General features: G+C 58.6%; 55 protein-coding genes and 3 pseudogenes (1 of these 58 only partly in view). 24 read left to right on the forward strand and 34 right to left on the reverse strand.

Translation table 11 applies throughout. From position 1 onward, the window contains the following. Positions 1-576: Hint domain-containing protein (locus tag ACPYOJ_RS13640; protein WP_481416724.1), on the forward strand; the 576-nt coding region annotated here is incomplete at its 5' end. 1,352 nt (positions 577-1,928) lie between these two features. Here ACPYOJ_RS13640 and ACPYOJ_RS13645 read toward each other — a convergent pair. From ACPYOJ_RS13645 to ACPYOJ_RS13655, 3 genes are all read right to left on the reverse strand, one after another. After that, positions 1,929-2,168 carry a tautomerase family protein gene (locus tag ACPYOJ_RS13645; protein ID WP_481416725.1) on the reverse strand — a complete coding sequence of 80 codons (240 nt, stop codon included), beginning with the start codon at positions 2,166-2,168 and terminating at the stop codon, positions 1,929-1,931. Between the two features lie 111 nt (positions 2,169-2,279). Next, entirely contained in the window at positions 2,280-2,993 is a 714-nt protein-coding gene (locus ACPYOJ_RS13650) for an SDR family NAD(P)-dependent oxidoreductase (RefSeq protein ID WP_481416726.1), read from the reverse strand. A gap of 140 nt (positions 2,994-3,133) precedes the next feature. Further along, the gene (locus ACPYOJ_RS13655) at positions 3,134-4,066 is read right to left on the reverse strand and encodes a LysR family transcriptional regulator (protein WP_481416727.1); all 933 of its coding nucleotides are present in this window, start codon (positions 4,064-4,066) and stop codon (positions 3,134-3,136) included. Between the two features lie 187 nt (positions 4,067-4,253). Here ACPYOJ_RS13655 and ACPYOJ_RS13660 point away from each other — a divergent pair, with 187 nt between their 5' ends. Continuing rightward, positions 4,254-5,186 (forward strand): LysR family transcriptional regulator, encoded by a 933-nt coding sequence (locus ACPYOJ_RS13660; RefSeq protein WP_481416728.1) that lies wholly within the window; start codon positions 4,254-4,256, stop codon positions 5,184-5,186. Here ACPYOJ_RS13660 and ACPYOJ_RS13665 read toward each other — a convergent pair. The 9 genes and pseudogenes from ACPYOJ_RS13665 to ACPYOJ_RS13705 form a co-directional block, all read right to left on the reverse strand. Then, on the reverse strand, positions 5,175-6,122 hold the full coding sequence (locus tag ACPYOJ_RS13665) for an alpha/beta fold hydrolase (RefSeq protein ID WP_481416729.1): 948 nt from the start codon (positions 6,120-6,122) through the stop codon (positions 5,175-5,177). The two genes, ACPYOJ_RS13660 and ACPYOJ_RS13665, sit on opposite strands and share 12 nt — an antisense overlap. 247 nt (positions 6,123-6,369) lie before the next feature. Continuing rightward, the gene (locus ACPYOJ_RS13670) at positions 6,370-7,029 is read right to left on the reverse strand and encodes a DsbA family oxidoreductase (protein ID WP_481416730.1); all 660 of its coding nucleotides are present in this window, start codon (positions 7,027-7,029) and stop codon (positions 6,370-6,372) included. A 147-nt stretch (positions 7,030-7,176) separates the two neighbouring features. Continuing rightward, positions 7,177-7,528: pseudogene (locus ACPYOJ_RS13675) on the reverse strand (Rid family detoxifying hydrolase). A 397-nt stretch (positions 7,529-7,925) separates the two neighbouring features. Further along, positions 7,926-8,306 (reverse strand): annotated as a pseudogene (locus ACPYOJ_RS13680) (class II aldolase/adducin family protein); the annotation flags it as partial. Beyond that, entirely contained in the window at positions 8,290-8,577 is a 288-nt protein-coding gene (locus tag ACPYOJ_RS13685; protein WP_481416775.1) for a nucleotide-binding domain containing protein, read from the reverse strand. The gene ACPYOJ_RS13685 and the pseudogene ACPYOJ_RS13680, both read right to left, overlap by 17 nt. 1 nt (position 8,578) lies before the next feature. Further along, a pseudogene (locus ACPYOJ_RS13690) lies at positions 8,579-8,922 on the reverse strand (four-carbon acid sugar kinase family protein); the annotation flags it as partial. 26 nt (positions 8,923-8,948) lie between these two features. After that, positions 8,949-9,917, reverse strand: a complete 969-nt coding sequence (denD, locus tag ACPYOJ_RS13695; RefSeq protein ID WP_481416731.1) for a D-erythronate dehydrogenase — start codon at positions 9,915-9,917, stop codon at positions 8,949-8,951. A gap of 54 nt (positions 9,918-9,971) precedes the next feature. Continuing rightward, a complete protein-coding gene (locus tag ACPYOJ_RS13700; protein WP_481416732.1) occupies positions 9,972-10,760 on the reverse strand; it encodes a hydroxypyruvate isomerase family protein in 789 nt (262 codons plus the stop codon). Between the two features lie 3 nt (positions 10,761-10,763). Beyond that, on the reverse strand, positions 10,764-12,359 hold the full coding sequence (locus ACPYOJ_RS13705; protein WP_481416733.1) for an acyl CoA:acetate/3-ketoacid CoA transferase: 1,596 nt from the start codon (positions 12,357-12,359) through the stop codon (positions 10,764-10,766). Between the two features lie 158 nt (positions 12,360-12,517). On the opposite strand from ACPYOJ_RS13705, the gene ACPYOJ_RS13710 reads away from it, so the two are divergent. The 4 genes from ACPYOJ_RS13710 to ACPYOJ_RS13725 all read left to right on the forward strand — a co-directional run bounded on the left by ACPYOJ_RS13710 (position 12,518) and on the right by ACPYOJ_RS13725 (position 15,713). Then, the gene (locus tag ACPYOJ_RS13710; RefSeq protein WP_481416734.1) at positions 12,518-12,991 is read left to right on the forward strand and encodes a MaoC family dehydratase; all 474 of its coding nucleotides are present in this window, start codon (positions 12,518-12,520) and stop codon (positions 12,989-12,991) included. Next, the gene (locus ACPYOJ_RS13715; RefSeq protein WP_481416735.1) at positions 12,991-13,671 is read left to right on the forward strand and encodes a hypothetical protein; all 681 of its coding nucleotides are present in this window, start codon (positions 12,991-12,993) and stop codon (positions 13,669-13,671) included. The genes ACPYOJ_RS13710 and ACPYOJ_RS13715 overlap by 1 nt, the downstream gene beginning before the upstream one ends. A 35-nt stretch (positions 13,672-13,706) precedes the next feature. Further along, a complete protein-coding gene (locus ACPYOJ_RS13720; RefSeq protein ID WP_481416736.1) occupies positions 13,707-14,543 on the forward strand; it encodes a fumarylacetoacetate hydrolase family protein in 837 nt (278 codons plus the stop codon). An 81-nt stretch (positions 14,544-14,624) separates the two neighbouring features. Continuing rightward, positions 14,625-15,713 (forward strand): LacI family DNA-binding transcriptional regulator, encoded by a 1,089-nt coding sequence (locus ACPYOJ_RS13725; RefSeq protein WP_481416737.1) that lies wholly within the window; start codon positions 14,625-14,627, stop codon positions 15,711-15,713. 33 nt (positions 15,714-15,746) lie between these two features. Here the strand turns inward: ACPYOJ_RS13725 and ACPYOJ_RS13730 are convergent, their stop codons facing one another. After that, positions 15,747-16,502 carry a 3-ketoacyl-ACP reductase gene (locus ACPYOJ_RS13730; protein ID WP_481416738.1) on the reverse strand — a complete coding sequence of 252 codons (756 nt, stop codon included), beginning with the start codon at positions 16,500-16,502 and terminating at the stop codon, positions 15,747-15,749. Positions 16,503-16,768: 266 nt separating this feature from the next. Here ACPYOJ_RS13730 and ACPYOJ_RS13735 point away from each other — a divergent pair, with 266 nt between their 5' ends. The 4 genes from ACPYOJ_RS13735 to ACPYOJ_RS13750 are packed head-to-tail and all read left to right on the forward strand — an operon-like array spanning position 16,769 to position 20,318. Next, positions 16,769-17,647: a shikimate dehydrogenase family protein gene (locus ACPYOJ_RS13735; protein WP_481416739.1), complete on the forward strand. Its 879-nt coding sequence runs from the start codon at positions 16,769-16,771 to the stop codon at positions 17,645-17,647. Next, positions 17,647-18,438, forward strand: coding sequence for an ABC transporter permease (locus ACPYOJ_RS13740; protein ID WP_481416740.1), 792 nt, complete (start codon positions 17,647-17,649; stop codon positions 18,436-18,438). The genes ACPYOJ_RS13735 and ACPYOJ_RS13740 overlap by 1 nt, the downstream gene beginning before the upstream one ends. A gap of 30 nt (positions 18,439-18,468) precedes the next feature. Continuing rightward, positions 18,469-19,497 carry an ABC transporter substrate-binding protein gene (locus ACPYOJ_RS13745; RefSeq protein ID WP_481416741.1) on the forward strand — a complete coding sequence of 343 codons (1,029 nt, stop codon included), beginning with the start codon at positions 18,469-18,471 and terminating at the stop codon, positions 19,495-19,497. A 56-nt stretch (positions 19,498-19,553) separates the two neighbouring features. Beyond that, a complete protein-coding gene (locus tag ACPYOJ_RS13750; protein WP_481416742.1) occupies positions 19,554-20,318 on the forward strand; it encodes an ABC transporter ATP-binding protein in 765 nt (254 codons plus the stop codon). Here ACPYOJ_RS13750 and ACPYOJ_RS13755 read toward each other — a convergent pair. From ACPYOJ_RS13755 to ACPYOJ_RS13830, 16 genes are all read right to left on the reverse strand, one after another. Continuing rightward, positions 20,305-20,577, reverse strand: coding sequence for a hypothetical protein (locus ACPYOJ_RS13755; RefSeq protein WP_481416743.1), 273 nt, complete (start codon positions 20,575-20,577; stop codon positions 20,305-20,307). The genes ACPYOJ_RS13750 and ACPYOJ_RS13755 overlap by 14 nt on opposite strands. Positions 20,578-20,637: 60 nt before the next feature. After that, positions 20,638-22,272 carry an ABC transporter ATP-binding protein gene (locus ACPYOJ_RS13760; RefSeq protein WP_481416744.1) on the reverse strand — a complete coding sequence of 545 codons (1,635 nt, stop codon included), beginning with the start codon at positions 22,270-22,272 and terminating at the stop codon, positions 20,638-20,640. After that, positions 22,269-23,141 (reverse strand): ABC transporter permease, encoded by an 873-nt coding sequence (locus tag ACPYOJ_RS13765; RefSeq protein ID WP_481416745.1) that lies wholly within the window; start codon positions 23,139-23,141, stop codon positions 22,269-22,271. The genes ACPYOJ_RS13760 and ACPYOJ_RS13765 overlap by 4 nt, the downstream gene beginning before the upstream one ends. An 8-nt stretch (positions 23,142-23,149) precedes the next feature. Next, entirely contained in the window at positions 23,150-24,067 is a 918-nt protein-coding gene (locus tag ACPYOJ_RS13770) for an ABC transporter permease (protein ID WP_481416776.1), read from the reverse strand. 56 nt (positions 24,068-24,123) lie between these two features. Beyond that, positions 24,124-25,635, reverse strand: a complete 1,512-nt coding sequence (locus ACPYOJ_RS13775; RefSeq protein ID WP_481416746.1) for an ABC transporter substrate-binding protein — start codon at positions 25,633-25,635, stop codon at positions 24,124-24,126. 188 nt (positions 25,636-25,823) lie between these two features. Beyond that, positions 25,824-26,978: a mandelate racemase/muconate lactonizing enzyme family protein gene (locus ACPYOJ_RS13780; RefSeq protein WP_481416747.1), complete on the reverse strand. Its 1,155-nt coding sequence runs from the start codon at positions 26,976-26,978 to the stop codon at positions 25,824-25,826. 143 nt (positions 26,979-27,121) lie between these two features. Next, the gene (locus tag ACPYOJ_RS13785; RefSeq protein ID WP_481416748.1) at positions 27,122-28,063 is read right to left on the reverse strand and encodes a LysR family transcriptional regulator; all 942 of its coding nucleotides are present in this window, start codon (positions 28,061-28,063) and stop codon (positions 27,122-27,124) included. 74 nt (positions 28,064-28,137) lie between these two features. After that, positions 28,138-29,982 carry an ABC transporter ATP-binding protein gene (locus ACPYOJ_RS13790; protein WP_481416777.1) on the reverse strand — a complete coding sequence of 615 codons (1,845 nt, stop codon included), beginning with the start codon at positions 29,980-29,982 and terminating at the stop codon, positions 28,138-28,140. A gap of 56 nt (positions 29,983-30,038) precedes the next feature. Continuing rightward, positions 30,039-30,920 (reverse strand): ABC transporter permease, encoded by an 882-nt coding sequence (locus ACPYOJ_RS13795; protein ID WP_481416749.1) that lies wholly within the window; start codon positions 30,918-30,920, stop codon positions 30,039-30,041. Positions 30,921-30,923: 3 nt separating this feature from the next. Continuing rightward, positions 30,924-31,856 carry an ABC transporter permease gene (locus tag ACPYOJ_RS13800; protein ID WP_481416750.1) on the reverse strand — a complete coding sequence of 311 codons (933 nt, stop codon included), beginning with the start codon at positions 31,854-31,856 and terminating at the stop codon, positions 30,924-30,926. A gap of 8 nt (positions 31,857-31,864) precedes the next feature. Further along, the gene (locus ACPYOJ_RS13805) at positions 31,865-33,484 is read right to left on the reverse strand and encodes an ABC transporter substrate-binding protein (RefSeq protein WP_481416751.1); all 1,620 of its coding nucleotides are present in this window, start codon (positions 33,482-33,484) and stop codon (positions 31,865-31,867) included. Between the two features lie 22 nt (positions 33,485-33,506). Continuing rightward, positions 33,507-34,622, reverse strand: coding sequence for a mandelate racemase/muconate lactonizing enzyme family protein (locus ACPYOJ_RS13810; RefSeq protein ID WP_481416752.1), 1,116 nt, complete (start codon positions 34,620-34,622; stop codon positions 33,507-33,509). Positions 34,623-34,680: 58 nt separating this feature from the next. Beyond that, positions 34,681-35,811, reverse strand: coding sequence for a mandelate racemase/muconate lactonizing enzyme family protein (locus ACPYOJ_RS13815; RefSeq protein ID WP_481416753.1), 1,131 nt, complete (start codon positions 35,809-35,811; stop codon positions 34,681-34,683). An 11-nt stretch (positions 35,812-35,822) separates the two neighbouring features. Continuing rightward, positions 35,823-37,301: an NAD-dependent succinate-semialdehyde dehydrogenase gene (locus ACPYOJ_RS13820; RefSeq protein WP_481416754.1), complete on the reverse strand. Its 1,479-nt coding sequence runs from the start codon at positions 37,299-37,301 to the stop codon at positions 35,823-35,825. Between the two features lies 1 nt (position 37,302). Continuing rightward, on the reverse strand, positions 37,303-38,553 hold the full coding sequence (locus ACPYOJ_RS13825; RefSeq protein WP_481416755.1) for an iron-containing alcohol dehydrogenase: 1,251 nt from the start codon (positions 38,551-38,553) through the stop codon (positions 37,303-37,305). 23 nt (positions 38,554-38,576) lie between these two features. Further along, positions 38,577-39,581 (reverse strand): Ldh family oxidoreductase, encoded by a 1,005-nt coding sequence (locus ACPYOJ_RS13830; RefSeq protein WP_481416756.1) that lies wholly within the window; start codon positions 39,579-39,581, stop codon positions 38,577-38,579. 91 nt (positions 39,582-39,672) lie between these two features. Between ACPYOJ_RS13830 and ACPYOJ_RS13835 the strand changes: the two genes are divergently transcribed. Beyond that, complete coding sequence (locus ACPYOJ_RS13835; RefSeq protein ID WP_481416757.1) at positions 39,673-40,371, forward strand: GntR family transcriptional regulator; 699 nt, start codon at positions 39,673-39,675, stop codon at positions 40,369-40,371. A 750-nt stretch (positions 40,372-41,121) separates the two neighbouring features. Here ACPYOJ_RS13835 and ACPYOJ_RS13840 read toward each other — a convergent pair. Further along, the gene (locus ACPYOJ_RS13840; RefSeq protein ID WP_481416758.1) at positions 41,122-42,441 is read right to left on the reverse strand and encodes an epoxide hydrolase family protein; all 1,320 of its coding nucleotides are present in this window, start codon (positions 42,439-42,441) and stop codon (positions 41,122-41,124) included. A gap of 685 nt (positions 42,442-43,126) precedes the next feature. On the opposite strand from ACPYOJ_RS13840, the gene ACPYOJ_RS13845 reads away from it, so the two are divergent. The 5 genes from ACPYOJ_RS13845 to ACPYOJ_RS13865 all read left to right on the forward strand — a co-directional run bounded on the left by ACPYOJ_RS13845 (position 43,127) and on the right by ACPYOJ_RS13865 (position 46,083). Further along, positions 43,127-43,384, forward strand: coding sequence for a hypothetical protein (locus tag ACPYOJ_RS13845; RefSeq protein ID WP_168834208.1), 258 nt, complete (start codon positions 43,127-43,129; stop codon positions 43,382-43,384). 557 nt (positions 43,385-43,941) lie between these two features. After that, on the forward strand, positions 43,942-44,151 hold the full coding sequence (locus ACPYOJ_RS13850) for a cold-shock protein (protein WP_168834216.1): 210 nt from the start codon (positions 43,942-43,944) through the stop codon (positions 44,149-44,151). Between the two features lie 151 nt (positions 44,152-44,302). Then, entirely contained in the window at positions 44,303-44,683 is a 381-nt protein-coding gene (locus ACPYOJ_RS13855; protein WP_481416759.1) for a DUF6481 family protein, read from the forward strand. A gap of 8 nt (positions 44,684-44,691) precedes the next feature. Next, a complete protein-coding gene (locus ACPYOJ_RS13860; protein WP_481416760.1) occupies positions 44,692-45,717 on the forward strand; it encodes a fatty acid desaturase in 1,026 nt (341 codons plus the stop codon). Positions 45,718-45,789: 72 nt separating this feature from the next. Further along, on the forward strand, positions 45,790-46,083 hold the full coding sequence (locus tag ACPYOJ_RS13865) for a hypothetical protein (protein ID WP_205927458.1): 294 nt from the start codon (positions 45,790-45,792) through the stop codon (positions 46,081-46,083). A 231-nt stretch (positions 46,084-46,314) separates the two neighbouring features. Here ACPYOJ_RS13865 and ACPYOJ_RS13870 read toward each other — a convergent pair whose 3' ends face one another. Beyond that, positions 46,315-46,746 (reverse strand): DUF4168 domain-containing protein, encoded by a 432-nt coding sequence (locus ACPYOJ_RS13870; RefSeq protein ID WP_481416778.1) that lies wholly within the window; start codon positions 46,744-46,746, stop codon positions 46,315-46,317. A gap of 311 nt (positions 46,747-47,057) precedes the next feature. Then, complete coding sequence (locus ACPYOJ_RS13875; protein ID WP_481416761.1) at positions 47,058-47,894, reverse strand: alpha/beta fold hydrolase; 837 nt, start codon at positions 47,892-47,894, stop codon at positions 47,058-47,060. Positions 47,895-48,260: 366 nt separating this feature from the next. Here ACPYOJ_RS13875 and ACPYOJ_RS13880 point away from each other — a divergent pair, with 366 nt between their 5' ends. Next, positions 48,261-48,536, forward strand: coding sequence for a cupin domain-containing protein (locus ACPYOJ_RS13880; RefSeq protein ID WP_481416762.1), 276 nt, complete (start codon positions 48,261-48,263; stop codon positions 48,534-48,536). A gap of 300 nt (positions 48,537-48,836) precedes the next feature. On the opposite strand, the gene ACPYOJ_RS13885 is transcribed toward ACPYOJ_RS13880, so the two are convergent. Beyond that, a complete protein-coding gene (locus ACPYOJ_RS13885) occupies positions 48,837-49,982 on the reverse strand; it encodes a hypothetical protein (protein WP_481416763.1) in 1,146 nt (381 codons plus the stop codon). After that, on the reverse strand, positions 49,874-50,560 hold the full coding sequence (locus tag ACPYOJ_RS13890; RefSeq protein WP_481416764.1) for a hypothetical protein: 687 nt from the start codon (positions 50,558-50,560) through the stop codon (positions 49,874-49,876). Before ACPYOJ_RS13890 ends, ACPYOJ_RS13885 begins: the two co-directional genes overlap by 109 nt. A gap of 537 nt (positions 50,561-51,097) precedes the next feature. Between ACPYOJ_RS13890 and ACPYOJ_RS13895 the strand changes: the two genes are divergently transcribed. The 7 genes in view from ACPYOJ_RS13895 to ACPYOJ_RS13925 are tightly spaced (at most 24 nt apart) and all read left to right on the forward strand, a layout consistent with a single transcriptional unit that may run on beyond the window. Next, positions 51,098-51,628 carry a Na+/H+ antiporter subunit E gene (locus ACPYOJ_RS13895; RefSeq protein WP_481416765.1) on the forward strand — a complete coding sequence of 177 codons (531 nt, stop codon included), beginning with the start codon at positions 51,098-51,100 and terminating at the stop codon, positions 51,626-51,628. Continuing rightward, a complete protein-coding gene (locus ACPYOJ_RS13900; protein ID WP_481416766.1) occupies positions 51,621-51,881 on the forward strand; it encodes an MrpF/PhaF family protein in 261 nt (86 codons plus the stop codon). The genes ACPYOJ_RS13895 and ACPYOJ_RS13900 overlap by 8 nt, the downstream gene beginning before the upstream one ends. A 5-nt stretch (positions 51,882-51,886) precedes the next feature. Next, positions 51,887-52,138: a hydrogenase subunit MbhD domain-containing protein gene (locus ACPYOJ_RS13905; RefSeq protein ID WP_168833533.1), complete on the forward strand. Its 252-nt coding sequence runs from the start codon at positions 51,887-51,889 to the stop codon at positions 52,136-52,138. Beyond that, positions 52,131-52,475, forward strand: coding sequence for a monovalent cation/H(+) antiporter subunit G (mnhG, locus tag ACPYOJ_RS13910; protein ID WP_481416767.1), 345 nt, complete (start codon positions 52,131-52,133; stop codon positions 52,473-52,475). The genes ACPYOJ_RS13905 and mnhG overlap by 8 nt, the downstream gene beginning before the upstream one ends. Beyond that, on the forward strand, positions 52,472-53,170 hold the full coding sequence (gene mbhE / locus ACPYOJ_RS13915) for a hydrogen gas-evolving membrane-bound hydrogenase subunit E (RefSeq protein WP_481416768.1): 699 nt from the start codon (positions 52,472-52,474) through the stop codon (positions 53,168-53,170). The genes mnhG and mbhE overlap by 4 nt, the downstream gene beginning before the upstream one ends. 24 nt (positions 53,171-53,194) lie before the next feature. Next, on the forward strand, positions 53,195-53,563 hold the full coding sequence (locus ACPYOJ_RS13920) for a sodium:proton antiporter (RefSeq protein WP_481416769.1): 369 nt from the start codon (positions 53,195-53,197) through the stop codon (positions 53,561-53,563). Then, positions 53,557-55,791 carry the 5' portion of a complex I subunit 5 family protein gene (locus ACPYOJ_RS13925; protein WP_481416770.1) on the forward strand. The gene runs 861 nt beyond the window's last position, so 2,235 of the gene's 3,096 nt are visible here — the first part of the coding sequence; it begins with the start codon at positions 53,557-53,559; its stop codon lies off the right edge, out of view. The genes ACPYOJ_RS13920 and ACPYOJ_RS13925 overlap by 7 nt, the downstream gene beginning before the upstream one ends.

Here is a 55,791-nt window from a genome sequence, read left to right on the forward strand (position 1 = left end):
GAAACCGTGCGCGGCCAAGCCATACCGGTGAAATGGGTCGGTCGTAGTCTCTACAAGCGAAGCGGCCCATCCTGGAATCCCGATGTCGTGCCGATCCGCATTTCGCGGTATGCGCTGGATGATCGGACCCCTCACAGGGATCTCTATCTCTCCCCTGGCCATGCTCTGTTCATCGATGGCGTCCTCATCACAGTGAAGGATCTCGTCAATGGGAGCTCCGTTGCGCCGGCCCCTCCTGCCGACGGGGAGGTGATTGAATATTTCCACGTGGTGCTCGAAACCCATGAAGTGATCCTCGCCGAAGGCGCGCCCGCCGAGAGCTTCCTTCTTTGGGGCAACAATCACGAAGGCTTCACGAACTTTCCCGAATTCAGACGCCTCTATCCTGCCGGTTTTGCGATGGAGCCATTCGCACGGGTCGCCGGCTTCGAGTCCGGACGGGATCACCTGAAGGCTCTTCTGCGGCTGGGGATGCGTTCGGTTCTCCCCGGACTTGAGCCAATACCTGACGCCCGCGAACCAATCGATCGCGCTTATGAGAGAATTGCAGCCCGCGCCGAGCAATTGATGGCTTGACGCCAAACTGCTGTCCAGTTTAGCGGCCAAGCCCGAACAGCGCCGCCAAGCTGCCGATGACCCCGGCAATCGGTCCGAGCGTAGCCCGTCCATCAGCAGCCACGTTGCCCACCCAGGCTCATGCGGCTCCCCCTGATCCTCCGGCGTCAAGTGCCTCAATGGGACTCGATACTGGCATCAACGCCATTTACGGTGGGTCCGGTGATTGCAGGATCCGTTCAAAGAAGGAGATATTTGTCATCGGGAACCTGACGTTCGCGATTGATTGTGTGAAGATGATCTGCAGAGCGCCAACCGGCATTGTGGCTCGTCAGCGGTCTTGACTGACGTCAGCACGGTTTGATCATCGCTGTCACACTGGAACTTATTGCGAACATAACGTTTGTAAAGCGTCAGACCAGGTACTCTCTGAGATGGATAACGCAGGATGGCCGCTCCATCGCGAGCGATCACCTGCTGAGCGGTAGCGCAGGTCGTTGAGCCGGCATTTAATCGCTCGACTGCGAACGAGGGTTCGACTGCGAACATGACCGCAAAGAGTATAAAGCTGGTCCTTTTCATCGACTTAGCTTTCCAGTGTTGAATGGGATTTCAGCAAGGCACCGTCCTCAGGAAGATGCGCAAGATCGCAAGGTCCGGCGATAGCTTAAGCAGGGTTTCGGTGCGTAACCAGGCTATCTTCCTAAAGCGCGCGCCCGCGGAATATACGGCATATCTGAAGCAAAATATCGGCCGCTGATCGGTGTAAGCGGACAAGATGGGGCTGAGAGAACGTTTAGGAACCGGAGTGTCCCGGCTGAGCACGCCGCCTCCCTGGCAACCAGCATCTGGCCAATGCATCCCACGGAGACGGCGACAAACTGTCGCTTCGATAACTTCCAGACCCATCACTATCTTTTGGTCATGCACAAAAGTTCGGTCCAAGTTGCGTTTTATATTGTGGGTTTGGTCGTAGCGATGACCGCACTGGCGTTCGCTTTGCGAATGGGACACACCCCGCCGTCGATCCACATTTAGAAATCCGAGCCATGCCTCAGCAGCCCGCTATGGTTCAGCGGCTGATGCTTTCGGCAATACCTGGCGCAGCGGGGGAGGCGGAGAAGGCGGAACCGTGTCCATTACACCGTAGCGCCGAATAACCTAATTGTTAAATGACGAGGAGGCAGTCTAGTCATCATGGCATCGGCCCTCGTATCCTCCTCCGGGGGCAAGAAGGCACCGGTTGAATTCAACGTCCCGTTTGTGGCTTCCTTCAATCGTCAGATCCAATACCGACGTCTGCCGTTTTCCGGTCGAGGTCGCGGCAGGCTCAGCCGCGACCTCGTCCGTATCAATCCTTCGCGACAACCGTCTTACGTTCCAGAGGCCTCGGCGCGCTGCTTCCGGTACTGCACGGTCGGCAACCCGCCCCAGCCCCAGTTGTCGAGATCAATCTCCTCGATCACGACATAGGTCGATTCCAAAGGCTTGTTGAGGACGTCGAGCAGAACCTGGCTGACGCCTGCGATGATGGCGGCTTTTTCTTCCGCGGTGACTGAATTTCGGTCTGAGGTCGTTCCCTCGCGGGTGACCTGTACAGTGACGATCGGCATGGCTTTCTCCTTTCGAAAGCTTTGGTTTGATAGCGTGATGCGTTGGCGCAAGCGCCTTGCGCCGCACGTGGTGGTGGTCCGGACAGAGGCTGGGCCACCACCTTGTTCAGCCTACCAGCGGCCGGCGTTCGAGCCGCCGTCGATATGAAGGATCTCGCCCGTGATGAAGTTCGCGTTCTCGAGGTAGAGGACTGCATCGACGATGTCGCGAATTTCGCCCATACGGCCGACCGGATTCAGTGCAGAGAGGAATTCGTGCTTTTCAGGCGCGTGCATCGGCGTCTTGATGATGCCGGGCGAAACAGCGTTGACACGTACACCCGTCTTCGCGAACTCGATTGCAAGCCCCTGCGTTACCGCATTCAGACCGCCCTTGGTAAGCGAGGCGAGCGCGGCCGGAACGCCGGCGATCGGCTGGTTGACGAGGCTCGTCGTGATGTTGACGATATGGCCGGAGCCCTGTTTCAACATCTCCCTGGCGGCACGCTGCGTGATATGGAAGAAGCCGGCGACATTGACGCCGATGTTGTGGTCGAAATCCTCCTGCGTGAACTCGACAAAGGGTTTCGCGAGGAAGACGCCGGCGTTGTTGACAAGCGTATCGACGCGTCCGAAGCGCTCCAGCGCTTCGCTAACGACGCGCTCCGCCGTTTCCGGGTTCACGATATCCCCGACGACCGTGTGAACGCCTTCGTCGGAACTCTGCTTGATCGACCGCGCCGTCGCAACGACACGATAGGCACGCTCGCGATATGCCCGAACCAGTCCTTCCCCAATGCCCTGGGAAGCACCGGTGATGATGGCGACCTTCTGTTGACTGCTCATGATGTGCATCCTTTCAAGTACAGCGGCTCAAATTTCGGAGCCGCCCTACGCCCTCGGCGTCGGTGCTACTGATTTAGATGCATACGATGTTCGGGAGAATTGCTGGCGATTGGCAGACAATCAACCGATTTTCGGCATAATCACAGCATTGAACCTGCTTCGGCCGCTATGCGGGCGAGTTCAACGCGGAGGCGGGGAACCGCAAAATCTATGAAGGCTCGCACCTTCGGCACGGATGTGCGGCCCTGTGGCGTGAGCAGATGGACAGGAAGCGCAGGAAACTCGTCGTCCGCAAGCACGATCTTCAACTGGCCGTCCCGAACGTACTTCGCGACGTGATAGGAATATAGCCTCGTCAGGCCAGCGCCCGCCGCGGCCGACGCTGCGGCGGCGCGCACGCTGTTCACGACATAGCGCGGCGTGAAATGGACCGTTCTCGGAATCGAAGATCCCTTCGCTGGAGTGAAGCTCCAGGACTCCAGCCCGAAGTTGCTGAACGCGACGATCTGGTGCTTGGCAAGGTCGGCCGGCTCCCCGATGCTCGGATTGCTGGCGAGGTAGCGTGGCGACGCCACGATCACACGCCTGACGTCACCGCCGATCCGGGTCGAAATATGAGACGAGTCGGTTAGGTTGCCGATGCGAAGCGCAAGGTCCACACCCTCGTCGACGAGGTTTACGAACCGATCCAGCATCAAAAACCGAACGGAGACGGTGGGATGGAGATCGAGAAAGTCGTCCAGAATGGGCCGCAGGACTTCCTCGCCCAGAATTGGGGGCGCGGAGATGGTCAACGTGCCCCGGGGCGACGCGCGCTCCCCTCCGGCAACCATGTCGGCTTCCTCGAGGTCGACGAGCACGCGCCGGCAGGCAGCAGCATAGCGCTGCCCGGCTTCGCTGAGCTTGAGACTTCGGGTGGTACGATGCAGCAGCTCGACGCCGACATGCGCCTCCAGCGAGCTCAATGCCCGGCTGATCGCGGTCGGAGAACGTCTCAGCTTGCGAGCGGCGCCTGCAAGGCTACCCTCGTCCACCGCGGTGACAAACACTTTCATTGCATCGATACGATCCATTTCCGAGCTCCGCAGACGCTGACTTGCGAACTACTCATCCCCGGATTTTCCTCCGACGTAAATATCCCTGCACTTCGCCGAGCCTAGGCTGCAGGGGGGTCGGAGCAGTTGGCGTAACGTAGAATCCGCGTTCTTTGCAGTGAAACGAAACTGTATTACAACCAGATCCATCGTCTTGGTGGCCGTCATGGATAGACTTGATGCGATGCGGATGCTGCTTGCCGTCGTGGACGCCGGGAGCATCTCCGCTGGAAGCAGAAGGCTCAATGCTCCGTTGCCCAGCGTCAGCCGCAAGGTGGCCGACTTGGAGCGGTTCCTCGGCGCAAACCTCATCGTTCGTACAAGCCGGAACCTGCAGCTTACCGACGCCGGGCGCGAATATGTCGACGCTGCACGAAAGATCATGGCTGACCTCGAGGAGGCGGAAAGGCGCGCGTCAGGGGAATATCAGACGCCGCGTGGAACCTTGACGATCACCATGCCGCTCGAGTTCGGAAACCGATATGTCCTCCCGATCGTCCTGAGCTACATGGAGAGGCACGCGGAGGTGTCATTGAACCTGTTGTCTCTCGACCGCTCGGTTCATCTGGTCAACGAGCAGGTCGACATCGCCATTCGTCTCGGCGACCTTGAGGACAGTTCCTTGTATGCTGTCAAGGCGGGCGAGTTCCGCCTGCTCACCTGCGCCAGCCCCGGATACCTAGCGAAGCGTGGGATTCCCGCACATCCTGGCGATCTGCCGGGACACGACGGGATCATCTTCAACAACCGCACGTTCTTTTGGACGTTCCAGGTTGACGGGGCTCCTGTCGAGGCCCAGCCGCGGACGCGTCTCGAGGTCAATACGGCGGCCAACTGTGTCGCCGCAGCGCTGGGTGGGGCGGGCGTAGCGCGCCTCTTTGACTACCAGATCCCGGAACACTTACGATCTGGTGACCTTGTACCGATCCTGACGGAATATGACGGGCCGCCCCGACCAATCCACATCGTCTACTCCCGACAGGGCCCGCTCGCCTTGAAGGTGCGGTCCTTCATCGACTGGGCGCTGCCGCGGCTTCGTGAAACCAGCGGCAGCTACGGGAACGCCGGCCGATCGGACGCAATGCGCTCATCTGGCTGATGCGCGCACCTCGTCGACAGTCCGCGCCGGCTTCTGAAGATGCGGGTAATGTCCCGTGTCTGTAAGAACATCGAGCCTTGCTTCAATTCTCTTGGCGAGCTCGACGCCCATGCCCTTGTCGATGTACAGATCCTTCTCGCCCCAGACTACCTTGATCGGAGTCTTCAGCTTGTCGAGGTTGGCCTCGAGGAAGTCCTGATCGCGTGTGAACTTGGCATAGTAGTGGTAGAAGGCGTCGGCTGAAGTCAGGTCGCCATGGGACCACCCACGGTTCATATCTTCCTGGATGTCTGCCGGAAGATCAAACTGCTCCTCCTTCGACAGGCCTCGCCTGTAGGCGTTCGTCAATATCTCCGCGCTGGTCTTGTTCATGTCGGCACGGGTCTGTGAGGCGGACGGCTCCGTCTTCAGGTTCTGCAGGCTCTCGTACATGTATTCCGGCCGGTTGAATGGCGCGAAGTCGCCGACGACGATGTTCTTGGCGATATCCGGCTCTTCAATCGCAAGAAGCAGCGCGGGCAGGGCACCGATGTCCGTCGCGTAGATCGTCAGCTTCGACCGATCGATGCCGGCCCTCTCGATGTAGGCCTTCAGAACGTCCGCGTAGTCCGTCGGCGCATAGGAGAATTTTTCGACCGCAGGTCTTGTGGACTGTCCAAATCCCGGCCAGTCGAAGGCGTGGACTTCAAATTCGTCGCCCAGCGCCATGGAGATGCCCTTCCAGACGAATAAGGTTTCGGGGAAGCCGTGAAGAAAGAGCACTGTTCCTTTCGGGTTCACCGAGTGGACGACCATCCTTCTCAGCGTGATGTCCTTGGTGACCTCCACGAAGCCAATTTCGGCCTTTTGGCTGGAAGACGCGGCATGTCCCGGCGATGTCGAGGTGCTGAACACCACAGCCGCCGTCAGCAAGTTCGTGATCAATTCCGTCGGCATTTGAGCATTCCTTCGATTTCGACGAACAGCATGTTGCTTTCCGCCAAAATCGAACATCACCGACCCATCCGGTAGAGCGAGAATGCGAGAGGAAGCCTCTTGAATTCGGCGAGTCCCGCCTTGGACGGGATCGAGCTAAAAGGATCGCGAAAGGAAGAATGCCATGTGAATCAAGGAGCGGTTGGTCTGGTCGATGATGCTAGAGCGGCATGCCGAAAAGCGTGCGCAGTCTTGGGCGATATCCGCTCTAGCGTTTACCGGCAGGCAGGTTCTCCTCGGCGATCTGAACAAAGGTGTTCCGCGGGAGGAGACCGGGGACGATCTTTCCGCCCACCAGCCATGCCGGAGTGCCGTGAACACCCGCCCGCCTACCGAGCATCTCCGTTTCGTTCACCAACAGATAGGCGGTCTGGTCGTCCAATGCTCGGCTCATGTCATCGACACTCACGCCGGCTCTACGCGCGCGCGCGCTCACGACGTCCTGACTGCCGATATCTTCTCTTTCGGCGAAATGGGCAGCAAAGAGCGATTTTGAAAAATCGCGGAACGCGGTCGGCTGGTTCCGCCTGACCCATTCCGCAACGGCCAGGGCCAGGCGGCTATTGGGCAGGCGCTCGGGCCAATTTAGCGGCAGGCCCGCCTCGTCGGCTTCTTTCTCGAGCCTTTCGTACATCTCTCCGCTCCGCGGACCCACGAGTTTTCCGCCAATCGGGATTTCCGGATGGATTTCAAATGCGAGATCGACGACTGCGAATCCATGATCCTCGAAAATCGCGTCGCGCGTCTGCCCGATGTAACAAAAAGGACAGATGAAATCGTACCAATGAAGAACCGTCTGAGGGTCTACTGGCTGGCCGATGATTGCGGCGATCCCGCCGGATGTCTGTGAAGGTCCTTGGTCGTTCATCGTGATCCTCTACGCGTAGCCGAGTCGAAAATAGTGTCTCGCGCAATGGAACGAGACGCAATCTACAAATTACTTGGAAAGAGCACATCGGCGCCGGCCAACATCGCCCAATCCGGACCCGACCCTGAGCAGCGGCTCTCCGTTTAATCAAAGAGCAATAACCGCCTCGATTTCTACTTTCGCGCCCTTCGGCAAGGCGTTCACCTCGTAGCATGCGCGTGCAGGATACCGTGCTGTGAAGAAACCAGCATAGATGCGATTGACGCCTGCAAAGCCGAGGTCTGCCAGGAGCACGGCCGTCTTGACAATTTTCGACGGGTCAGACCCCGCAGCCCTTGCGACCGCGGCAAGGTTTTGGGGCCTTGTTCGGGTGCTCAACCGCGTCGGCAGAGTTGAACTCACGGATGGCGGGGTCCATCGGCAATTGTCCGGAAACGAACAGCAGATCGCCAACCTTTATTGCCTGCGAACAGGGCCCGTAGCCAACACGGTCAAGCACTTCATAGGGAATACCGTCCACGGCCAAGGCTTTGACATCCTTCGCGGAGGCATCGAGTTGTTGCTGGGTACGGAAGAGCTGCAAGGTTCCTTGCATGCTATCAGGTTTACGTGGAGGTCATGACTCTAGGGTGAGTTCCATAATGTAGATTACGCGATCTGAAACATCGCGGGATAGTGCGGCAATGCCCTCCCCACTGCTGCCGCCACAGTGGGACCAGATAATCCTGCCACCAGGCAGCTTCAAAAATGTACGTATCGAACCGTGTCTGGGGGATCAGCCTGCAGCTTTATGAACTGCGCTCCTCACACAACTGGGGAATAGGGGATTTCGAGGATCTTTGGGTTACGGCAGGATCGCCCGACCTGACATAAGGCAACAGTTTCACCTTGCCGACCCGGATTACGACATAAGGAGTGATTGGTGCGATGCAGTCGTCTGGATCAACGTCCGAAAGGCAGGATATAGAGGTTGCATAGGTTGAATGCAGATGCACGACCGCTCCGGTATGCGCGCGCGTCTCATAGAAGGCTCGATGCAGAAACACCTCCTTCGATGGCTTATCGCTAGAGAGGTGGTTCCCGTTGGCATCAAGCTTGGCGATCCTGCCAGGATCGATAAAGCCGAGGCATGAATTAGTTGGCGTAATGAGGATGCCGTCGGCGACGGCGACGCTGATATCGCTGGCTGATCCGACCGAATAGCCGCGCTCGAAGAGCGACCTCGACAGCATCACGAGGTCCCCCCGATCGTTGCTTCGTTCATGGCTGAGGTCCATCCGGCTGCTTTCCTTCCATGATGGCAAGTGCACGCTCGAAGAAGTCCCGCTGGCCGAAATTGCCGGACTTTAGTGCCAGCCCCAACGATTTGGTGCCAGTGACAACAGGCACTCCGGCCGCAATTTCCGGGCCAATCGTCAACGCATTTAGTTGCAGGGCAGAGACAACCGCACCTGAGGTCTCGCCGCCTGCTACCACGAGGCGCTTCACGCCCTTGTCCACGAGGTCGCGCGCTATCGTTGCGAAGAAGCCGTCCAGCCTTGCGGCGATCGACGACGCCCTTTACACCTAGCGCCTTGGCGAGAGCCTCGCCGACCGGACCGATATTGCCTTGCCGCGTTGAATCGAAGTCGAGCAATTTGAAACGATCTGGCGGCACCCTTGCGCCTTCAGCCACGCCAAGGCTTTCAAAGATTCGGCGACGGCCTCCTCGGCCGGCACCGATCGAGTCTTCAGGGCGACAACGCCAGCCTCACATCCGGTGGGTGGCGCACCCTGAGGAACGCCCAGGAACTGCGTCGTCGACAGGCCCGGCGCGTCGCCATGGCCTTTGGCGAGCGTATTGGCAATGTCGCTTGCACTGGTGAAGTCATCAGCGATAACACCCAGAAGCATCAGTTTCTCCTATAGATCCCGCCCGGTCAGGCCTTCCCAAGTTCGTCTCGCTGGTAGATCTCAACGATTTCCTCGAAACTCTGATCGGCGATGAAGCCGAGTTCGAGCGCCGAGCGAGCGTCGAAGGCTTTCGGCCAAGTGCTGACGATCGCATGGATGGCGGGATCGGGCTCTTCGCGGATCAGCTTAACGGCGTCAACGCCACCCGCCTTCCTCAACGCCTCGATCTCGTCGGCGACAGTGGCTGATACACCCGGCATCGTCAGGCTGCGGACCGTCAGCTTATCTGACGCGACTTCGGCGGCTCGCACGAGATAGCCGATGGCTGCCCTTGGCGAGGCGAACCAGTGGCGCATGTCGAGGGAGACAGGCAGGATAGCCTCCTCCCCGTTCAACGGCTCGCGAATGATGCCGGAATAGAAGCTCGATGCAGCCTTGTTAGGGCGGCCGGGCCGCACGCAGATGGTTGGCAGCCGGATGCTGATGCCGTCGATGATGCCGCGCCGACTGTAGTCTGCGACCAGCAGCTCGCCGATGGCTTTCTGGGCGCCGTAACTCGATAGCGGCCGCAGGACGAAGTCATCGGGGATTACATCCGGCAGCGGCGCTCCGAAGACGGCCAGCGACGAGGTGAAGACAAAACGAGGCCTGTATCCACTACCGACGGCGCGGATCGCCTCAAGAAGGGCTTGGGTACCCTCGAGATTGACGCGATAACCCTTTGCGAGATCGGCCTCGGCTTCGCCAGAGACCACCGCCGCCAGGTGAAAGATCACATCGGGACGCAGCGCGACAATCTTCGCCGCCTCCCCTTCCGCGGAAAAGTCCGAGGAAAGCAGTTCAATCTCGTAATCTCCGATCGGCGCCGAGGGTGTGACGATATCGTGCAGGACGAAGCCCGTGATCGGCTCACCCGCCAACGTCCTCTCGGCCGCCAGCCGATCCACCAGCTTGCGGCCAAGCATTCCCGCGGCACCCAAAATAGCTATGCGCATCTCTATCATCCCTGATTGCTGAAGAAAAAACGTCGCGCCTCTCAGACCAGCGCTTCAAATCCGATCGATCCATGACAAGCCGGCAACCGTATCGCCGCGCGGTTTGTATTCCAGTCCAATCAAGCCGCCGTAGCCGATGCGATCGAGCGTCCTGAGTATATGCCTCACACTGACCTCACCCTCCTCGGGCTCCACTCGCTCCGGGACCGACGCCAACTGCACATGCCCGATGACCGGCGCATGTCGTTCAAGCCGTTTGGTAAGGTCGCCCTCCATGATCTGGACGTGGTAAACGTCGAACAGCATCTTGACGTTCCGCATGTCGATCTCAGCGATCAAAGCCGCCACCTCATCTGACCGGCTCACTAGGTAACCCGGCTTGTCTCGCCTATTGAGCGGTTCGAGGATTAGCGTGACGCCTAGCGAAGCTGCCTTGGCCGCTGCTTTCTTCAGATTCTTCACATAGGTGGCTCGTGCGGCTGCAAGCGACCCCTCATCAACAACGCCTGCCATAACATGAATGACCTGCGCCCCGACTGCCACGGCATAGGTTAGAGCCTCCTGGAAATCCCGTTCGAAATCCGTCTCGCGGCCCGGAAGGGCAGCCATGCCCCACTCACCGGCCGCAACGTCGCCCGGCGCCGTATTGAGGCCGGTCATCGTCACATCGGCAGAGCGCAGACGCTCAAGCAGGGTGTCGAGCGGCGTGTCATAGGGGAAGTGGCACTCGACGAACTTGAATCCAGCTGCCGCCGCGGCATCGATTCGATCCAAGAACGGCAGGTCTGGAAACATGAACGCGATATTGGCGCTCAACCGCTCGCGAAACGAAATTGCCGTCATCGCTCACGTCCCTGTGCGGAGTACAGGCTGCGCAGCACGAGCCCGGTTCGCCTCGATGTCACTGATCAGATTCATCGGTTCCGAGCGGAATAGACGGGCATCCATCTGCTTGAGGTTGGGAGAGATACTGGGTTCGAACGCCATATGAGCCAAGATATCACGCTCAATGTCGATACCTGGAGCAACTTCAATCAGTTGCAACCTGCCCTCGACGACGTTGAAGACGGCTCGCTCAGTGACAAAAAGCGCTGTACGGCCCTGCTCTCTGGCAAAGTCGGCGTTGTAGCATATCTGCTCGATACTGTTGACGAATTTCTTGTGACGCCCTTCCTGGGCTATCGCCAGCGTACCGTCGCCGGTTTTGAGCTCCAGGCCACCGGACGTGAAGGTGCCGCTGAACACCATGTGTTTGGCATTCTGGCTGATATTGATAAAGCCCCCAACGCCGACGATCTTGGAGCCGAAACGGCTGATGTTTACGTTGCCGCGCGGATCCACCTCGGCGAAGGAAAGAAAGGCGATATCGAGACCGCCCCCGTCGTAGAAGTCGAACTGATAAGGCTGATCGACGATGGCGTCGTAGTTCTGCGACGCTCCCGAGTCCGGTCCAGTGAGCGGCGCGCCGCCGATAAAGCCCTGTTCGTTCGTCAGGATGATGTTGTCCAACACCGCCTCCTCCGAAGCAACGGCGGAAATGCCTGTCGAAATGCCAGCACCGAGATTACAGATGGCACCGGGAACAATCTCCATTGCAGCACGGCGCGCAACGATCTTTCGGTGGTCGAATGGCAGGCGACGAAGCGCATGCAGCGGAACACGCAATTCCCCGGCATAGGACGGGCTGTACTCCGTCGCATAGGTCTGCTTCTGGGCGGGATCGACGACCACGTAGTCCACAAGGATGCCGGGGATCTTCACTGTTTTCGCCGGCAATGTGCCGCGTTTGGCCATACGCTTGACCTGCACCACAACGATACCGCCACTGCGGCGCGCAGCCTGCGCAGTGGACAGCATCTCCCCGAAGATAGCCTCATGCTCCATGCTAATGTTACCATCCTCGTCCGCAGTGGAGCCGCGCAGGAAGACGATGTCGAGCGGGAACGGCTTAAAGCGGAGATACTCCTCGCCATCGATTGTCATTAGCTCGACGAGATCTTCCTTGGCGCTTGGGCTCTGACGCCCGCCCGCCTGGCGGGGATCGATGAAAGTATGTAGCCCCGTCTTGGTGATCAGCCCTGGCCGACCGGCAGCCATGTCGCGCATCAACTGCGATAGCACGCCCTGAGGCAGCGTGTAGGATTCAATTTTGTCGGCCGCGGCGAGGTCGATCAGCACGGGCGAGTCAATGAGAGCGCTGGTGATCGAGCGCTTAAGCATGCCTGCATGCGCAAATCGCGCCGCCCCCTTGGCAGCACGATCCCCGAGGCCGACGACATGGATAAGCGTCAGTGCCTTTGGGCTACCTTCCTGCAAGTGGCGGGCCTCAATGGCCTCCAGCACCAACTCCGGAATGGCGTGACCGCCTCCAGACCCACTGACCAGGACATTGTCGCCATCGCGAACGAGCTGCGCCGCTTCTTCGGCCGTAATGAGTTTCATGACACGTTCCAAATCTTTTTGAGAAGCATTCTTAAGCCACGCCATTGACCGGCGAGCTAATCAGTTGTAACCGGATACATAGTCGGTCGCCCGCACCGTTGTCAAGGCGCGCGGTGATCTTCCAGCCAACCCGATTAGACACAAGCGGAGGATCGAATATGGCACTGTCAGGATTGGATTTTGTTGAGCTAGGTCAGGTATTTACATTCGCGAAAACGGTTGGTGAAACCGACATCGTACTTTTCGCTGGTATCACCGGCGATTTCAGCGATACGCATGTAAACGAGCAATACATGCAGGAGAAATCGTCTATCGGCAAACGTATTGCGCATGGCGCGTTGACGGTCGGATACATGTCGACGGTCTCGACGATCAGCATCGCTCATATCATTCACAAGGAAGGACTTAGCGATTTCCCCGTTTCTGCTGGCTACGATCGGGTGCGCTTCCTCAAGCCGGTCATTCTCGGCGACACGATCACCGCGCGTTATACCATCGCCTCGATCGACAAGGAGCGCGGACGAAGCGTCGCCAAAGTTGAGGTGTTCAACCAACACAATGAGCTTGTCGCGGTGAGCGAGCACATTATGCGCTGGGCCAAGAAACTATCCTCAGCCAAGGGTGCCGCGTGATGGCACTCGCGGGCTCAGCGGTTCTTGCCATCTGGAATGGCATTAAGCCGGAGGCGGAGGACGAATTCGTCACATGGCACGTTCGGGAGCATATTCCCGAGCGTGTCGGCCTCCCGGGCTTCCTGCGCGGCCGCCGCTATGTGGCGCTCGACGGGCATCCGAAATATTTCAACTTCTATGAGACAGAGAGCGTCGCCGACCTCTCCTCCCCTACCTATCTTGCGCGCCTCGATGCACCTACCCCCTGGACGAAATCGGTTGTGGCGCATTTCACGGACACTTCGCGGACCATTTGCGCGGTTGCGCTCAGCCGCGGCCGGGGCGAGGGAGCGGCGTTGATGACGCTTCAGTTGTCGACATCACACTCAGCGGCAGTCTTCACGCAGGCTATGCAAGCGATCATCGTGGATGCTCTTGATCGCCCTGGCGTCGTGGGAGCGCATCTTCTGCAGGGCGATCCTAAGGCCAGCAACCAGCAGACGGCAGAAAAGAAGCTCCGCGATAAGGCTGACGAGATCGCCTCGTGGATCCTGCTCATTGAGGCTGTTGGCCCCGAAGCCCTCGACCGCCTGCAGGCCGACCTTGATCTGCCGAACCGCCTTGGCGCGTCCGGGTGCGATGAACCGCACCGCAAGGGAACGTACCTGCTGCAATACGCGCTTTCCACCAACCAGCTCTAGACACAGTTCGAACTTCAGAGAGTGAGGAAGAGAATATGAAATTCGTCCGTTTCGGCCAAGTGGGGCAGGAAAAGCCCGGCATCATCGACAGTGACGGCAAGGTCCGCGACCTTTCCAGTATAGTCCAGGACATCACCGGCGCAGTGCTCGCTGGAAGTTTGCAGCAGGCGCTTAAGAGCGTAGAACTCGCTTCCCTGCCGCTTGTCAGTGATGGCGTTCGCCTCGGTCCCTGCGTCGCGGAAGTTGGGAATTTCATCGCCGTCGGCCTCAACTATGCTGATCATGCGACAGAAACCGACGCGGCCATCCCTAAAGAGCCGATCCTTTTCAATAAGGCGCGCTCCTGCATTGTCGGCCCTTATGACGACGTGGTGCTCCCACCAGACTCAGTGAAATCCGATTGGGAGGTGGAAATTGCCTTCGTCATCTCCAAGAAAGCTTCCTATGTCACGGAAGCAGAAGCCCTAAACCACGTCGGCGGCTACTTTATTTGCAACGACGTCTCCGAACGAGAGTACCAGTTGGAGCGCGAGGGCCAGTGGGTGAAGGGCAAGTGCTGCCCGACGTTCGGTCCGATCGGGCCTTGGCTGGTCACGCCAGATGAAGTAGGCGACCCGCAAAGATTGTCACTTTGGCTGGAGGTTAATGGCGAACGTTTGCAGAATTCATCGACCAGCAATATGATCTTCTCGATCCGCACCCTGGTTTCCTATATCAGCCAGTACATGATCCTTGAGCCGGGCGATATTGTCACAACCGGAACGCCGCCCGGCGTGGGCCTGGGTATGAAGCCGACACGCTTCCTCAAGCGCGGCGACACGATGCGCCTTGGCGTGGAAAAACTTGGTGTCCAAGAACAGAAAGTTGTGTAAGCGGTTGCATCACAGAGTTGCCGGGGAAGGTTGCATGTCATACTATCCCCGGCAAGTCATATGCAGTTCAGGCAGTTCTAGATGACACCAATTTCCGCCCGCAAAAGGACGGCAAAGACCGGTACTCGCCCTCAGGTCAAATCCGAGCCAGTAAAGAGCAGCTCTGCAGTCGGGCTGCGCGACGTCGCTCGCGCCGCAGGCGTCTCAACGGCGACCGTATCGCGCGCCATCAACAAACCCGAAGTCGTCTCTGAAGAGCTTCGCCTACGAATATCCGCCGTCATCGAACATTTGGGTTGGGTTCCAGACGCTGCGGCCCGCGCCCTTTCAACAAGGCGCTCCGGTGCGGTGGGAGCAGTCTTCCCGACTCTCAGTCATGGCGACTTTGCGAGGACTGCCAATATCCTACAAAGCGAATTGCTGATGGAGGACTATACGCTCCTCCTCGCGTGTTCGGAATATGATCCTGACCTGGAGCTGCGGCAAGTCAAGAAGTTCGTCGAACGCGGGGTCGATGGAATCGTCCTGGTTGGCAACGAACACCATCCTGATCTGCAGAAATTTCTTGATCGGCAGAAGGTGCCTTCGATCAATACCTTCGTCTATAGCAAGGAGACGCATGGCCGTTCGATCGGCCCCGACAACCGCCGAGCGCTATTCGATTTAACCAACTACTTGATCGGGCTCGGCCATCGCCGCTTTGGCGTCATTTGGCAGTCAGTGACCAACAATGACCGCGCCGCCGAGCGGCTGGCAGGAGTCGGTGACGCCTTGGCGGCGCACGGTTTGACGGCCTGGCCCTATCAGATCGCCAAAGAACTCGCGAGCATATCGGAAGCCCGTTCGCTTTTCCGTCGCGTGATGAATGCGTCGCCTGCGCCGACGGCGGTAATTTGCGGTAACGCCTTCCACGCGGTCGGCGCAGAGCTCGAGGCGCTCGCCATGGGCCTCTCCATCCCCGACGACATTTCGATCGCCGGCTATGACGATATCGAAATCATGTCGGAACTACCGGTTCCGATCACGACGATTCGTGTGCCGAGTGACAAGATCGGCCGCCGCGCTGCCCGCTATATCATCGGCCAGATTCTTAGCCGGGACCAAGACACGCAGTTCGAATGCCCACCCGAAATGATCCTGCGAGAGTCAACCGCGGCACCTAAGCGATAGGTCTGTAACCGCTTACGGCTTAGCGTTGGCCCACTAAACGCGATGGATCTGCAGGCCGCCTGCAATATCGACTGCGGTGCCAGTCGCGTAGGGAAAGCTGCCGAGCGCCAGTGCCGTGATCGCGCCGGCCACGTCGTCGACCTCGCCCCATCGGCCCGCCGGAATCCCACCTTCAGCGATGAGCCGATCGTATCTCTCAGACGCCGCTGCCGTCATGGGCGTGCGGATGATCCCTGGCCGGACCTCATGGGTCATGATGCCGTCATCGGCAAGCCTGGCTGCAAATAGCTTAGACATCATGGCGACCGCTGATTTCGACATGCAGTAGTCGGCCCGGGTTTCACCCACCACGTGGCTATTGATCGACCCAACAACGATGATCGAGCGATAGTTTTCAGTAGCGTCCGCCTGCAGCATATGCCGAGCAAAGGCTTGCGTCAGAAAGAAAGTTGCCCTTACATTCACTCCCATCACCCGGTCGAAACTCAATGGTGTAAGTTCCATCAAGTCGCCGCGCACCAGTGAAGTTACGCCGGCGCAGTTGACTAGGCAGACGGGATTGCGGACCCGCCGCACCAGCGCCTCGTGCTCAGAAATATCGGTTATGTCGGCGCGAACATAAGAGATGTGTTCCGGAAGAAAGGCGCTGTCTTCCACGCTGGCGACGGTGACCTCAAAACCACGTTCGGCAAGTGCGATGGCAGTCGCGTAGCCGATGCCGCTTCCCCCTCCGGTCACAAGCGCTCCGCCCCGCGCTTTAGCCGATGTAAACCTGTAACCAGATGACATTGCCTTTAACCTCTGATGTAATTAGCGGACGCGAGCCAGACCATGCGCGACGGTTGGATACCTAGAAAGAGATGCTCGCCTGGCTAATTTCGAACCCAAAAGTAATAGTTTTTGCGGTATTTTGACGATTTCCCGGGCGCTGCATTGATCAGGACTTGACATAAAACGATAGCGATGTAAACGGATACATCGTGCCAAAAAAGTAATCGGCACCGGTCGCTCAGCCGAAGGTGGCTGCCGTGGCGACTTGGAGGAGATTCGGCTGAATGTCTGATTCGCAATGCGCTCTAATACACACGGTCGATGGGGCCACACGGCTGCTGGCCATCGTCGGGGATCCGATCGCGCAGGTGAAGTCGCCCCTATTCTACAATGCGCGCCTCGCTGCGGCTGGTGTGAATGCAGTCCTTGTGCCTTGGCATGCGCGGGAAAAGGACTTCGAGTCCGTCATGCGCGGTCTTCTTGCGACAGCCAATATCGACGGAATTGTCATCACCTATCCATTCAAGCAGCGAGCGATGGCCTTCGCGTCGCAGCTGGAGCCGATGGCGGAGCGCGTTGGCGCAATCAACGCGGTGCGTCGCGAGAAGGATGGCAGCTGGACCGGCGGCATGTTCGACGGGCTTGGCCTGCTCCAGGCCGTGCATGGCCTCGGCAGATCGACGTCAGGCGCGAGGATCAAGCTGCTGGGCGCCGGCGGTGCTGGTAGTGCGATCGCCCATGCCTTGGTCGATAGCGGCGCTGCATCGATTTCCGTACACGACGCGGCCGGGGAAAAGGCCGTCTCCCTCGTGTCGACACTTGCGAAGATGTATCCCAATTGCTGTATCGATGCCTCCGGTCCGGGCCTGGGCGACATTGACGTCCTTATCAATGCGACACCCATCGGGCTTTCGCCGGACGACGGCTTGCCCGTTCCTATGGCGGACTTGAAGGGGGACGTGGCGGTCATCGATATCGTGCCGCGTGCGTCCACGCCGCTTTTGCGTTTCGCGGAAGAACTCGGTTGCGCCCATATCGGCGGGGCAGCAATGGTCGAGGGGCAATCGGATATTGTCCTCAGCTTTTTCAACAAGATTGCATGGAACGGCAATGCCGATCGGCCAAAGGCAGCTGATCGCCATACAGCCGAAGGAGGTCTCTAATGAATGGAAATGGTTTGGCTTTGAAGATGCCCGGGTGGCTGGGTTCAGCTTTTCTCTCGGCCCTCGTCTTCGTTGGCCTGATCGTACTTTGGTGGCTTGCGGTTCTCGCTTTTGAGATCCCGGCCTACCTTCTTCCCCCGCCGCAGGCGGTTATCCCCGAGCTGATTGAACAGCGTCAGAGCCTTTGGACTCATTCGCTGGTAACCATCCAAGAGATCATTTTCGGCTTCGCGCTGTCTGTGGTGACGGCTATTCCACTCGGCCTGTTGATCGCGCTCTCGCCGACCGCCAAGCGAATGCTCTATCCGTTGCTTGTCTTCATTCAGCTTGTGCCAAAGATCGCCATAGCGCCCCTTTTCGTCGTCTGGATCGGCTTTGGCCCTACGTCGAAGGTGATGCTTACCCTGCTTCTCACCTTCTTTCCGCTGCTACTTGCTAGCATTGCCGGCTTCCAGATCCTGGACCAGCGCTTCCTCTATCTGACCAAGTCGATGGGTGCGACGACTTGGCAGACCTTCCGCTACCTACGCTTCCCGTCCGCCCTTCCGGTCATTTTCGGCGGCCTGAAGACCTCGGCAACAATCGCTGCGACCGCGGCAATTGTGGCAGAGTTCGTCGGCGCCAACCGGGGCCTTGGCTTTCTCTTGCTACAAGCAACAGGCGTCATGGATACAAAGCTAGTCTTCGCGATCCTCTTCGTCATGACGATCATCGGCCTCGGTCTGAACAGCCTCGTCGAGGTCGTCGAATATTTCATGACGCCGTGGCGTCGCAATCGCAGCCGCGATTGATACATCTTCAAAACCAAGGAGGAGAATACAGTGAATAGGCATACCATATTCGGCAAGCTCAGCCCCCTCAAACACGCAGCAGCGGCGGCGATGATTTCGCTTGTCGCCAGTCCGCTCGCGGCCGCGGAGCTGACTCCGCTTACCTTTTGGCTGAACTATCCCGCTGCTGGCTTCAATGCCGGGTTCGAACTCGCGGTCAAGAACGGATACTACAAGGATGCTGGTCTTGACGTGAAAATCGAGCCGGGCAACGGTTCGCAAATTACTGCTCAGCTTATCGCTGGCGGGAAAGGCGAAATAGGTTTTGCCGACGCCGCGCCGGTGATGAAGCTTGTCTCTGAAGGCGCCAAGATCAAGGTTCTTGCCACGATCCTTCAGGGCAATCCGAACCAGGTAACCGCGCTCAAGGAAAAGGGTATCAATTCCGTTAAGGATCTAAAAGGCCATTCGGTTGCCATCCCGAACGGCGGTTCGCAAGCTGCGATGTTCCCGCTCGTTCTTGCAGCCAACGGCCTGAGCTACAGCGATGTCAAACAGGTGAACATGCCGAAGGAATCCATGGTCGCCGCCCTCCTTCAAGGGCAAGTCGATGCCATTCTTGGATCGATCGACTTCTTCGCCATCCAGCTGAAGGATCTCGGTGCGGAGACGACCGACTTTCCCTTTATCGATAACGGCGCACCGACCGTCTCGACCTCTATTATCGCCTCCGAATCCTTCCTGGAGGAACATCCTGATCAGGCCAAGGCCTTCGTTGCCGCGAGCTTGAAGGGCTGGTATGCCGCGGTTGACGATCCGAAGGCTGCAGTGACGGCCATGAAGGAAATGTTCCCGGACGCATCGGAAGAACAGGCTCCTGCTCAGTTGGAAGCCACTAAGTATCTGATGTGTGTCAATCGTGCAAAGTTCGTCGGGAAGGCGACGCCGGAGCAATGGTCAGATACAGTCAAAATCTTGAATGAGATCAAGATGCTCCCCCCAAACATTGAGGCGGCAAGCTACTATACCTATGACTACCTGCCGCCCGAAACCGATCTACGCTCTTGCCCGCTGAAGTGATCCCTATGAAGCAGTCCGTTATGCCATCCTATTCTACGTCCGCCCCCGGCTCAGACTTGAGCGGAGTCCGAATTGAGATCGACAACGTCAATAAAGTCTTCGGAGGCTTTGAAGCGTTGCGGCCGACCACCATCGACATCCAGCCAGGCGAGTTCGTCTCCGTCGTCGGGCCTAGCGGATGTGGCAAAAGCACGCTGATGCTAATGGTCGCCGGCCTTCTCGATCCGACCAACGGCCGGATAAAGGTCGGCGGAAAACCACTCTCTGGTGCCCTTACCGACGTCGGGATTGCCTTTCAGGACCATCTGCTGCTGGAATTCAGGACAGCGATGGATAACGTGCTGCTTCAAGGGGTCATTCGAGGTCTACCACTCGATCCGATCCGCAAGCGAGCGGAAGAGCTATTCGAACGGCTGAGCCTGACGAAAGCGGCCAACCGCTACCCCAGCCAGCTTTCCGGCGGGATGCGTCAGCGCGTTTCGCTAGCCCGAGCATTGGTGCTCAAGCCATCGGTGCTGCTGATGGATGAGCCTTTCGGGGCCCTGGACGCGCTCACGCGCGTTCAGGTTCGGCATGACTTGGAGCAGCTCTGGATTGCGGAGCGGCCAACGGTCCTCTTCATTACCCATAGCGTCGAAGAGGCCGTCGGGCTTGGCGACCGGGTACTGGTCATGGCCCCCTCGCCTGGACAAGTTGTGGACGAAATCAAGATTGATCTGCCGCGTCCGCGTCCGGTCGCTCTTGGCGAAGAGCCGGAGCTCGCCGAGTATTCGCGACGGATCTACGACCATTTCGCGCGCCTGGGCGTTATTCACCGCTAGCAGTATAGATCCACTGGTGGTCGCTCGGTAGCTTCGACGACCAGTGGATTTTTACTTCATCCGTTTTCTGCCTACGCGGATCGGCCTTTCGACCAAGATGGCGATATTGTATGCTGAGATGAAGCATACTCTTGGCCAAAAGAGGAACAATTGGGTGGATCTGGGCGGCGCCCTTGCCGCCTCCGACCACAACGGTGCCGCCGTTCGGCGTGCGCAGATGCTTCCGGATGCTCGTGAGCGGATCGGCGGCCGCAGACATGGCTGCTAGCAGCTTCCGACCAGTCATCCCCGGCGCTTCAAAACATCACCGACAACCAGGCTAAAAGCCTGCCGCGTTGTCGACGCGGTTGAGCGCTTGTCGCGCGTGCCGGCGATCAGATTGCGCAACGGGATTGGCGACCGGGCTCGCGGCGATTAGGCGCTGGGTATAGAAATGCTTCGGCTCGTCAAACAGCGTCGCTGCCGCCCCCTGCTCGACCACCTTGCCGCCCTGCATGACCAGCACGCTATCTGCAAAGCTGCGGACCAGATTGAGATCGTGGCAGATGAATAGCAATGCCACATTCAATCGATCGCGAAGGTCGCGCAGCAGCGTGATGACCTGCGCCTGAACTGTGAGGTCCAGCGCGGAAACCGCCTCGTCACAGACTATGATTTCGGACGACATCGCCAGCGCTCTGGCAATCGCAATGCGCTGTCTTTGTCCGCCTGAGAACTCACCGGGAAATTTGTCGAGAGCTTTCACGTCAAGGCCGACACTTTCCAGCAGCGCTCCCGCTCTTTCGCGCCAATGTTGGCGTGGGAGGACATCCTTCTGGATGGTCCAGGGTTCGGCGATGATGTCCAACACCTTCATTCGGGGATTGAGCGAGCTATAGGGATCTTGGAAAACCGCCTGTACCGCCCGCTGATAGCGACGAATGCCATCTTTATCGAGCTGCGTGATATCGGCGCCATGGAATTTGATTTCGCCTGAAGAGGGCGACATCAAGCGCAGGATTGATCTGGCAAGTGTCGATTTTCCGGAGCCCGACTCGCCGACAATGCACATGATCTCGCCTCTGTGCAGTGTCAGGCTCATATCGTGGACGACCTTCACCTCGCCGTACCGAAGCGAAACGTTGGACACCTCCAGTATCTTTTCGGCTGGGATCCGGGGGGAACCAGGCGCCATCTTACCGGCCGCGATCAAGTCGCGGGTATATTGCTGTTTCGGATTCAGCAAAACATCCCGAATGGCGCCGGCTTCCACCATTTCGCCTCTACGCATGACAAGCACACGATCCGCAACGTCGGCGGCAACGCCGAGGTCGTGAGTGATCATCAGGATCGACGTGCCGGTTTCCCTTTGAATATCGCGGAGCAGGTCAAGGATCTGCGCCTGCACGGTCACGTCGAGGGCAGTGGTCGGCTCATCGGCGATAAGCAGCGCCGGTTTCATCGCCATGCTCATGGCGATCATGATCCGCTGCCGCTGACCGCCCGAGAATTCGTGCGGGTACTGCCTTTGGCGTTTTTCGGGGTTAGAGATGCCGACGCGTCCCAGTAGTTCGATCGCCCGCCGGTCCGCCTCGGTCCGGCTGCTGCCATGAATGCGGCAGACCTCCGCAATCTGCCAGCCAACCGGAAAGACAGGGTTCAGGTGGACGAGAGGATCCTGGAACACGACGGAGATGTCCCGACCAGCTGCGGCCCGGCGCTCTGCCCGTGGCATTTTCAGGAGGCTCTTTCCGCGGAAATGGATGTCTCCGGACCTCATGATGGCTGGCGGCATGTCGAGCAGCCCCAAGATTGCCGAAGCGGTCACGCTTTTGCCGGAACCGCTCTCGCCGATGATCGCGAGCGTCTCTCCCTTTTCAACTGAGAAGGAAATATCTTTCACTGCGTGGAATGGCCCGTCGACGGTCTGAAAATCGACGGACAGATGATCGACTTCAAGAAGGGGCGTGTTCATGCTGTCACCTCACGGGGCGTCAACCGGACACGCAGTGTCGGGTCATTTGCAATGCGGAACCAGTTGCCAATAATGGTGGCCGAAACGGCCATGGAGGCAATTGCGAGGCCGGGCCAAAGCGACACCCACCAGGCGGTTTTCAGATAGGGCTGGCCTTCGGCGACGAGCAACCCCCAGGTTGCATCCGGTGGCTGCACCCCGATACCGAGGAAAGAAAGTGCCGATTCCGCCAGCATGATCACGGCGAATTCAAGCGCGGCGATGGCGAGTACGGTCGGCATGACCAAAGGCACGATATGCCGCCTCAGAACATGGATGTCGCCTGCGCCCATGGTGCGGGCTGCAGCCACGGACCACCGCTCCCGAAGTTCCAGCGACTCGCCACGAACGGTCCGCGCGAACACGGCAAGCCTGGTGATCGTGAGGATCAAAATGACATTGCCGATATGCGCTCCGAGAACAAAGAGGACGACCATTGCCAGCAACAGCGATGGGATACTGAGGAGGACGTCGATCCCCCGCATCAAGGCGGCGCTCAAGAGGTTCTCTCGCAGGCCGGCAATCAGCCCGATGAACGTTCCCGTCACCATTGCCATCAATACGGCCGCAGCCGCGATCATGATCGTCGTCCTGGCAGCAAGGACCAATCGGACGATCATCGGCCGACCGAGCGCATCGGCGCCGAGGAAGTAGACCCACGATCGATTAAGGTGGAACGGTGCCGCGTGCCGTGCCGTTAGCTGCATCCGGTTTAAGGATGGATCGACGAACGCCGGCCCGATGATTGCGATAACAACAAGAACCAGCAGATATACGAGCGCCACGCAAGCCACGCGGTCTTGTTTCAGCAATAGCCAATAGTTTCGCATGGTGTCCCTCAAGTCAGCCTGACGCGGGGGTCAAGCCGCATGTAAAGGATGTCGATGATCGTGTTCATCAGATAGACCGCGACGGCGGCAACGATGATGCAGGTGATCGTGAGTTCGAAGTCGCGGTTTCGCACCGAGTCGATCATCAGATTGCCGATGCCAGGGAAGCCGAAGATCGTTTCGACGACAACAGCTCCGTTGATGAGGCCGGTTGCCTGGATGCCGGCTACGGTTATGAGCGGCAGGAGTGCATTTCTAAGTGCATGGACAAAGATGATGCGCGGTCCGGATGCACCCTTCGATATCGCCGTCTTCACGTAGGGAGCGTTCAGGCAGCTGATCATGCTGGACCGAACCACCTGTGACAACAGTCCGACAGGACCGAGGACAAGAACGGCCACAGGCAGGATCCAGTATTTTGCGCTGCCCATGCCCGACGTGGGAAGCCATTCGAGTTTCATCGAAAAGACGAGAATCGCGACGATCGAGACCCAGAAGGGCGGAGTGGACGCGGTCACGATCGTCAGGATGCTGACGAGCCGGTCAAAAAGCGAATTTGGCCAATAGGCCGCGAGCGAACCCAGGATCGCTGCCAAGCAAATTGCTATCGACATAGCAAAAGCCGCGAGCTTCAGCGTCACCGGAAATGCCTCTAGAACGACGTCGAGCGCAGGCCGGGCCTTGAAGACGGAGTTGCCAAAGTCGCCATGCGCGAGGTTCGAGATGTATCTCGAGAACTGGATGAGAACCGGATCGTTGAAACCATGTTCTTGCCGGAAGGCTGCACGCTGCGTCTCTGAGGCCGACAAGGGCAGATAGAGGTCGGTCGGGTCCCCAGTCAGTCGCGTCAGGAAGAAAACGACCGTGAGAAGAACAAAAAGTGCGGCGACGCTTTGAGCGAAGCGCTTGACGACATAGCGCAACATACGCGAACCCTTCGGAATCTGTTGGGACGGCGGCATCGCCGCCGCCCCAAATATTCTCACTTGAACGTGATGGTAGCGACGTCAAGACGCCCTCGAGAGGTTGGCTTGAAGTTCAGCCGTGGGGAGACGCGAGCGTCAGCGACCTGATGGAAGAGCATGATGTCATAGGCCTGGTCGTGGATGCGTGCGAATGCCGCCTGGTAAAGCTCCGACCGCTTCGGGTTGTCGGCTGCAGAGCCCTGGTCGATCAGCTTGTCGAGTTCGGGATCGTGTGTCTTCGACGTTCCACCAGTGGAGTGGTACTTGTTCAGAAGCGTAATACCGGCGTCGCCCGTATTATTATCATGGATGTCCATGAGAAGATGGAGCGCAGTGCTGTCGTTGAAGGGCTTGAAATAGAAGCCGTTATATTCGTTTGCTTCGAGGAGCTGTGGCTTCGTATTGAACCCGACCGCGTTCAGCATCTCGGAGATCGCTTGCATACCTTCGGCGCCGGCCGGCACGTTCGGTCGGGCGATCACAAGGATCTCCTTGTCGACCGGGACGCCGTCGGCCTTTGCCTCAGCGATGAGCTTCATCGCTTTATCGGGATCATAGGGGAAAGGCTTGATCGTGTCGTTGTAGCCATTGATGGTCGGCATGACGTAGTTTTTCGCCAAGACCCAGCGTGGGCTGTAAATCGAGCCGATCATGGCTTGACGGTCAAGCGCCAGGTTCATCGCTTCGCGAACACGAAGGTCGTTCATCGGCGGCTTGTCGACATCGATGCGCAACCGCATGGTTTCCGAATTCAGATAGGAGAAGTCGGTTTTCGGATTATCAGCGTCCTGCGGGGCGATTTCGGGGGCAATATCCGCTTCGCCACTCGCCACCATGGCAGCGCGGACGAGGGACTCCTTTCGGAAAAGGTAGGTCACGGCCTCTACCTCGGGTTTGGCGCCCCAGTATTTGTCATTGCGCTTAAGCTCGATGCCCTCACCCGGCTTCCAGCTGGCGAAGCTATAGGGCCCCGTGCCGACAGGCGCACGGGTAAAATCGTCAAACGGCGTGTTGGGCGAGACCATCGGAAGCGTGGCCAGCATGACTGGAAGGAGCGGCGCGGGATGGTCCGTCTTCAGGTCAACGGTTAAATCGTCGACGACATCAAACGTGAACTTCATTCCCTCGAAGTGATAGCTGCGGGTCGCGCAGTTCAGTTTCGGGTTCAGCACGCGCTGGAATGACTTGACGAAGGTTTCGGCATTGAAGGCGGAACCATCCTGGAAAGAAACGCCCGGACGCAGCTTTAGACGCCACTGGCTGTCACCGGTCCGGGTCCATTCCGTGACCAGTCCCGGCTGGACCTGACCGGTCGCAGCGTCGATCTTGGTGCCCGTCTCGACGAGGTTGTTTCGGATCACGAAGCCGATCGTGCTGCGTGTCGTGTTGCAAGGATCGAGTGTGTCCGGTTCCGCGTCAAGCACGATGCGAATGTTCTTGTTGGGCTGCTGTGCCGCAATGACGCCGGCCCCGACTGTCAATGCAACCGCAGTCGCGGCCGCAAATCCTATTGCTTGAAAAGCTTTCATTTTTTCCTCCCTAATCTCATGCAGATCAGCGATCTGCGATCACGCTACGGCTGACTTCGGTTTTTTGCATCACAGACAAATTCACCAACGAAGTTCGACCGCTTGTTTGTTTTTGCTCATCGCCACCTTGTGTTTGAATCGCGCGCGCAATTGAAGCAGCCCACCCTCCGGTCGGCTGCTATGCCCTCCTATTGGTCTACAATGAAGCCGTCATGGTGGGGCCGCACAAGGATGGGGCGATCGACCTTAGGTGAGGACGCGAGCGCCCTCTCGCGGAGCTCGATTCCGAGACCTGGCCCTTGCGGTATCGAAAGGAAACCATCCTGTGGTGCTGGCAGCCCTTCGAATAAAGCGGCAGCTGGCAGATCGGTGTTTCCGTGGATGCCGGTCGAGGATGACGGGTACTCCTGGATCGCGACGTTCGGGACATTCGCATCGAGCTGCAACTCAGCCGCCAGGTTAAGCGGCGACAGCGGATTGTGCGGGATGATGTCCATGTCATTGGCTTCGGCGAGCGCAGCAATCTTCTTGGCGCCCGTGATACCGCCGCAGAGGCCGATGGACGGACGAAGGAATTGGACGCCTCTTCTTGCTACCAGCGTCTGGAACATCTGCAAGCTGAAGTAGCGCTCACCGGTTGCGATCGGTACAGAGATATGATCGGCAACCCACGCCATGGCATCCTGGCTGCTCGGCTTGAGCGGATCCTCGAAGAACATGGGACGATAGGGTTCGATCTCGCGGGCGAATGTGATCGCCTCGGCGACCGTCAATCGTCGGTGCAATTCGATGCAGAGGTCGACATCAGGCCCGAGTGCTTCTCGAAGCGAAGCGATGACCGCAACCGCGTCGTCTATCTTGCGGGCGTGGGGCTTGAAATAGCGGTTATAGTCCTCGTCGAGGAAGGGGTTGAGGTGGCCGAGTGCCGTGAAGCCCTGAGATTTACGGAGCAGTGCCTCGGAAATCATCTCCTTTGGTGTCTTCGCCTTGACGTGGCCATACAGACGGATCTTGTCCCTTACAGAGCCGCCGAGCAGGTCCGAGATCGGAACACCGAGAGACTTGCCCTTGATATCCCACAGGGCGATGTCGATGGCGGAGATGGCGCCCATGATTGCGGCGCCGGTGAAATGACTTGCACGCTGCAGTGCGTTCCAGTGGTGCTCGATCTGCCGGGCATCGCGGCCAACCAAATACTCGCCGCACTTCACGATCGCGGCGGCGCTGGCCTCGAGGTGTCCCCACGCGCCGGATTCTCCTATGCCGGTCGTCCCGTCTTCAGTGGTGATCTGAACAAAAAGGTACTTGTCTACAAAGCTCGGTACAACTGACTTAATTTTCATGGCCCACCAACTTTCTGTTGGACCATTTTTCGGGTGGCTCGCCCCGACTTTCAATTCGTAGTTCCCTAAACCACCCTTTCCAGATTTTGAACGGTCGGGCCGAGGCCAACAGCCTTGCTGGAGCGACGAAAAAGAGGCAGCGATCAGAACGCAGCCTTACCGTTTTTCGAAGCCAGAATAACATCTTTGAACGACCGAGCTGCGCTCGTCATCAGGTCTTCGCGGTACCAGATTTTTATCTGGCGATCCGCCCAATCCTCTTCGATTGGGAGGCAGACGGTTCCAAGCTTCCTGGCGTACGGCTTGGCCATGAGCTCTGACATAATGCCAATTCCCAAATTTGCGGCGATCATGCTTCGCATCACGTCAAACGACTGCACGGCCCGATACCTCAAGGTTTGTCGCCGTTCGGCGGCCTGCTGAACCAGGAAAGCGCACAGTGCGCTCTGCGGTCCTAGGGTCACATGGTCGAATTGCAGCATCTCTTCGAAATTGGCTCGACGCTGTCTGGCCAATGGGTGGTCAGCGGGGACCATCGCGACGAGCTTTACGTCCTGGAAAGAATCCGAGGACATGCCGATTGGCGCGTCAAACACCGAGATCGTGAGACCGAGGTCTGCCCGTCCGCTTTCGATTTCGGGAACAATCGACCAGCCGTTCACCTCTTTGAGATCGACGGTGACGTCGCGGTACGTGGCCGAATATCTGGCGACGATGTCTGCGAGGCCGCCCACGATTGCAGACTGTGTGGCGATGATGCGGACCTGACCGCGTTTCCCTGCTGCAAACTCCTTCATGGCTTGCGAGGCGATGTTCAGCCGGTGCATCACGGATTGAATGTGGACGGCCAATTCCTCGCCGGCGGGCGTTGCCGTCACCCCGCGAGCATGTCGTTCAAAGAGCGTGACCCCAAAGAGATGTTCCAGGTCCTGAATGCGCTTTGTAACTGCCGGCAAAGCGATGTGGGATTTTTCGGCGGCGCGCGTCAGGCTTCCTTCCTGGTGGGCAATGAGAAACAGCCGAGCAGATTCCAGATCAAGTCCACGCATATAGTCTAAACGGGCCGTAGTCGCCTTTATCTCCATTGTGGGAAGGAACCGAAGAACAGCATAACCAATTTAGGGACGGTGACAACATAAGACGCCCAGGACAGCCACCCCTATACCCTCGCGAAATGTCCCTCGGACACCTGGCGTAGTGGCGTGCTGTCGGCGACGTAGCCGAGAGGCCGCAGCGCGTTTCTTGGTTCCGTCGTATCCAGAGTGCGATTGGCTGACCTTCGTTCTGGGTCGGGTAAGGGCACGGCCTCTAGGAGCATACGTGTATAGGGATGAGCCGGAGCGGCGAAGACCTTTTCGCGCGGCCCTATCTCTACAATTTCTCCTAGATACATCACGGCAACACGGTGGCTGATTCGCTCAACGACAGCCATGTCGTGTGAGATGAAGACGAAGGCCAAACCGAGCTCTCTCTGTAGGTCCATCAATAGATTGATGACTTGCGCCTTGACGGAAACATCGAGCGCAGAAACAGACTCATCCGCAACGATGACCTTCGGAGATAACGCCAGGGCTCGGGCGATGCAGATGCGCTGCCTCTGACCTCCCGAGAATTGATGCGGAAGGCGGCTTGCCATGCTCGCGTTCAGACCAACACGTTCGAGCAGCACACTCACCAACTGGCGCGCGTCGGCACGACCGCCGAGCTTATGAGTGAGGTACGGCTCTGCGATCGCGTCCCCGACGGTACGCCGCGGACTAAGGCTTGCAAAAGGATCCTGAAAAATCATCTGGATGTCGCGCCGCGCATCGCGCAGTTCGTTCCCCGACATCGACATAAGCTCCCGACCGGAGAGGACGACACTTCCGCCAGAAGGCTTCACGAGCCGCATCAGGCCGCGGCCGGTCGTTGACTTGCCGCAGCCGGACTCCCCCACGATGGATAATGTTTCCCCGGGGAAAAGATCGAAGGAGACATTTTCAACGGCATGCACGCGGCTCGAAACCTTCCGAAACCACCCGCCCCTGATGTCGAAGCGAACGCAAAGGTCTTTCACCTTGAGAACCGGCCCGTCGGATTTCCGGATAGTGTCGACGGGTTTGTCCGCCTCACTATGCTCGCCAGTTGTCGCATTAATCATCTGGAATTTCAGTGGCTGCGAGACACCCTGCATCGAACCCAGCTGCGGAACGGCATTGAGCAGCATTCTGGTATAGGGGTGCTCGGCACTCCTGAATATTCTGCTCGTCGAGCCCGTCTCGACGATGTCGCCCCGCAGCATGACGGCCATCCGATCGGCAACTTCTGCGACCACGCCCATGTCGTGGGTAATAAAGATGACCGACATTCGCTCCTCTTCCTGGATCTCCTTGATCAGGTTGAGGATTTGGGCTTGGATTGTGACGTCGAGAGCTGTAGTCGGCTCGTCGGCGATCAGGAGCTGTGGCCGACAGGCGAGCGCCATGGCGATCATGACGCGCTGTCGCATCCCGCCTGAAAAATTGTGCGGATATTCATCGTACCGAGTGCTTGCGGCAGGGATCCTCACGCGATCCATCAGTCGCAAAGCTTCCTTTTTGATATCTTGGAGCGATGTCGATGTATTGTGAAGCGCTATCGCTTCGGCGATCTGCTTTCCGATCGGAAGAACAGGATTAAGGCTCGTCATTGCTTCCTGAAAGATCATTGAGATCTCGTTCCCGCGAACCTCGCGCATGCTATCCTCGCTGAGTGCAAGCAAGTTGCGCCCGCCGAGTTGCACCTCGCCTTCTACACGCGCACTTTCCGAAGAGAGCAGTTGCATGATCGAATAGCCGGTCACACTTTTTCCCGAACCGGATTCCCCTACGAGCGCCAATGTTTCCCCGGCCGCCACCTCGAAGGAAACCCCTTTCACGACCTCCAGCCACTGGCCATTTTGGTGAAAGGACGTACGCAGGTTCCGGACCGCAAGCGTTTGCTTGCCCGTGAGTTCGTGTTCAAGTTTTGATTTTTCTTGAGTCATAGCGCTCATCTGCATTGACCATCCTCCCATTTCTCGCCCCGAAGACGTCGCGATAGTCATCTTTCGCTCGAATTCGGATCAAGCATGTCACGCGCGGCATCGCCGATCAGATTGATCGAAAGCACGATCGTTGTGATGGCAAAACCGGCCCCAATGATCGGCCACGGCGATCCGAAGACGTTACCAAGCCCCTCGCGGATGATATTGCCCCAGCTCGGATTGGGCGGCTGCGTCCCAATTCCAAGGAAACTCAATGCCGCTTCGAGCCGAATGGCTGATGCGATCCACAAGGTCCAAAGAAGGACAATCGAGGCGCCAATGTTCGGGATAACGTGCCGGATGATGATAATCGGCATCTTCACGCCAATTGCGATCGAGGCTTCGATGTAGGGTTCTTGCCGGACTGAGAGAGTCGAAGCTCTCGCAACTCGCGCAAATCCGGGAACGAAGGCAATCGTCAACACCAGGACCACATTCCAAAAGCCTCCGCCGAGTGCTGCCGAAACGATGATGGCTAGCAGCAGTTCGGGGAATGCCATTAGAAGATCGATCATTTTCGAAACGACGCGATCGACTACGCCTCCAAAATAGCCGGCGAGAACTCCTAGTGTCGTGCCGATTACCGCCGCACAGGCCGGCGCAATAAGTCCAAACAGCAGGGAGGTGCGCGAACCGTAGATCAGCCGAGAAAGCACATCACGGCCGAACTGGTCGGTTCCGAGCCAGTATTGCGAAGAGGGATATTTGTTAATTGACAGGAAGCTTTGTTTAAGCGGGTCGTAGGGCGCGATCCACGGTGCGAAGGCCGCCATCGCAAAGAAAAGAAGAACCACCACAAGCGCAATCATTGTCGAAACACGGCGGAAAAACAGGCGTTTAACGAGACTTAGCGTGCCGTGGTTGGAGGCCGGTGCGGAAGAAAGGTCGATAGCGGCCATTGCTTAACTCCGGATACGTGGATCGATGACGGTGTAGACCAGATCGACCAGCAAATTGATGAGAACCACGAGGAGAGCGAAGACGACCACGGCACCCTGGATCAAGGGATAGTCGCGCTCGGCAATCGCCTTGATCAGGGTTGAGCCGAGTCCTGGCCGATCAAAGACGAGTTCCACCGCGACCGCGCCAGATAGCGTAGCCAAAAGGCTTAGCCCGAGCCCTGTGACGATCGGAAGAAGGGCATTCCGAAGCGCATGCTTGTAGATCACGGTCCTCGGTGGAGCGCCCTTTGCGCGAGCTGTGCGGACATAGTCCTTTGAAAGAACTTCCAAGAGTGACGTGCGGGTCAATCTGCCCAGAAACGCTATCTTGAGCACAGCCAATGTTACAGCTGGCAACACGAGGTGGTAGAGTTGATCGACGACCCCCTCGCCGCCTCCGTTAATCGGGAAGAGTTTGAGATTGAGCGCGAAAACGATCAACAGAATTGCACCGAGATAGAAGTCCGGGATCGCATATCCGATCAGTGAGAAGATGCGCATACCCTGATCCGGCAAACGGTTCTTACGCACGGCCGCCCAAACGCCAAACGGCAATCCCACGATGAGCCCGATCAATGTCGCGCCGAACGCAAGAGCCACGGTGTAAGGCAGATTATGAGCGATCAGTACGGCTACCCGTTCTTTGGAGATCAGCGAGGCACCAAAATCAAAAGTCACGACATCCCATAGAAACGTGAAATATTGCTGCCAGAGGGGCGCAGCGAGCCCGGTCTGTTCCCGGAACAGCGCGAGCTGTTCCGGGGTCGCGAAGTCGCCCAGTGCCACCAAAGCCGGATCGCCTGGAAGGATGCGCAACGCGATAAAGACAAGCGTGAGCACAAGCCAGAGCGTTGGAATTGCATCCAGCAGCTTGTTGATGATGAGACTGGGCATGCTGCCTCCTATGCCTGAACAACTTTGGCATGGCGCAGAGGCCAGTACGGCGTGCCGGCCTCCACCTTGAAGCCGAGATCGACGCGGGGGTTGCGGGCAATCACGTAGGAAAGTGTGATGATGCCAAGACCAGGCAGATCTGTAAGGATCTGCTTTTCCATTTCCTTCACGATCTCGACGCGTTTCGCAAAGTCGGGCTCTGCGTTGGCCTTGCTCATCAGATCGTCAATTCCGGGGATCGCAACTCCGTAATGGCTGTAATTGGTAAGACCGCTGCCATCGGCCTTCACGTCCCCCGTCTTCAAAAGCAGGTCACCGATTGGCGCCGTCGGGACCGGCGGATAGCTCAAGGAGGACAGGATGAGACTGTTCTTGTCCTTGCGGTTGTCCGCGTGGAAGGTCGCATGATCGATGATTTTCAGATCGAGATTGATGTTCACCGCGCGCAGCTGCTCCTGGATCATGAGCATGATCGAGGCGTAATCCTCGCGTTGGCTAACGAAACAAGGGATCGTCAAGCCGCTGGCAAAGCCCGCTTCCTTGAGCAGGGCAATCGCCTTTTCAGGGTCGTATTTATACTGCAGCTCAGCTGGCAGTTCGTCCTGTTTCACAGACCCCGGAAATTGCGGCGCGATAATGCCGACCATTGGGACAGCGATGTTGCCAAAGGCGGCTGCGATCGCGGTGGCGTCAATGGCATAGCGAATTGCCTGGCGGACCTTGATATTGGCGAGCGGTCCTCTGTTGAGGTTGATGTGGAGGGTGTTGAAGCTACCGGGCGCCGTCGCATCGAAGATTGTATTCGCGTTCTGCTGACGCATGGAATCATTCCAGCCCGGCGCGCGCACACCTTCGATCATATCGACGTCGCCAGATGCGAATGCCAGCGTTCTTGCGGTCGTGTCGGCGATGAAGCGAACCCGAAGGTTTGGCGTGGCCGCCTGGCCATCATAGTAGTCCTTGAAGGCGGTCAGGAGCAGGCCGGCATTGCTGTCGAGGCTCGTAAACTCATATGGTCCCGTTCCGACCGGATCGGTGTTGAACTTCTCGTCTCCCTTTTCCTCGAACGCCTTCTTGCTCAAGATGGAGGCGCTGAGGTCGGATACACATGTGCCGTTGAGCAGCGGATCTGGATCCTTTAGCTTGATCACGACCGTGTTCGGGTCGGTCGCCTCAACGCTCAAAATGTTGCGATAGTACGACTTGGCTTTGGTGCTGATTTTTGGATCGAGGTGGCGACTGAACGTGAAGACCACGTCGTCCGCGGTCATCTCTCCATAGTCTTTGTGAAACTTCACGCCGCTACGCAGCTTGTAAGTCCAGGTCTTGGCGTCCTCAGAACTCGTCCAGCTTTCAGCAAGGGCGGGCTCAAACTCCTCGGGCTTCACCGCCCATTTTCCATCGGGACGCTTCACCAACGTGTCGTACAGCTGGGAGATGACCCAGTTGTCCGCACCGGTCGAAGAAATCAGTTGTGGGCTCATCCCGTTTGAGGAGCGAGCCGCGAAAGCGCAAGTGATCGTATCGTTTTTTGACTGTGCGGCGGCTTGGAAGCCAACGCCGGAAAGAGCCGCGAATGCGGTGCCTGCCGCAGTTGTTACCAATAGTTGTCTGCGTGTAATGCTCATGGAAATCCTCCCAGTTTGTCCATTAGATTGCAATCGATAGGCGTCTTGCCTGCATTTCCTTCTCATCGAACTGAAGCCCGAGACCCGGGCGATCAGGCACTTCAAAGCAGCCGTCGACGGGCTGAGACGGATTTACGAAGACCGGCGCGCCGCGTTCCCACTTGTCCGCGAGCTCGACAGGCTTCGCGAGATGCAGGAGGGTGCTCAGCACGTGGATGTTGGCCAGGTGACCGACGACCGGTTGCGTTTGATGCGGGACGAGTTCTACGCCATGGGCTCGCGCCAGCGCGGCGCATTGCATCATTCCTGTGACGCCGCCCATCTTCACGATATCCGGCTGCACCATCCGCACGCCGGCTTCGATCAGTTCCTTCAAACCCTGCAGGGTATAGGTCTGCTCGCCCGCCGACACGGTGATGTCGAGCCGTTGCGCGACTTCACCCATCGCTTTCACGTTGTAGTGCTGGACAGGCTCCTCGAACCACGAGTAGCCGAGGTCTTCCAAGGCTCGGCCAACGCGCATGGCACCATTGACCGAGTAGCCATTATTTGCGTCAAAACCGATCATGAAGCCGTCGCCCAGAAGTTTCCGCACGGCCGCGGCCTTCCGGATATCTCCTGCGATGTCGACGTCCTGCCGGGTGCGGTCGCCGTCCCAACGGATTTTGACCGCGGCCGGCTTTTCGGTCTCCACTCGCCGCGCGACGTCTCTGACAACCTCGTCTACGGTCTTCGCGGCATTCCCACCAACCGAGCTGTAGCAAGGAAGCGTTTTCGTCCATGCCCCGCCGAGTAGTTTGTAGAGGGGCTTCTGAAGCGCTTTTCCCTTCAGATCCCACATGGCGATATCGATCGCGGCGAGCGCGCCGGTCACGATGCCTTCCGGACCGAGCTTGATGCACTTATGAAGAAGGCGATCGATCAGCACCGCATGATCGAACACATCTTGCCCGACCAACTCTGGCGCCATTTCGCGCGCGATGACCGCAAGGGAAGCATGGCCTCCATGCATCGGCGAAGCTTCGCCTATGCCGAACAGGCCATCTTCGGTGTCGATACGAACGAATGCGCTTTTGGGCATCCAGCCAGAACCATTTCCCATGGTGAGCTGGAAAACATCAACGCTCGAAATTTTCATTTTGCCTCCTCCGAAAAGAAACCGGTGCCACCCTCCTCGCAGCACCGGTTTGTTGCTGCTATGCCTGTATTGGGATTGCGCGCTTGCGCTCCTTGAGGACACTCTCGTCCAGTTCGATCCCAAGTCCTGGCCCCGACGGAACGAGGAACTTTCCGTTGCGCTTCACGAGCGGTTTCTTCAGAAGCGTCTGCATCAACTCGGTGTTCCGCTCGGCGGGGTCGTTCCACTCGACCGGTTTTGAGGCGTGCATCTTGCAGGCCATAAGATGTAGGTTGGCAGCATGGCCAACCGCCGGCTGCGTCTGATGTGGGACAATTTCCGCGCCGTGCGCGTAGGCGATAGCCATGCACTTCATCAGGCCGGTGATGCCGCCCATTTTTATCGGATCGCACTGGATGACCCGAACGCCGGACTTGATGAGCTCAACAACGCCCTGGAGTGTATAAGTCTGCTCCCCTGCCGTCACCAGGATGTCCAGCCGGCGAGCTACCTCTCCCATGGACTCGACGTGGTAGTGTTGAACCGGTTCCTCAAACCACGAATAGCCAAGGTCTTCCAAGGTTCGGCCGACCTTGACCGCGCCGGCGACCGAATAGCCGTTGTTCGCATCGAACCCGAGAGGGAACTGGTCACCTACAAGCTTCCTGACAGCCTTCGCCTTGGCGATATCATTGGCGATGTCGGCATCAATGCAGGTGCGGTCGCCATCGAAGCGAATCTTCAAGGCGGACGGCGTGTCGCGCGTCAGTCGTTTCTCCACTTCGCGCACGACCTCGTCCACCGTGCGATGGGCGTTTTGACCGAGAGAGGTGTAGAACGGGATCTCCGTTCGCCATGCCCCGCCCAACAGCTGGTAGATCGGCTGATTGAATATCTTGCCTTTGATGTCCCAAAGAGCGATGTCGATGGCGGCGAGTGCGCTCGTTAAGTTCCCCTCAGGCCCCATCTTGATGTAGCGATGCAGCAGCCTGTCCGTCAGTACGGCGTGATCCAGTGGGTTCTTGCCTACCAGCTCCTGGGCAAGCGTGTTGGCAATAATACCCAGGACATGCATGCCACCGTGCATCGGGGTGCATTCACCATAGCCAGTGACGCCGTCGTCCGTTACGATTTTTACGAAGCTGGTGCGCTTGGCAGGCGTATCGTCATCCCAGGCTAGTTGAAACGCTTCTACTTCAGCAATTCGCATTATTTCCTCCCTCACCAACTTGCTGCGATGTACTTGGTCTCACAGAATTCAAGGATCCCGTGATGAGCCCCTTCGCGTCCGAGACCACTTTGTTTAGTGCCGCCAAAAGGCGCCGCAGGGTCCGAAACGAGACCGCGGTTCAATCCAACCATGCCGCTATCCATGCGCTCAGACACACGCAGACCGCGGGCAAGATCTTTGGTGTAGACATACGAGATCAGCCCATATTCAGTGCCGTTTGCGAGTTCGACCACTTCGTCTTCCGTGGTGAAGGTTGTGATCGCGGCAACAGGGCCGAATATTTCCTCTGATGAGATTTCCGAGTCCGATGGAACATCCGAAAGAACAGTCGGAGCAAAGTAGAAGCCTTGGCGCTCGAGCGGATCGCCGCCGGTAAGCACTATTGCCCCCCTCGCCTTAGCATCCCCAACAAGACCAGCAATTCTCTCGACCGCTTTCGGATTGATCAGCGGCCCGCATTGGGCGCTCGCGTCGTAACCGGCTGCGACCTTCATCGAACCCATGCGCTCGGCCAGGCGTGTCGAAAACTCCTTCGCAATGCCGGACTGCACGTAGAAACGGTTGGCGGCGGTGCAGGCCTCACCACCGTTGCGCATCTTGGCAATCATGGCGCCTTCGATCGCCGCATCGAGGTCGGCGTCGTCGAAAACAATGAAAGGCGCATTGCCGCCAAGCTCCATCGAGCATGACACAACCGTGTTGGCAGCTTCGCGCAGAAGAACCCGACCAACTTCGGTGGAGCCCGTAAAGGAGAGTTTGCGGACGCGCGCGTCGTTCAACATGGAACTTACGGCAGGTCCTGACTTCGATGTGGTGATGACGTTGACGACACCAGCCGGCACGCCAGCCTCAGCGTATAGGTTCGCAAGGACAAGTGCCGTTAGCGGCGTTTCAGTGGCGGGTTTCAGGACGCAGGTGCATCCTGCGGCAAGCGCGGGAGCGATCTTACGAGTGGCCATCGCAGCCGGGAAGTTCCAAGGCGTGACGAGCACCGAAACGCCGATTGGCTGATGCTCAACGATGATTTTGTTGGCGCCACTCGGAGCCGTGGAGATTTCGCCATTAAGGCGAACGGCCTCCTCGGAAAACCAGCGGAAGAACTCTGCGGCATAGCCGACCTCACCATGGGCATCGCTGAGCGTCTTGCCGTTTTCAAGACTGATGAGTTCTGCCAGCATATCCTTGCGCTCAATCATCAGTTCGAAACAGCGACGCAGGATATCCGAGCGTTTGCGAGGTGCTGTTGCGGCCCATCCGCTGGCGGCCTTGTGGGCGGCAGCCACCGCCTCCATGGAATCCTGGACAGTCGCATCAGCTACGGCGACAATGACATCGCCGGTCGATGGATCGAGCACGTCGATCGTGTTCCCCTCCCCTCCAGAGCGCCACTGGCCGTCAATAAAGAGGCCGGTCGGAAGCGAGGCGATGTCGAAGCTCACCATCGGAGACACTTTTGCAGCAACGTTCATTTCAGCTAGCCTTTCTTTGATCAGCACTGGCCTTGAGAGCCGACCTGTCTCCGGCGAAGGCCGCTCCGACAAGCGTCTTCATGGCCGCCACATCCAAAGGACGTGGGTTGTTCTTGATGAGACGGGCAATTCCGAGCGACTGCGTAACGATTGCTGGAAGCTGGTCACCCGTGATCCCGAGATCTTTTAGGGAGGACGGAATACCGACGGCCGCGAAGAGATCAGCAACTGCGTCAATCGTTGCATCGGCAGCGAGTTCCGCCGGTCCTTCCGGCAGCGAAATTCCCAATGCGCGGCCGACCTCGACGAGCTCTGGAGCGCACCAGTCGCGATTGATCTGCATGACATAAGGCATCATCAGGGCGACACCGGTGCCATGCGGCGTATGGGTCATTGCGCCGACCGGATACTGTACGGCATGAGCGGCAGCCGTTCCGGCGGTGCCGAACGCAAGACCGGCGGACATCGCGCCGAACATCAGGCGCTCGCGGGCCACGATGTCGTTGCCGTTTTCGAAAGCAGCCCGCAGGCTCGCGCCGATATGTTGTATCGCCAGCAGGGCGTAGTGATCGCTGAAGGCATTCTTTCCGAGAAAAACATGCTCATGGACGAGGTCAGCCCCAGGCTCGCGTCTGGCTGTGGTGAAGGCTTCAATGGCATGCGTCAGCGCGTCCGCGCCAGAAACAGCGGTCAGAGAAGGCGGGCAGGTGAATGTGAGTTCGGGGTCGCAAATAGCGGTATCCGAAATAAGATACGGGCTCGCGATGCCGATTTTCAAAGCCCTGTCCGGATCGGTCAGAACGGCTACTGGTGTCACTTCCGACCCCGTGCCTGATGTCGTCGGGAGTGAGATCAGAGGCAGGGTTGGCCCCGGCACCATGAACTCGCCATAGTAATCAGACGCCTTTCCGCCATGAGCCAGAAGCAGCGAGATCACCTTTGCAGCATCAAGGCAACTACCGCCGCCGATGCCAATCACGAAGTCCGCACCGAAGGACCCCCCGTCCGCTACCCCTGCTGTGATGCATTCGACCGGTAGCTCCGCGACAACGCCGGGGAAGACTTTGACCGTGATGCCCGCCGCGGTAACTGCGTCAATAAGGTCTCTGAATGTCCGATCCGCTGCGAGACGCTCATCTGTGACAACAAGCGCCCTTTGCCCCATGCGCGATGCAAACTTCGGCAAGGAACTGCGCTGGCCGCTGCCGAACACGATGTTCCTCGGTGTGCGAATTGCCCCGAATAACGTCACCGAAACTCCTCCCACTAATTCAATCAGGCTGCTGCCGGTACGCCGGCGAGCCGCAATAGACTTTCGTAAATTTCACTGACGACCGGGATTCCCTCCCGTAAACGGCGATCACGACAGGCTCGGCCCCGCTCGCCTGGGATCAAAACAGCATCGAACCCCTCGGCAGGTTCCATGCCTCGGATGGCTTGCAGATAGGACTCGAGTTCGCGGCGCGGTCCCGGCATCACGATGAAGAGGTCACCTTTGTTGCAAATGTTCGTGTCGTCGAGCGTCCCTCGAACGTCGCGACCGATAGCGGATGCGGCAAGCCCGCTTACGAGCAGCTCAAACGCGAGACCGAGCGCGTATCCCTTCGCTTGGCCAAAAGGCGCGATCGCTCCATTTTTCGCGGCTTCGGCGTCCGTCGTGGGATTGCCGTTGCCGTCCAGAGCCCAGTGAGCGGGAATTTTTGCCTTTCGATTGGCATGATCGTGGATTTCGCCCATGGAGACCACACTCGTCGCAGTATCCATGACGAACGGACCGTTCACCGAAGGGACGCCTATCGCGATCGGATTTGTGCCGATCATCGCTTCGCGAGCGCCCCAAGGGTGAACGAGCGCCTCGCTCGTCGACAACGCGACTATCGAGTATCCCTTCGACGCAACGTACTCAGCGTACCAGGCGAGCATACCGATGTGATTTGAATTGGTGACTGCCGCAGCGGCGATACCCGTGCCGGGCGCCCGCTCCAACAGGGCATCGATTGCGCTCTTCGCAACGACCGGGCCGAGCCCTCGTTTCCCGTCAACAACCAGAAACGCGCTTGAGGCCCATTCGTGTTGCCCGGTCGCACGGGCGTTGGAAACCCCGTTGACAACCCTTGAGATGATGCGTGGAAGCCGAAGCACCCCATGCGATGAGACCCCGCGCAGCTCCGCCTCAAGCAGTACTTCCGCCTGTAACGAGGCATGCTCAACGGGAGCGCCGACGCGCACCAGGGCCGCTTCGGCAAGGCTTCTGAGAATTTTTGCTTCAACCACTTTCACGATATCAAATCCGATCGGATATTCGATTGATGTCTTCGAAGTTAATTGATATAACGACGACGTCAAGACAAAATTTTCGATGGACCACCAAATGAAGAGCAATCAAGAGATCGAAACAGAGCTGTTGCGCCGGCCTACAAGCCTCGGGAACGACGTGTACGAAGCGCTCTACGCGCAGCTAATGTCCCTGAAAATTCCGCCGGGCGGGCGTATTTCGGTCGATGGGCTCGTCCGATCACTTGGCGTGTCGCAAACACCGATAAGAGAGGCGCTCTCACGGCTCGAGGCCCAAGGACTTGTCGTGAAAACGCACCTAATCGGGTACAGCGCCGCTGAGCAATTGGACCGCGACCGACTCAATCAGCTCTATGAATTGAGACTGCTACTCGAACCCTTTGCCGCAGGTCGCCTCGCACGGAGACGTGACGCCCAAGCAATCAGCGAGCTACGCGCCCTGGACCAGGAAATGCGACGAGAAGACAAAGCTCAGTCTCGCGCCGCATATGGTGAGTTTGCGAAACGTGACGCCGAGTTTCACAACTTCATTGCAAGGTCTTGCGGCAACGAACTGGTTCACGAGAGCTTGCAGCGCCTTCACACACACGTCCACTTGTTCCGTTTGTACTTCCATGCTCGGGCCACGACGGACGCAAATCGTGAGCACGCAGAGATCGTCTCAGCAATCGAAGACGGCGATTCAGTTCGGGCTGAAGAAGCGATGCGAATCCATATCGAGCGCTCAAAAGCTCGGTTCGAAGATGCTTTCGAAGACAGTGGAGCAATGAAGTGACAAGACGGAAGTCCTGAGGATCGAAGCGGCGGTGTTGGCTGGGTTCGTGATGGCGCGGCAACCAGCCTTGACTGGTCGGGAGGTTGTCTTTTCTTGAAGCGGAGCCCAGGACCGGCAATGTTACGTCGGCCCGCACCAGAGAAGTCATTTGTGCGTGCCGTGCCTTGCTATTCCAGCGGTAGTCCTCGACGAGCCCGAGCATCAGGCAGCTAACCGGAATGCTCCGCTAAGCTTCGATATGGGAACGCCGGCCGGACTTCCGAGCGAGAAGGGTCGTCGATTCTTTCGCCCTCAAGGTGCATGTCACTCTCCGGTGTGCGGACGGAACGTCGCGCTTCGTCATTCGACGCGTGAGCAAATTCCAGCAGCCTTCGCTCAGGTCGCCGAGTCTGTTCAATCGTACTGACGTACGGTCGAAGGGCAGTCATCCCGCCGGAATCGTCGACGCCTAGGATTGATAGGTCGTTGGGGAACGCGAATTCCACCGCCGGATCGCTTTCGCAGCACCGAGCGTGGCGACAGGTTTTCCGGGGCGGAGAGTTCGTTGATGACGCTCAGTTCCTGATAGATGATGGATATTCCGGCCGCGTCGGCATCGGCCGGGGTCGTTCGCGGAAGGCCACATGCCCTCCGTCCCTATAGCCCGTTCGGGCAACATTTGCTGATATCGACTTGCAGCCGGACGCGTTGCTCAAGCCGCACTTTCCACGTCAGACGACTTGCTCAACGGACGTCTTCTGAAGCGGTACTTCAAGACCGTAACGTTCTGAACGCGGTCCTGATTTCTTCACTGAAGAGTTCGGGTTCCTCCCAAGCGGCGAAGTGTCCGCCCTTGGCAACCCGATTGTAGTAGACAAGCTCGGGATAGGCCTTGGAGAGCCATTTCTTCGGCGGCTTGTAGACTTCCCCTGGAAACACCGTGACTGCGACAGGCACTTTGATGGGGGTCAACTTCGCCATCGCGCCCACGTTCTCCCAGTAGATCCGGCCGCTCGAAGGGCCGGTGTTCGTCAGCCAGTAAAGCGTGATGTTGTCGAGGATGGCGTCTTTGCCAAGGGCCTTTTCCGGATCTCCGCGTGTGAACACCCAGTCTGCGATCTTGTCGTAGAGCCACGCTGCGAGACCGACAGGCGAATCCGCAAGGCCGTACCCAATCGTCTCCGGCCGCGTGCCCATGATGGCCGCATAGCCGAAGCCGTTGTTTAGGAAGTCGCGAGCTTCATTGAAGATCACTTTCTCTTCCGGAGACAGACTGTCGGGCGCGGGCGTGCCGTTCATCAAGGCCTGTGCGGCGTCCTGAGGAAACGTGGCCGCGCGCTCCACCCGGTTGACATGGATGCCCAGCAATCCTTGGGGCGCCTGTCGGCCTAGGGCGTCGCTGATGATCGCTCCCCAGTCGCCGCCCTGCGAGACGTAGCGCTCGTAGGAGAGGCGCTTCATCAGCGTGTCCCATGCAGCGGCGATACGCTGGGGATCCCAGCCCTTGTCCGTCGGCTTTCCGGAGAAACCGAAGCCGGGGATCGAGGGGATTACCAGATGAAACGCGTCGGCCGCCTTCCCGCCGTGTGCTGTGGGATCGGTAAGCGGGCCGATGACGTTCAGCAGCTCAAAGACCGATCCCGGCCAACCGTGAGTCATAATCAACGGCAGCGCGTTTTCGTGCTTCGATCGGACGTGAATGAAGTGGATGTCGACTCCGTCAATGTTCGTGAGGAACTGCGGAAAGGAGTTGAGCTTCCTTTCCGCCTTTCGCCAGTCGTAGGACGACTGCCAGTAGTCGGCCAGTTCTCTCAGCCTCTCGGGCTGAACACCCTGAGACCGATCGGTGACCGTTTCACCATCCGGCCACCGCGTCGCGGCCAGACGTTGCCGCAGGTCAACAAGTGCGGCCTCGGGAGCTTTGGCATTGAACGGGCGGATATCGCCGATGCCAGCCGGAACTACGTTGACGGCGTCCGCGGCGGCAGCCGCCAACGGGATAATGGCCTCCGAAAGTCCGATCGCTACGCTGCCGAACAGCAGGGAGCGCCGGGAAATGTGCATTCTTTGAGTTGACTGCTGGACTGTCATGACATGCATCCTTTGCGAACGACGCCTCCGGGACTCATTTGATCGGTTCGACGAGTGCGACGCCCTTGCTGACGATCAGAACGGCCGAGCAGCGCACGCATCTTTTCGAGCGGCTCGACTTTCTCCTCGACGTTTGTGATGGCGTTCATGTTAATTCGTCTTTCTGGTTCAGAGGTAAGATGCGCATTGGACACCAAGGGGCCAGTGGGACGCATCATTCCTCGGCTCCCCTCGCTACTGAACTAACCGTCGGCGCGAGGTGTCCGGCTGTGATCGACGGGAATCTAGGCCGCCGGGCACCTTTCCGGTATTTGGAGAAAATGAGAGCCACCCTCTCATTTCGAAGCACCGTATCGTCGATCAGTCCCGCGCGTGCGCGATCGAAGCTCTTCAACCGGCGACTATTCGCAAGGAACGAGAGGTGACGGCTTCGCGCTGATCAAACCCTACCAGCGCGCCATCGTGCCAACATTCAGCGACCTTTTGCTGGGGCGAAGCCACGGCTGGGGCAAAACGGCTCGGGGTCGAAAGCGAGGCAATAAATTTGTGGAAGCACTTGTCCGCTTAGGGTCTGATAGCTTACCGTTGGTGGCATCTGCTGCCGAATTCCGCAAAAGGTTCGGTTTCCAACGCATCCATTAAGTGGTTCGCGCGTTCTTCGCTGGACCCACGAAAGAGGAAACCAATGTCTTTCCCACGGCCACGATCAGAAAACCCGTCGCTGCGTTTCGAGGATGCGAAGTCCGCCGTACGAAATATCCTTCAAGAACTACTGGCGTCCGCCAACGAGGCCGGATGGGGCACTGAAGAGATCACCGTGGCCATCGTCGAGGCCGCGCAGGTTCTGAAAGAAGCCAACAACAAGGATTCCGATCCTGCCGACGATCCGTCGATCAGCAACGCCGCGACGGAACAGATCGGTCGCGGTGAACTCTACGACTGACAGCGACCTCAGGCGAAATCGCCGACTCGCCCTGTCTGAAGTCACGATCGGCTAGCCTTCTCCTACGGCGGGATGGCCCTCACGCTTCCGCGTGAAGGCGGCCGCCCGCATTTCGTTTCGAAAGGTTATGTGCCTCCTCAATGGCGGAGGTTTCGCTTGCAACAGGGCGCGCTTCGACCGCCAGGACAGTATTACCGTGATCGTCACCTTCGCGCAGGCGTCGTCCTCGAACTTAGAGCGAATGCGTTCAGCTTCTCATCGGTCGCCTCCAACGCTTGGTCAGTATGGGAGTTGCCAGTTCATCCGCAGTGTAAGAATGCGACGCTGCGGATTCGTCGCCGTGAAGGCACCGCAACCCGTGATAGAAAACGCCAATTCGCGAAACAAAAAGTTGACACCTCAGCCTCCGCGATGTAGTAGCGAGCATCGATACTTTGTTTGCCGATATTTGTTTTTGCTGCGCCTTGCGCTTCGTAACGAACTTCCCCTCTCAAAAGTCGAAAATACCCGCTGTGCGTCGCCCAGCGGTGATCAACGTTGCTATGAAAGGGTTTGTTATGACCGCTGGCACAGTTAAATGGTTCAATGCCACTAAAGGCTTCGGCTTCATTCAGCCCGACGACGGCAGTGCGGATGTGTTCGTTCACATCTCTGCTGTTGAGCGGGCCGGCATGAGCTCGATCGTCGAAGGACAGAAGCTGGGCTACGAGCTCGAGCGCGACCCGAAGTCGGGCAAGATGTCCGCAGGCCGGCTCCAGTCCGCGTGAGCTTAAGCCTATCATGACCGCGGATGTACCGGCATGGCGGGCACGAGTTGAAAAGGTCAGGCGTGTGCCTGGCCTTTTTTTGTAGTAAGGCCCAAACCGCGATGAATGCCCTTTTCTATTCCCGACTTGAAAATCCAACTAGGAAGACACGTTGAGACACCCGAGCGACAACGGCTTTGCCGAAAGACGGAATTCCGCAGCGGAAGCCAAAAAGCAGCTTCTGGCGAAGTTTGCGTCTGCCCCGAAATCGACCGATCCCGCGATGCGGGAACGACTTGCTGCACGCGAAGCTATTGCTGCCGCCAGAGAAGCACGTCGCGCCGAACGCGAAGCATCAAAGAAGGCGGAACACGAGCGTGTTCTGATAGAAGCGGCGGCACTGGCGGCTGCTGCGGAAGCCGACGAACGGGCCGAGGCAGAAGCCCGGCAGGCCGTAATCAACGATCGCATTTCTCGGGTCGTCGCCGATGAGGCGGCGCGCAAAGCGGAACGTGACCGTCGATACGCGGCACGCAAGGCCCGCAGAGGCTGATCGAATTCATGGAAGCTAGCGTCAACACGCCCACCGATTCTGCCGAAGATGTTCGAGCGTGGCTGAAGGTTCTCTCCGGATACCGCCAGCCTCGCATCGGGCGGAGTGGCTTTGAGCTTCTGGTTACGGTCGTCCCGTTCGCCGCGTTTTGGGCTTGCGCATCCATATCTCTCTCCCAAGGTTTCTGGCTCGGACTGCTATCGGTCGTTCCGGCATCCGCGTTTCTTCTGCGGCTGTTCATGATTCAGCACGATTGCGGACACGGCTCGTTCTTCGCCCGTCGGGGTCTCGACGATTGGACGGGGCGTGCCATCGGTGTTCTGACGCTGACCCCCTATGATTACTGGCGACGGGCCCATGCCGCCCACCACGCATCAGCAGGAAATCTCGACGAGCGGGGCACGGGCGACATCACCACGCTGACGATCGCTGAATATCGCTCCCTCCCGCGTTTGAAGCAGCTCGGCTACCGCCTCTACCGGCATCCGCTGGTGATGTTCGGCATCGGTCCCGCCTGGCTCTTCCTTTTCAAGCAGCGCTTACCCTTCGGAATGATGGGCGACGGTCCCATGCCGTGGATCTCCACCATGGCGACCAATCTCGCGATCGCAGCCCTGGCGCTCGCCATGATATGGTCCGTCGGACTTGTCCCGTTTCTCGCGATCCACCTGCCGATCGTGATGTTGGCGGGAGCGGCGGGTGTGTGGCTCTTCTACGTTCAGCATCAGTTCGAGGAAACTCACTGGTCGAAAGGCGACGAGTGGCGGTTTGCCGAAGCTGCACTTCACGGTGCGTCCCACTACGATCTGCCGCTGGTGCTCCGGTGGATCACCGGCAATATCGGCATCCACCACGTTCATCACCTGTCGAGCAGGATCCCGTACTACCGGCTTCCTGAAGTATTGCGAGACCACCCTCAACTGGCAGACATCGGCCGCATAACATTATGGGAGAGCCTGCGCTGTGTCAGGCTCGTGCTCTGGGATGAAACCAAGGGGAAGCTGATATCCTTCCGGGAAGCAGCGAACGCTTGATTCACGAAATCTGAGCAGACCGCGAATGCAAATCGCAGTGCGCCAAACTAATCATACCTCAAGGACCGAACATTGCAGACGATCACGCTTACGCCGACCCAGATCAGGGGCCTGAAACTTGCCAAGGATGGAGATCTGTTTCCCCAGGATGCCAAGAAATGGACCCATCTGAACGCCACCGTCACCTATGCGAAGACAGACAGGTTTAAGGAACGGCCGCGGAAGGTCAAATTTTTGACCACTGCGACTTTGGAAGAGTTGAAAGAATTCGGCTTTCTGCGAAGCCTCAACCCGGATTCCACGGATCAAGAAAACGGTCATGGTATTACGATGGCGGGTAAAATCTGGCTTCTGAAGAACATCTAGCCGTATCCCGCTGTGGGCTGCCAATGGCCGCCGTTACGCATACGCGACGGAAGTCCGATTTCGATCCGGACCAACCACACCCGCGCCCGGCTGTGCCCCGCCGCGCATTTGCCAGCCGGAACAGCACTCATCTGAAGCAAGCAATGCCCGCCAAGCGGCGGGCATTGCTCTTGTAGTGATCTGCAGGGCGTCCGTTGCTGCGCGTTCGTGGCGACCTACGGACCGTGCAGGTTATTGCTGCGACGGTGCTGGATTTCCCATCTTTTCTTGAACCTTCTTGGCCAAAGCAGGGTCGTTCTGCGCAGCCTTCAGAATCGATGTGTACTCCTCGACAGACATGTCCGGAGAGGCTTCAAGGGCCTTAACCATCTGCTCGCTGGCTTCGGCCTGCAGCTTTTGCTTCGCCCCTTCGTCCGACGTCGCCCCAATTTTGGCCGAATATTCCTGCCTGACCTTGTCGACTTGCAGATAGGCGACAGCAAAGGCCTCGAGTTTCTGATCGCTGACGGCCGCAGCCGCACCGTTGCCATCCGCCTGCCCTTGCATCGGCTGCTTCTGTTGTGCCTGGGCCACTTCCGATGCGGACGCCGGACTGAAAATCATCAAACTGAAGACCGCAGCGGTCAACGTTGCAAGGGGTGTATAACGAGTGATCATATTCATTCCTCTGTAACGTGATTTGATCGGCAGCAAGACCGCCTTGGTCAATCACTCAGCCATTAGAAGGCCGAGTGAGTTTGTGACGATGGGATGTTTAAGAGTGTTTCGTGCGGCGGCACCGCGGCCATTTGCTGACGATTGAGCGGCGGCTTTGTGTTTATCGACATGTCGGCAGGCGCGTCCCATTGCGGCGCTGCACTATCCGCCGCGGCCGTACTGAAGGATGAGGTGCTTAGGCTCCGTATGCGCCGACTGATTGTTTGCTCCAGGCTGACAGCCGGCGCGGAGTGCGCGCCGGCCGGAGTGCTACAGTGCTACGCCTTCACGAAGGCCAGTAAGTCAGGGTTCACTACATCGGCATGGGTGGTGCACATGCCGTGCGGGAAGTTCTTGTAGATCTTGAGGGTGCTGTTCTTGAGCAGCTTGGCGGAGAGCGGAGCTGAATCCGCGATCGGCACGATCTGATCGTCGTCGCCGTGCATAACCAGGGTGGGCACGTCGATGATTTTGAGGTCCTCGGTGAAGTCGGTCTCCGAAAACGCCTTGATGCCTGCATAGTGGGCATTGGCGGCACCCATCATGCCCTGCCGCCACCAGTTCTGGATGACCGCGGGAATTGGCGTCGCTCCGGGCCGGTTAAAGCTATAGAAGGGACCTGAGGGCAGATCGACATAGAACTGTGAGCGGTTAGCGGCGAGCGCGCTGCGAAGACCATCGAACACGTCGATCGGCAAGCCACCTGGATTCTTCTCGCTCTTGACCATAATGGGCGGCACCGCCCCGATGATGATCAACTTGGCGACGCGACCGGCCGGCTGCCCGTGACGGGCGACATAATGCGTCGCCTCCCCTCCACCCGTCGAATGGCCGATGTGGATCGCATTGCGCAAATCGAGGTGTTCGACGAGGGCGGCTACGTCCGCAGCGTAATGGTCCATGTCGTGGCCATTGCTGACCTGGGCTGATCGTCCATGGCCGCGCCGGTCGTGAGCGATGACGCGATAGCCGTGCTGGAGGAAGAAGAGCATCTGGTTGTCCCAATCGTCCGCGCTCAGCGGCCAGCCATGATGGAAGACAATCGGCTGGGCATCCTGCGGTCCCCAGTCCTTGTAGAAGATTTCGACGCCATCGCGTGTGGTGACTGTGGCCATTGTTTGAATCCTTTCGGAGGTAGTTGCGGTTGATTGGGCGACGGCAGAGAAGCTTGGAAGCATTGTCAATGCCGCCACTCCGAGACCGAACGCGAGAAGATCGCGTCGGACCGGATCAGGCGGTTCATGTGAAATCGTGTCTGTCATTAACAGCATTGAACTGACCAAGGAGCCGAACCTGCTGACCGGTTCTGCATCGGCGAATTCATCCTCGTCTTATTTGTTGATAGAACAAAGGCAGTATTGGCTATAGAATTGGGACCATCCATCTACATGCGTCCAGGAATCTGTCGTGACCGTCCAAAACGCGCCGAACGATGCCCTGTCGGACGTGCTGGCCTCGTCGATGCGCAGGCCATCGCGCCCATGAGGCTGACCGCCGGAGGGGATTGGGCAGTTCGCTTCGCGGAGCCGGATTACATCAAGTTCTACGCTGTTCGTCGCGGTTCATTTTGGCTCATCACGAGAGATGGCGGCTCGCCGCAACGGCTCGCGGAAGGCGACTGCTTCGTCGCTGTTCGCGGAGAATTTATACTTGCGAGTTCGCTGGAGGCGCGATCGGTTCCGGCTGCCGAAGTCTTCAGTCGCCGCTGGCTATCATGGCCCGCTCGTCAGGAGCTTCTCCCCCGGGGCGACTTGTGACGATCTGAACCTAGTCCTGTGGACATGGGAAGAAAGTACTCCGGCTCGGCTTTGCCCTGATCGATGACGAGAATCGTCTGGGTTGACCCGAACAGACCGCAGGCAAGTAGCCAGGAAATCATCGTCCAGAATGCGGCACAGCCACTTCTGCGGGTCTACGTTCTTCCTGCAGTTGGTTGGTGCCGCGACTCGCGCGCGACTAACTGATTATCCAGAGCAGGAGGTCGAGATCAACGTCGCTCGTTGGGCCTGCGCTGATCTGGCGCTTCTGAGGGGACGGCCGACGCTCAAGCCGCTGGGCTATTTCGATTTGACGAGCCCCGAGAACCCGGCGACCGCCAGCAGGCTTAAGGCCCAGCCGATGACGGATTGGAGGAAATAGTAATTCAAGGTGAATGTTCCGTTGGGCTTGATCGAGTCCGGCCGCCAATATTCCCTTTGTCCGATGGATGCCACCGGCAGGAGAACGTCCAGCGAATACATCAGCGCGTTAAACTCCGGATAGCTGGCTGCTTCCGGCTGATTGCGAAAGCAGGAAAGTTGGTTCTCTCCGGCGTCCGCGCGTCCGGTCAGGACCTGTCCGCTCGACGGCATGAAGCGGCTTTCGGTCCGTTCAAGATCGCACATCGTCCATTCAGGTGAACGCAGGACCACAGGACTGTTCGGTTTCATCGCTCCAGTCCGATAGGCTATTGCGAATACGACCGTGCCCATTGCCCAGAACAGCATGAGCCAGACCAGCGCCAGAAGGGGCTGGCGTCCGTAGCGAAGGGTTATTGCGAGAACGCCGTCCATGGTCGCCAGGGCGACGCGAAGCAGCGGACTTTTTGCCCGAGCGCGCCGTGCCCGCCGCTGCAACCGTTCCTTGGTAATCAGGACCGCGCGGGCGTCCTCATCATGGCCCATCTGCCGCAGCACCGTTGAAAGATGTTCATAAGGCTGCGGCCAGAAATCCGCTTTCCAGCGGTCCGGCGTTTGGCGGGACAACCAGTCGAGCCGGCTTTCCGCATCCACCGGCCCACCGATGAAGGCACCATATTGGCAACGGTTCAGCAACAGATCGCCGATTTGCGGCCAGCTTGCCTGGTCATCGTCGATCGCCCCCATCGTCGTGGCCGTGAGATCGAGCGTACCGATAACCGACGCGTTCTGCCGCAGGAAGAAGGCGCCATCGATCGTGGTGCGGTTGAGCCTCAGTGCATAGCCGCCGGGCTGCGAGAGCGATGCCGAAGTGCAATCGACGTCCCCGCCGAAGCGGGCGCCCAGCACGCGGACTTCTCCGACAATGGTCGCCCCCCGCAAGGCAAGGTCGCCTCCTGCCACGATCCCGTCGCCATTCAAGGCAACTTCGCCCGGGCGCTCGATGCGCGCGCCGACTGCATTGACGTCGCGACTAAGGCGAACCGCTGAAAGATCGATGCCGCCGCGCACATCTGCGCCGCGCAATAGAATGCCGCCTCGGTTTCCAATCCATCGGCATCAAGCGCGAGGCCGCCAGGTGAGGCGATCGACACGCCATCCGCCTCGAGGCTGCCGCCTAGGCGCGCGCCCGGAAGCCGGACTTCGCCGCTTACCATTGCGCTGCGCAATGAGAGGCAACCACGCGCTTCGAGCCGTTCGGCCTGCAATCCGGGCAAAGCCGAGCCGTCCAGGAACAAATTGTCGATGATGGCGGAGCGCAGCACCGGCGAGGCTTCGAAATGGCAGTCCTTGAGCCCGATATCGCGCGGAACCCGGCACCCCTCGAGGTCGAGAATACCGGTTATCCAGGCTGCGCTCAGCCTCACCCCCTTCTCATGCGAGCGGTAGCTGTCGTTGCCAAGAATGAGAAGGCGCAGAAGCTCGGCGCGCACGGTTCGTTCGGGGTCTTCCTGCTCCGGACGCAAGCCGTCACCCAACCTGTCGAAATCGCCCAACTGCAGATGCGCAACAACCTTGGCCTCGGCGGCGCTGAGAGGATGGAAACCGGCCAGGCTGGAGGCGACGGGAACGGCAGATCCGGTGGCCGGTGCTTTCTCGTTCATAAGCCCGGTATCCGGTTGGCCCCGGTTGCAGACTTTCGCCGACCGGTTGGCCTTGAGGTCTTCCCAGATCCCCGTTCCGGTTGGGAGGCGATAGAGGCGGGTCTGCTCATACTATCTTTCCCTGCGATCGCGCTCAGGCAAGCAATCCAAACAGCCGATGCCGCGAGCATGCTTTCCAACGGTGCCCGCTTCGACGGTAGGACAATTCGATCACGCGGCGAATGTCCCGTTCGGTGGTCGGTATTGTGAGTGATTGATTTCGCCGTTTTCAAGACGGGTCAATAGCTGTCGCCTGTCGCAAGGGCTTTTGGCGTCGAAAAGCGCGAAAATGCCACGACATGTCGGACCGGCAGCAAAGTTTCTGGATTCACTGCCGATCACAGCTCGACCCATGCGATGCTAAGATCTCGCCACAATGCATCAGTGCCCATCCGGACCGGCTCTTGCGCCGCATCGGAATGAGGTAGCGGGGGGCATGAGTTTCTCTGCATTGAGTGCGCGCTATCGTTCCTTCTTCACCAGCCGAAAGCCTGCGCGATGCCGGAAGACCATGGGACAACGCAGCGACGCGTCGCGGGATTGCCGCAGAGCCTAATTCTTCTCTGGGGATTTTTGTTTGTTGTCTGGCTGGTGGTCAATTCTTCGGTGGAGCCGCCAATCATCGCAACCGGTGCGCTGGGGTCACTAGCCGTGGCCGCGATATTCGTGCGTCGCGGCGATGTCTGGCGGATCGGGCTGACGCCGCGCAAGGTCTTCCATTTTCTCGCTTATACCGGCGTCTTCCTGGTCGAACTGGTGAAGGCGAACATCAACATGCTGCGCTACGTCTATGCGCCCCGCATCGATATTCGCCCCGGCATCGTCAAGGTCAGGATGCCGCTCAAATCGCCGATTGGGCGGCTGGCTTTGGCGAATTCGATCGCGCTGACGCCCGGCTCGCTGGTCATGGACCTCAGGGGCGATACCCTCTTCGTTCATTGGCTTGATGTCGGGACCACCGATCCGGAGGAGGCGACGCGGGTGATCATCGGCCCATTCGAAAAGCACTTGGAGGCGGTCTTTGGCTGAGATCATTCTGCAGATCGCCGTCGTCCTGATCTTCTTCGGCATCGTCTTCGGCGTGTTGCGGCTGGTGATCGGCCGGATGGCGATCGATCGGGCGGTGGCAATCGATATGCTGACGGTGGTGACGATCTCGCTGATTGCTCTTTACGCTCATATTTCAGGACGCTTCGTCTATCTCGACGTCGCCCTTGTCTACGGGTTGCTGAGCTTCCTGGCGGTCCTCGCCATCGCCCGCTTTCTGGAAAAGAGGCCGTAACCGTCATGCTGGAATTGCTGATCCTATTGATGTGCGGCAGCATTCTGGTGAGTGGCGTCCTTGCAGTGATGCTCGATAACCTCATGGCGGCGATGGTCAGCGCCGGACTGGCAAGCCTGTTTGCGGCGGCGTCTTACGTGCTGCTGGCCGCGCCCGATGTCGCCATGGCCGAGGCTGCGATCGGCTCGGGGTTGGCGACGCTGATTTTTCTCTACGCAATCCGCAAGACCAGAGGCGGAGGACCTGTCGATGAGTGAGCTGTTCGGCAGTCTCGTCATTCTTGTCGGGGCGTTCTTCCTGTTTTCCGCGGGCCTCGGCCTATTGCGCATGCCTGACGTCTTCACCCGCATACAAGCGGGAACCAAGGCCTCGACCCTGGGTAACATTCTGGTTCTTGCTGGCCTCGGTATTTTTCATCCGGATTGGTCCCTCAAATTGCTCATCGTCGCGTATTTCGTTCTGATAACCAATCCGCTGTCCTCACATGCGTTGTCGCGGGCCGCGCATGCAATCCGCACACCGATGGCGGCGACGACCATCGTTGACGCTCTGCGGGAGGAGAACGACAACGCTGCTAAAGAGGCCTCTAGATGAGGCGCGCGTTCAGCTTCCTTGCCGTGCTGGCATTCGCCGCCATCTTTGCTGGACTTGTCAGCGGGTACGGCGAGCGCCAGACGCTCTCTGCCTTGGCAATACATTATCTGACTGAGGTTCCGGCTGATCTCGGGGCCCCCAATGTCGTGACCGGAATTTTGATTTCATTTCGCGGCTTCGATACGCTGGGAGAGGTCGCGGTGCTGTTCATGGTGGCGGCAAGTGTCGGCCTGCTCCTGGCGAGTGAAGCGGATGAGAAGCCGCTTTCGCGTCCCGTTGTCCGCGGCAAAGAGCAGCAGCCGAGCGAGTTGGTGCGGAACGGCGCGGAGGTGGTGCTTCCACTCATCTTCCTTTTTGGCATCTATGTGATCATCAATGGCCACCTTTCGGCTGGCGGGGGCTTCCAGGGGGGCGCGGTCGTCGCCTCGGGTGTGATGCTTATGATGCTCGCCTATCCCACCGGGCCGATTCATCACGGTTTTCTAACCATCACGGAAACGCTTGCCGGCGTTTTCTATGTCTCCATCGGCATCCTGGGCATGGTCTTCGCCGGTGGCTTTCTCGACAGCCATATCCTGCCGCGCGGCAACTTCGGGACTCTGTTCAGCGCCGGGGCCATTCCGCTGATATCGACCCTGCTCGGGATCAAGGTCGGCGCGGAATTGAGTGTCATCATCGACCGCTTCCGAAGCTGAGCCGCGGGCAAACGGGGGATCGTCATGGGACTGCCGATATCACAGATACTTCTCACGACAGGATTTCTCCTCGTGCTCATCGGCTTCTGGGGCATGCTGAAACACCGCAACATCCTGCGCATCATCATCGGCTTTTCGCTGATCGATACCGGCATGCACATCGTCCTGGTGGCGACCGGCTACATCACCGGCGGCACTGCTCCGATCATCGATGAGGCGCTTGATATCACGGAGGCGGCCGCGCGTGCGGTCGATCCAATTCCCGCGGCCCTGGTCGTCACCGCCATCGTCATCGGCTTTTCGGTGACAGCGATCATGCTGTCCTTCGCGATCCGGCTCCACGCTGTGCGAAAAACCCTTTCGATCGACGCGCTGACGGAGTCGAGATGGTAGACAGCCTTCTTCAGCCGCTGAACATTTTCCTGCTCGGCCTCGGCGGCGGCTTCCTCATTCCCTTGCTGTCTAAAATCGCCAAGCCGCTGCCAGCGGCAGGATTTATCATCGCCCTTGTGGGAATGACCGTCATTTCAGGCGTCTGCCTCTGGCGAGTCCATCATGGCGGATCGACCATTGAGGTGCTGACCGCGGGCAGCGTGCCGCCGTTTTCGATCAACATGCGTTTCGGCCGCTGGGAGGGCTTTTTCTGCGTCTGCGTCAATGTCATCGCGATGCTCGGGGCGTGGCATCTTTGGGAGCGTCTGCGCCCGAGCTATCCGGCCCTGTTGCTGTACCTGATCCTGATCATGGGCATCAACGGCATGGTCATGACCCGCGATCTGTTCAACCAGTTCGTTTTCCTGGAGATCGTCTCGATCGGCACCTATGGGCTTCTCGGGTTTGAGCGGGCGCCGGCGGCGCTTGCGGCGAGCTTCAAATACATCATGGCCACGGTACTTGCCTCATCTTTCTTCCTGCTCGGTGCGGGCCTGCTCTATCATGTGACCGGCACGCTCAATATCGACGATATGATCGCTAATCGCGCGCTGATTACAGGCCCGGTCGGCGTGACGGCACTACTGTTTGTTCTCTCCTGCCTTGTGCTCGAGCTGAAACCCTTTCCGGCAAACGGCTGGGGGCTCGACGTCTATGAGACCGCCAACAGCGGGATTGCGGCGCTTGTCTCCGTCGGGGTTTCGGCCGGCGTGTTCTTCGCGCTCTTCAAGCTGCTGCCGCTTTTTGAAGATCATCTCGGCATCCTTGCCATCTCGGGCGGGACAACCTTCCTCTTCTCCAATCTTGTCGGCTTGAGGCAGACCAACGTGCAGCGGATGCTCGGCTATTCCTCGATCGCGCAGATGGGGCTTCTCATGCTCGCGCTTGCGCTACTGCACCAGCTTGACGCCGAGCAGGCGCTGCCGCTGGTCGTCGGTGGGCTGTTCATCAACCATCTCTTTGCCAAGGCCGGTCTGTTCTGGCTCTCCGGGATCGTCGAGCGCCGCGAGATCGACGGCTGGTCCGATGTCGCGGGCAATCCCTTCGTGCTTTCCATCCTTGCGACGTTCCTGGTCGCAATTGCCGGCCTGCCGCCTTTTCCCGGCTTCTGGGCGAAATGGGAACTGGTGATGCAGGTGGCGGCAGGCGGCCGATACATCTGGATCGCCGTCATCCTGGTCGGGTCGTTGCTTGAGGCAGCCTATATGTTCAGCTGGTTCAAGCATGCAACGCGCCCGCTGCCCGATGAAACGACGATCAGCCCGGCGCCGGGCAGGCTGGTGCCTGTGGTTGCCTGCGCCGCTTTGCTGTTTGCGAGCGGCTATGCCGCGGCGAGCCTGGCTGGAGCGGCATCGCTGCTGCTGGTCGCGCCGCTTGGCGTTGGCGCGGGTCTCTACGTTCTCGATTGGCTGCCCGGGCGGATCAAGTGCGTGCTGATGCTGGGGGCGGTGCTGGTTGTCGGTCTTTGGATCATTCACGATATCGAAGGTTTGCGCCGGCTGTTTGCCGTGCTCCTCCTTTCCGGCGGGCTGGTCGTTGCGCTCGCCAGCTTCTATCGCTCCGATCCTCGCCGCGGCTTCTACCCGATGATGGCGATCCTGCTGCTGTCGATCGACAGTCTGCTACGCGCCGCCACCAGCCTGGAGTTCTTCTTCCACTGGGAGATCATCACCCTCTCTTCCTACTTTCTGATAGCGCAGCGGCCCGGCGCCCATCCCTATGTGCTGCAGTTCCTGCTGTTTTCGCTGGTGTCGGCCTTCTGCATGCTTGCAGGCTTCGGCATTGCCACCAGCGCCAACGGCACAACGGCGCTTTCGGCATTTGCCACAGCCGGCCCCGATGCAGCTCCGGCCTTCATGTTCCTGGCGATCGGCTTTCTGATCAAGGCCGGCGCCGTCGGTGTTCATGTCTGGCTACCGGGTGCCTATGCCGAGGCCGACGATGGCCTGTCGGCGATGCTCTCCGCCGTCATCAGCAAGGTCGCGGTCTTCGGGTTGTTCATGGTCACCTATCTCGCCATTCGCTCCGAAGTCGGGCTCGAGATGGCGCATGTGATGGGCTGGATCGGCCTTCTGACGACGATCGCCGGTGCCGTGATGGCGTTTCAGCAGAGCGACATCAAGCGCATGCTCGGCTATTCCAGCATGAGCCAGATCGGCTACATCATCACGGCGATCGCACTGATGAGC

This window comes from Rhizobium sp. SVR5-9E, assembly GCF_056755095.1.

What these genes read in the sequence shown, in the direction of transcription:
- ACPYOJ_RS13645 (WP_481416725.1), bottom strand. Translation starts at nt 2,168, where the DNA reads ATGCCGATCGTCACTGTACAGGTCACCCGCGAGGGAACGACCTCAGAC.
- ACPYOJ_RS13650 (WP_481416726.1), bottom strand. Translation starts at nt 2,993, where the DNA reads ATGAGCAGTCAACAGAAGGTCGCCATCATCACCGGTGCTTCCCAGGGC.
- ACPYOJ_RS13655 (WP_481416727.1), bottom strand. Translation starts at nt 4,066, where the DNA reads ATGGATCGTATCGATGCAATGAAAGTGTTTGTCACCGCGGTGGACGAG.
- ACPYOJ_RS13660 (WP_481416728.1), top strand. Translation starts at nt 4,254, where the DNA reads ATGGATAGACTTGATGCGATGCGGATGCTGCTTGCCGTCGTGGACGCC.
- ACPYOJ_RS13665 (WP_481416729.1), bottom strand. Translation starts at nt 6,122, where the DNA reads ATGCCGACGGAATTGATCACGAACTTGCTGACGGCGGCTGTGGTGTTC.
- ACPYOJ_RS13670 (WP_481416730.1), bottom strand. Translation starts at nt 7,029, where the DNA reads ATGAACGACCAAGGACCTTCACAGACATCCGGCGGGATCGCCGCAATC.
- denD (WP_481416731.1), bottom strand. Translation starts at nt 9,917, where the DNA reads ATGCGCATAGCTATTTTGGGTGCCGCGGGAATGCTTGGCCGCAAGCTG.
- ACPYOJ_RS13700 (WP_481416732.1), bottom strand. Translation starts at nt 10,760, where the DNA reads ATGACGGCAATTTCGTTTCGCGAGCGGTTGAGCGCCAATATCGCGTTC.
- ACPYOJ_RS13705 (WP_481416733.1), bottom strand. Translation starts at nt 12,359, where the DNA reads ATGAAACTCATTACGGCCGAAGAAGCGGCGCAGCTCGTTCGCGATGGC.
- ACPYOJ_RS13710 (WP_481416734.1), top strand. Translation starts at nt 12,518, where the DNA reads ATGGCACTGTCAGGATTGGATTTTGTTGAGCTAGGTCAGGTATTTACA.
- ACPYOJ_RS13715 (WP_481416735.1), top strand. Translation starts at nt 12,991, where the DNA reads ATGGCACTCGCGGGCTCAGCGGTTCTTGCCATCTGGAATGGCATTAAG.
- ACPYOJ_RS13720 (WP_481416736.1), top strand. Translation starts at nt 13,707, where the DNA reads ATGAAATTCGTCCGTTTCGGCCAAGTGGGGCAGGAAAAGCCCGGCATC.
- ACPYOJ_RS13725 (WP_481416737.1), top strand. Translation starts at nt 14,625, where the DNA reads ATGACACCAATTTCCGCCCGCAAAAGGACGGCAAAGACCGGTACTCGC.
- ACPYOJ_RS13730 (WP_481416738.1), bottom strand. Translation starts at nt 16,502, where the DNA reads ATGTCATCTGGTTACAGGTTTACATCGGCTAAAGCGCGGGGCGGAGCG.
- ACPYOJ_RS13735 (WP_481416739.1), top strand. Translation starts at nt 16,769, where the DNA reads ATGTCTGATTCGCAATGCGCTCTAATACACACGGTCGATGGGGCCACA.
- ACPYOJ_RS13740 (WP_481416740.1), top strand. Translation starts at nt 17,647, where the DNA reads ATGAATGGAAATGGTTTGGCTTTGAAGATGCCCGGGTGGCTGGGTTCA.
- ACPYOJ_RS13755 (WP_481416743.1), bottom strand. Translation starts at nt 20,577, where the DNA reads ATGTCTGCGGCCGCCGATCCGCTCACGAGCATCCGGAAGCATCTGCGC.
- ACPYOJ_RS13760 (WP_481416744.1), bottom strand. Translation starts at nt 22,272, where the DNA reads ATGAACACGCCCCTTCTTGAAGTCGATCATCTGTCCGTCGATTTTCAG.
- ACPYOJ_RS13765 (WP_481416745.1), bottom strand. Translation starts at nt 23,141, where the DNA reads ATGCGAAACTATTGGCTATTGCTGAAACAAGACCGCGTGGCTTGCGTG.
- ACPYOJ_RS13770 (WP_481416776.1), bottom strand. Translation starts at nt 24,067, where the DNA reads ATGTTGCGCTATGTCGTCAAGCGCTTCGCTCAAAGCGTCGCCGCACTT.
- ACPYOJ_RS13775 (WP_481416746.1), bottom strand. Translation starts at nt 25,635, where the DNA reads ATGAAAGCTTTTCAAGCAATAGGATTTGCGGCCGCGACTGCGGTTGCA.
- ACPYOJ_RS13780 (WP_481416747.1), bottom strand. Translation starts at nt 26,978, where the DNA reads ATGAAAATTAAGTCAGTTGTACCGAGCTTTGTAGACAAGTACCTTTTT.
- ACPYOJ_RS13785 (WP_481416748.1), bottom strand. Translation starts at nt 28,063, where the DNA reads ATGGAGATAAAGGCGACTACGGCCCGTTTAGACTATATGCGTGGACTT.
- ACPYOJ_RS13790 (WP_481416777.1), bottom strand. Translation starts at nt 29,982, where the DNA reads ATGACTCAAGAAAAATCAAAACTTGAACACGAACTCACGGGCAAGCAA.
- ACPYOJ_RS13795 (WP_481416749.1), bottom strand. Translation starts at nt 30,920, where the DNA reads ATGGCCGCTATCGACCTTTCTTCCGCACCGGCCTCCAACCACGGCACG.
- ACPYOJ_RS13800 (WP_481416750.1), bottom strand. Translation starts at nt 31,856, where the DNA reads ATGCCCAGTCTCATCATCAACAAGCTGCTGGATGCAATTCCAACGCTC.
- ACPYOJ_RS13805 (WP_481416751.1), bottom strand. Translation starts at nt 33,484, where the DNA reads ATGAGCATTACACGCAGACAACTATTGGTAACAACTGCGGCAGGCACC.
- ACPYOJ_RS13810 (WP_481416752.1), bottom strand. Translation starts at nt 34,622, where the DNA reads ATGAAAATTTCGAGCGTTGATGTTTTCCAGCTCACCATGGGAAATGGT.
- ACPYOJ_RS13815 (WP_481416753.1), bottom strand. Translation starts at nt 35,811, where the DNA reads ATGCGAATTGCTGAAGTAGAAGCGTTTCAACTAGCCTGGGATGACGAT.
- ACPYOJ_RS13820 (WP_481416754.1), bottom strand. Translation starts at nt 37,301, where the DNA reads ATGAACGTTGCTGCAAAAGTGTCTCCGATGGTGAGCTTCGACATCGCC.
- ACPYOJ_RS13835 (WP_481416757.1), top strand. Translation starts at nt 39,673, where the DNA reads ATGAAGAGCAATCAAGAGATCGAAACAGAGCTGTTGCGCCGGCCTACA.
- ACPYOJ_RS13840 (WP_481416758.1), bottom strand. Translation starts at nt 42,441, where the DNA reads ATGACAGTCCAGCAGTCAACTCAAAGAATGCACATTTCCCGGCGCTCC.
- ACPYOJ_RS13845 (WP_168834208.1), top strand. Translation starts at nt 43,127, where the DNA reads ATGTCTTTCCCACGGCCACGATCAGAAAACCCGTCGCTGCGTTTCGAG.
- ACPYOJ_RS13850 (WP_168834216.1), top strand. Translation starts at nt 43,942, where the DNA reads ATGACCGCTGGCACAGTTAAATGGTTCAATGCCACTAAAGGCTTCGGC.
- ACPYOJ_RS13860 (WP_481416760.1), top strand. Translation starts at nt 44,692, where the DNA reads ATGGAAGCTAGCGTCAACACGCCCACCGATTCTGCCGAAGATGTTCGA.
- ACPYOJ_RS13870 (WP_481416778.1), bottom strand. Translation starts at nt 46,746, where the DNA reads ATGAATATGATCACTCGTTATACACCCCTTGCAACGTTGACCGCTGCG.
- ACPYOJ_RS13875 (WP_481416761.1), bottom strand. Translation starts at nt 47,894, where the DNA reads ATGGCCACAGTCACCACACGCGATGGCGTCGAAATCTTCTACAAGGAC.
- ACPYOJ_RS13880 (WP_481416762.1), top strand. Translation starts at nt 48,261, where the DNA reads ATGAGGCTGACCGCCGGAGGGGATTGGGCAGTTCGCTTCGCGGAGCCG.
- ACPYOJ_RS13890 (WP_481416764.1), bottom strand. Translation starts at nt 50,560, where the DNA reads ATGAACGAGAAAGCACCGGCCACCGGATCTGCCGTTCCCGTCGCCTCC.
- ACPYOJ_RS13895 (WP_481416765.1), top strand. Translation starts at nt 51,098, where the DNA reads ATGCCGGAAGACCATGGGACAACGCAGCGACGCGTCGCGGGATTGCCG.
- ACPYOJ_RS13905 (WP_168833533.1), top strand. Translation starts at nt 51,887, where the DNA reads ATGCTGGAATTGCTGATCCTATTGATGTGCGGCAGCATTCTGGTGAGT.
- mnhG (WP_481416767.1), top strand. Translation starts at nt 52,131, where the DNA reads ATGAGTGAGCTGTTCGGCAGTCTCGTCATTCTTGTCGGGGCGTTCTTC.
- mbhE (WP_481416768.1), top strand. Translation starts at nt 52,472, where the DNA reads ATGAGGCGCGCGTTCAGCTTCCTTGCCGTGCTGGCATTCGCCGCCATC.
- ACPYOJ_RS13920 (WP_481416769.1), top strand. Translation starts at nt 53,195, where the DNA reads ATGGGACTGCCGATATCACAGATACTTCTCACGACAGGATTTCTCCTC.